63 protein-coding genes and 3 pseudogenes (1 of these 66 only partly in view) are annotated in these 57,671 nt (G+C 34.8%); 38 read left to right on the top strand and 28 right to left on the bottom strand.

Translation table 11 applies throughout. From position 1 onward, the window contains the following. The 4 genes from SJW71_RS18025 to SJW71_RS18010 form a co-directional block, all read left to right on the top strand. A protein-coding gene (locus tag SJW71_RS18025) for an MFS transporter (RefSeq protein ID WP_431811312.1) crosses the window boundary here: on the top strand, nt 1-147 show its final stretch. It extends 1,041 nt beyond the left edge of the window; 147 of the gene's 1,188 nt are visible here — the last part of the coding sequence; its start codon lies beyond the left edge, outside the window; it ends in the stop codon at nt 145-147. 306 nt (nt 148-453) lie between these two features. Beyond that, nucleotides 454-939 carry a hypothetical protein gene (locus SJW71_RS18020; protein WP_322605456.1) on the top strand — a complete coding sequence of 162 codons (486 nt, stop codon included), beginning with the start codon at nt 454-456 and terminating at the stop codon, nt 937-939. A gap of 282 nt (nt 940-1,221) precedes the next feature. Then, the gene (locus tag SJW71_RS18015; RefSeq protein WP_322605455.1) at nt 1,222-1,776 is read left to right on the top strand and encodes a TetR/AcrR family transcriptional regulator C-terminal domain-containing protein; all 555 of its coding nucleotides are present in this window, start codon (nt 1,222-1,224) and stop codon (nt 1,774-1,776) included. A gap of 180 nt (nt 1,777-1,956) precedes the next feature. Further along, on the top strand, nt 1,957-2,979 hold the full coding sequence (locus SJW71_RS18010; RefSeq protein WP_322605454.1) for a 2,3-butanediol dehydrogenase: 1,023 nt from the start codon (nt 1,957-1,959) through the stop codon (nt 2,977-2,979). Between the two features lie 388 nt (nt 2,980-3,367). Here the strand turns inward: SJW71_RS18010 and SJW71_RS18005 are convergent, their stop codons facing one another. Next, a complete protein-coding gene (locus tag SJW71_RS18005; protein ID WP_431811311.1) occupies nt 3,368-4,309 on the bottom strand; it encodes an alpha/beta hydrolase in 942 nt (313 codons plus the stop codon). 689 nt (nt 4,310-4,998) lie between these two features. Here SJW71_RS18005 and SJW71_RS18000 point away from each other — a divergent pair. The 3 genes from SJW71_RS18000 to SJW71_RS17990 all read left to right on the top strand — a co-directional run bounded on the left by SJW71_RS18000 (nt 4,999) and on the right by SJW71_RS17990 (nt 6,520). Beyond that, the gene (locus SJW71_RS18000) at nt 4,999-5,436 is read left to right on the top strand and encodes a hypothetical protein (RefSeq protein WP_431811310.1); all 438 of its coding nucleotides are present in this window, start codon (nt 4,999-5,001) and stop codon (nt 5,434-5,436) included. A gap of 359 nt (nt 5,437-5,795) precedes the next feature. Further along, entirely contained in the window at nt 5,796-6,026 is a 231-nt protein-coding gene (locus tag SJW71_RS17995) for an ArsR/SmtB family transcription factor (protein ID WP_429979505.1), read from the top strand. Continuing rightward, entirely contained in the window at nt 6,023-6,520 is a 498-nt protein-coding gene (locus tag SJW71_RS17990) for an SRPBCC family protein (protein WP_431811309.1), read from the top strand. The genes SJW71_RS17995 and SJW71_RS17990 overlap by 4 nt, the downstream gene beginning before the upstream one ends. 345 nt (nt 6,521-6,865) lie before the next feature. On the opposite strand, the gene SJW71_RS17985 is transcribed toward SJW71_RS17990, so the two are convergent. Next, nucleotides 6,866-7,318 carry an SgcJ/EcaC family oxidoreductase gene (locus SJW71_RS17985; RefSeq protein WP_431811308.1) on the bottom strand — a complete coding sequence of 151 codons (453 nt, stop codon included), beginning with the start codon at nt 7,316-7,318 and terminating at the stop codon, nt 6,866-6,868. A 1-nt stretch (nt 7,319) separates the two neighbouring features. Beyond that, nucleotides 7,320-7,907 (bottom strand): PadR family transcriptional regulator, encoded by a 588-nt coding sequence (locus SJW71_RS17980; protein WP_274796122.1) that lies wholly within the window; start codon nt 7,905-7,907, stop codon nt 7,320-7,322. 442 nt (nt 7,908-8,349) lie between these two features. On the opposite strand from SJW71_RS17980, the gene SJW71_RS17975 reads away from it, so the two are divergent. Then, nucleotides 8,350-9,174, top strand: coding sequence for an AraC family ligand binding domain-containing protein (locus SJW71_RS17975; protein ID WP_431811307.1), 825 nt, complete (start codon nt 8,350-8,352; stop codon nt 9,172-9,174). Between the two features lie 142 nt (nt 9,175-9,316). Beyond that, nucleotides 9,317-10,279 (top strand): proline dehydrogenase family protein, encoded by a 963-nt coding sequence (locus SJW71_RS17970; RefSeq protein ID WP_341385765.1) that lies wholly within the window; start codon nt 9,317-9,319, stop codon nt 10,277-10,279. Between the two features lie 318 nt (nt 10,280-10,597). On the opposite strand, the gene SJW71_RS17965 is transcribed toward SJW71_RS17970, so the two are convergent. Then, nucleotides 10,598-11,509 carry a DMT family transporter gene (locus SJW71_RS17965; RefSeq protein ID WP_431811306.1) on the bottom strand — a complete coding sequence of 304 codons (912 nt, stop codon included), beginning with the start codon at nt 11,507-11,509 and terminating at the stop codon, nt 10,598-10,600. Nucleotides 11,510-11,626: 117 nt separating this feature from the next. On the opposite strand from SJW71_RS17965, the gene SJW71_RS17960 reads away from it, so the two are divergent. Then, entirely contained in the window at nt 11,627-13,030 is a 1,404-nt protein-coding gene (locus tag SJW71_RS17960) for a PLP-dependent aminotransferase family protein (RefSeq protein WP_431811305.1), read from the top strand. A gap of 420 nt (nt 13,031-13,450) precedes the next feature. Here the strand turns inward: SJW71_RS17960 and SJW71_RS17955 are convergent, their stop codons facing one another. Further along, nucleotides 13,451-14,881: a serine hydrolase domain-containing protein gene (locus SJW71_RS17955; protein WP_431811304.1), complete on the bottom strand. Its 1,431-nt coding sequence runs from the start codon at nt 14,879-14,881 to the stop codon at nt 13,451-13,453. Nucleotides 14,882-15,258: 377 nt separating this feature from the next. Between SJW71_RS17955 and SJW71_RS17950 the strand changes: the two genes are divergently transcribed. The 4 genes from SJW71_RS17950 to SJW71_RS17935 all read left to right on the top strand — a co-directional run bounded on the left by SJW71_RS17950 (nt 15,259) and on the right by SJW71_RS17935 (nt 17,990). Then, a complete protein-coding gene (locus SJW71_RS17950; protein WP_322610341.1) occupies nt 15,259-15,588 on the top strand; it encodes a hypothetical protein in 330 nt (109 codons plus the stop codon). A gap of 362 nt (nt 15,589-15,950) precedes the next feature. Then, a complete protein-coding gene (locus tag SJW71_RS17945) occupies nt 15,951-16,898 on the top strand; it encodes a helix-turn-helix transcriptional regulator (protein WP_431811303.1) in 948 nt (315 codons plus the stop codon). A 67-nt stretch (nt 16,899-16,965) separates the two neighbouring features. Continuing rightward, nucleotides 16,966-17,505: a DinB family protein gene (locus tag SJW71_RS17940; protein WP_431811302.1), complete on the top strand. Its 540-nt coding sequence runs from the start codon at nt 16,966-16,968 to the stop codon at nt 17,503-17,505. Nucleotides 17,506-17,516: 11 nt separating this feature from the next. After that, nucleotides 17,517-17,990, top strand: coding sequence for an EVE domain-containing protein (locus SJW71_RS17935; RefSeq protein WP_431811301.1), 474 nt, complete (start codon nt 17,517-17,519; stop codon nt 17,988-17,990). A 347-nt stretch (nt 17,991-18,337) separates the two neighbouring features. Here SJW71_RS17935 and SJW71_RS17930 read toward each other — a convergent pair whose 3' ends face one another. Beyond that, complete coding sequence (locus SJW71_RS17930; RefSeq protein WP_431811300.1) at nt 18,338-19,660, bottom strand: M1 family metallopeptidase; 1,323 nt, start codon at nt 19,658-19,660, stop codon at nt 18,338-18,340. 290 nt (nt 19,661-19,950) lie between these two features. Between SJW71_RS17930 and SJW71_RS17925 the strand changes: the two genes are divergently transcribed. Then, a complete protein-coding gene (locus SJW71_RS17925; protein WP_312505336.1) occupies nt 19,951-20,169 on the top strand; it encodes a flavin reductase family protein in 219 nt (72 codons plus the stop codon). Next, nucleotides 20,163-20,288, top strand: a complete 126-nt coding sequence (locus tag SJW71_RS17920; protein WP_313470774.1) for a tyrosine-type recombinase/integrase — start codon at nt 20,163-20,165, stop codon at nt 20,286-20,288. Before SJW71_RS17925 ends, SJW71_RS17920 begins: the two co-directional genes overlap by 7 nt. A 107-nt stretch (nt 20,289-20,395) precedes the next feature. Here the strand turns inward: SJW71_RS17920 and SJW71_RS17915 are convergent. Both SJW71_RS17915 and SJW71_RS17910 read right to left on the bottom strand, forming a co-directional pair. Next, nucleotides 20,396-21,753 (bottom strand): IS3 family transposase gene (locus tag SJW71_RS17915; protein ID WP_274793488.1). Its coding sequence is split into 2 segments (ribosomal slippage): nt 20,396-21,300 and nt 21,300-21,753, totalling 1,359 coding nucleotides; the frame shifts between segments, so codons are not numbered across the junction. Nucleotides 21,754-22,005: 252 nt separating this feature from the next. Beyond that, nucleotides 22,006-22,884: a DMT family transporter gene (locus SJW71_RS17910; RefSeq protein WP_431811299.1), complete on the bottom strand. Its 879-nt coding sequence runs from the start codon at nt 22,882-22,884 to the stop codon at nt 22,006-22,008. Nucleotides 22,885-23,003: 119 nt separating this feature from the next. On the opposite strand from SJW71_RS17910, the gene SJW71_RS17905 reads away from it, so the two are divergent. The 3 genes and pseudogenes from SJW71_RS17905 to SJW71_RS17895 all read left to right on the top strand — a co-directional run. Next, complete coding sequence (locus SJW71_RS17905) at nt 23,004-23,861, top strand: LysR family transcriptional regulator (RefSeq protein WP_322605450.1); 858 nt, start codon at nt 23,004-23,006, stop codon at nt 23,859-23,861. Nucleotides 23,862-24,045: 184 nt separating this feature from the next. Further along, a pseudogene (locus SJW71_RS17900) lies at nt 24,046-24,563 on the top strand (DUF2785 domain-containing protein); the annotation flags it as partial. Continuing rightward, nucleotides 24,545-24,664, top strand: a pseudogene (locus SJW71_RS17895) (integrase); the annotation flags it as partial. The pseudogenes SJW71_RS17900 and SJW71_RS17895, both read left to right, overlap by 19 nt. 218 nt (nt 24,665-24,882) lie before the next feature. On the opposite strand, the gene SJW71_RS17890 reads toward SJW71_RS17895, so the two are convergent. Continuing rightward, entirely contained in the window at nt 24,883-25,392 is a 510-nt protein-coding gene (locus SJW71_RS17890) for a DinB family protein (RefSeq protein WP_431811298.1), read from the bottom strand. A 611-nt stretch (nt 25,393-26,003) separates the two neighbouring features. On the opposite strand from SJW71_RS17890, the gene SJW71_RS17885 reads away from it, so the two are divergent. The 4 genes and pseudogenes from SJW71_RS17885 (at nt 26,004) to SJW71_RS17870 (ending at nt 29,098) form a co-directional block, all read left to right on the top strand. Further along, a complete protein-coding gene (locus tag SJW71_RS17885) occupies nt 26,004-26,288 on the top strand; it encodes a CD3324 family protein (protein ID WP_431811297.1) in 285 nt (94 codons plus the stop codon). 252 nt (nt 26,289-26,540) lie between these two features. Then, on the top strand, nt 26,541-27,137 hold the full coding sequence (locus SJW71_RS17880) for a GNAT family N-acetyltransferase (RefSeq protein WP_431811296.1): 597 nt from the start codon (nt 26,541-26,543) through the stop codon (nt 27,135-27,137). Nucleotides 27,138-27,444: 307 nt separating this feature from the next. Next, nucleotides 27,445-27,983 (top strand): annotated as a pseudogene (locus tag SJW71_RS17875) (sigma-70 family RNA polymerase sigma factor). Nucleotides 27,984-27,994: 11 nt separating this feature from the next. Continuing rightward, nucleotides 27,995-29,098 (top strand): DUF4179 domain-containing protein, encoded by a 1,104-nt coding sequence (locus SJW71_RS17870; protein WP_431811295.1) that lies wholly within the window; start codon nt 27,995-27,997, stop codon nt 29,096-29,098. A 473-nt stretch (nt 29,099-29,571) separates the two neighbouring features. Here the strand turns inward: SJW71_RS17870 and SJW71_RS17865 are convergent, their stop codons facing one another. Beyond that, the gene (locus tag SJW71_RS17865) at nt 29,572-29,718 is read right to left on the bottom strand and encodes a YrzI family small protein (protein ID WP_274796140.1); all 147 of its coding nucleotides are present in this window, start codon (nt 29,716-29,718) and stop codon (nt 29,572-29,574) included. Nucleotides 29,719-30,500: 782 nt separating this feature from the next. On the opposite strand from SJW71_RS17865, the gene SJW71_RS17860 reads away from it, so the two are divergent. Further along, nucleotides 30,501-31,445 (top strand): DNA/RNA non-specific endonuclease, encoded by a 945-nt coding sequence (locus SJW71_RS17860; protein WP_431811294.1) that lies wholly within the window; start codon nt 30,501-30,503, stop codon nt 31,443-31,445. Nucleotides 31,446-32,120: 675 nt separating this feature from the next. On the opposite strand, the gene SJW71_RS17855 is transcribed toward SJW71_RS17860, so the two are convergent. Beyond that, nucleotides 32,121-32,849, bottom strand: coding sequence for a DUF981 family protein (locus tag SJW71_RS17855; RefSeq protein ID WP_274796142.1), 729 nt, complete (start codon nt 32,847-32,849; stop codon nt 32,121-32,123). Nucleotides 32,850-33,072: 223 nt separating this feature from the next. On the opposite strand from SJW71_RS17855, the gene SJW71_RS17850 reads away from it, so the two are divergent. The 3 genes from SJW71_RS17850 (at nt 33,073) to SJW71_RS17840 (ending at nt 35,814) form a co-directional block, all read left to right on the top strand. Continuing rightward, entirely contained in the window at nt 33,073-33,624 is a 552-nt protein-coding gene (locus SJW71_RS17850) for a TetR/AcrR family transcriptional regulator (RefSeq protein WP_274796143.1), read from the top strand. A 54-nt stretch (nt 33,625-33,678) separates the two neighbouring features. Continuing rightward, nucleotides 33,679-34,098 carry a MarR family winged helix-turn-helix transcriptional regulator gene (locus tag SJW71_RS17845; RefSeq protein WP_274796144.1) on the top strand — a complete coding sequence of 140 codons (420 nt, stop codon included), beginning with the start codon at nt 33,679-33,681 and terminating at the stop codon, nt 34,096-34,098. Nucleotides 34,099-35,109: 1,011 nt separating this feature from the next. Then, nucleotides 35,110-35,814 (top strand): DUF5694 domain-containing protein, encoded by a 705-nt coding sequence (locus SJW71_RS17840; RefSeq protein WP_274796145.1) that lies wholly within the window; start codon nt 35,110-35,112, stop codon nt 35,812-35,814. A gap of 189 nt (nt 35,815-36,003) precedes the next feature. Here the strand turns inward: SJW71_RS17840 and SJW71_RS17835 are convergent, their stop codons facing one another. From SJW71_RS17835 to SJW71_RS17815, 5 genes are all read right to left on the bottom strand, one after another. Next, nucleotides 36,004-36,432 carry a CPBP family intramembrane glutamic endopeptidase gene (locus SJW71_RS17835; protein WP_431812221.1) on the bottom strand — a complete coding sequence of 143 codons (429 nt, stop codon included), beginning with the start codon at nt 36,430-36,432 and terminating at the stop codon, nt 36,004-36,006. Between the two features lie 330 nt (nt 36,433-36,762). After that, nucleotides 36,763-37,461, bottom strand: coding sequence for a hypothetical protein (locus SJW71_RS17830; RefSeq protein ID WP_274796146.1), 699 nt, complete (start codon nt 37,459-37,461; stop codon nt 36,763-36,765). Continuing rightward, entirely contained in the window at nt 37,458-38,321 is an 864-nt protein-coding gene (locus SJW71_RS17825; RefSeq protein ID WP_312505357.1) for an ABC transporter ATP-binding protein, read from the bottom strand. The genes SJW71_RS17830 and SJW71_RS17825 overlap by 4 nt, the downstream gene beginning before the upstream one ends. 3 nt (nt 38,322-38,324) lie before the next feature. After that, on the bottom strand, nt 38,325-38,684 hold the full coding sequence (locus SJW71_RS17820) for a GntR family transcriptional regulator (RefSeq protein WP_274796148.1): 360 nt from the start codon (nt 38,682-38,684) through the stop codon (nt 38,325-38,327). 121 nt (nt 38,685-38,805) lie between these two features. Next, nucleotides 38,806-39,804 carry an acyltransferase family protein gene (locus SJW71_RS17815; protein WP_431811293.1) on the bottom strand — a complete coding sequence of 333 codons (999 nt, stop codon included), beginning with the start codon at nt 39,802-39,804 and terminating at the stop codon, nt 38,806-38,808. A 237-nt stretch (nt 39,805-40,041) separates the two neighbouring features. Here SJW71_RS17815 and SJW71_RS17810 point away from each other — a divergent pair, with 237 nt between their 5' ends. The 4 genes from SJW71_RS17810 to SJW71_RS17795 all read left to right on the top strand — a co-directional run bounded on the left by SJW71_RS17810 (nt 40,042) and on the right by SJW71_RS17795 (nt 44,247). After that, nucleotides 40,042-40,293 carry a phage holin gene (locus SJW71_RS17810; protein WP_274796150.1) on the top strand — a complete coding sequence of 84 codons (252 nt, stop codon included), beginning with the start codon at nt 40,042-40,044 and terminating at the stop codon, nt 40,291-40,293. 81 nt (nt 40,294-40,374) lie between these two features. Beyond that, complete coding sequence (locus SJW71_RS17805; protein ID WP_431811292.1) at nt 40,375-42,456, top strand: DUF2339 domain-containing protein; 2,082 nt, start codon at nt 40,375-40,377, stop codon at nt 42,454-42,456. A 283-nt stretch (nt 42,457-42,739) separates the two neighbouring features. Then, entirely contained in the window at nt 42,740-43,492 is a 753-nt protein-coding gene (locus tag SJW71_RS17800) for a prepilin peptidase (protein WP_341385782.1), read from the top strand. Between the two features lie 32 nt (nt 43,493-43,524). Then, the gene (locus SJW71_RS17795; protein WP_274796153.1) at nt 43,525-44,247 is read left to right on the top strand and encodes a gamma-glutamyl-gamma-aminobutyrate hydrolase family protein; all 723 of its coding nucleotides are present in this window, start codon (nt 43,525-43,527) and stop codon (nt 44,245-44,247) included. Between the two features lie 109 nt (nt 44,248-44,356). On the opposite strand, the gene lexA is transcribed toward SJW71_RS17795, so the two are convergent. Then, complete coding sequence (lexA, locus tag SJW71_RS17790) at nt 44,357-44,974, bottom strand: transcriptional repressor LexA (RefSeq protein ID WP_004232118.1); 618 nt, start codon at nt 44,972-44,974, stop codon at nt 44,357-44,359. Between the two features lie 165 nt (nt 44,975-45,139). Between lexA and yneA the strand changes: the two genes are divergently transcribed. After that, the gene (gene yneA, locus SJW71_RS17785; protein WP_312505368.1) at nt 45,140-45,454 is read left to right on the top strand and encodes a cell division suppressor protein YneA; all 315 of its coding nucleotides are present in this window, start codon (nt 45,140-45,142) and stop codon (nt 45,452-45,454) included. Continuing rightward, nucleotides 45,451-46,116 carry a YneB family resolvase-like protein gene (locus SJW71_RS17780; protein ID WP_312505370.1) on the top strand — a complete coding sequence of 222 codons (666 nt, stop codon included), beginning with the start codon at nt 45,451-45,453 and terminating at the stop codon, nt 46,114-46,116. Before yneA ends, SJW71_RS17780 begins: the two co-directional genes overlap by 4 nt. Nucleotides 46,117-46,156: 40 nt before the next feature. Here the strand turns inward: SJW71_RS17780 and def are convergent, their stop codons facing one another. The 4 genes from def to SJW71_RS17760 form a co-directional block, all read right to left on the bottom strand. Next, nucleotides 46,157-46,729 (bottom strand): peptide deformylase, encoded by a 573-nt coding sequence (def, locus tag SJW71_RS17775; protein ID WP_312505372.1) that lies wholly within the window; start codon nt 46,727-46,729, stop codon nt 46,157-46,159. Continuing rightward, a complete protein-coding gene (locus SJW71_RS17770) occupies nt 46,722-46,913 on the bottom strand; it encodes a helix-turn-helix transcriptional regulator (RefSeq protein ID WP_274797284.1) in 192 nt (63 codons plus the stop codon). Before SJW71_RS17770 ends, def begins: the two co-directional genes overlap by 8 nt. Nucleotides 46,914-47,003: 90 nt before the next feature. Beyond that, entirely contained in the window at nt 47,004-47,543 is a 540-nt protein-coding gene (locus SJW71_RS17765) for a DJ-1/PfpI family protein (RefSeq protein ID WP_407133166.1), read from the bottom strand. Next, the gene (locus SJW71_RS17760) at nt 47,540-48,070 is read right to left on the bottom strand and encodes a GNAT family N-acetyltransferase (RefSeq protein ID WP_341385786.1); all 531 of its coding nucleotides are present in this window, start codon (nt 48,068-48,070) and stop codon (nt 47,540-47,542) included. The genes SJW71_RS17765 and SJW71_RS17760 overlap by 4 nt, the downstream gene beginning before the upstream one ends. Before the next feature lie 185 nt (nt 48,071-48,255). Here SJW71_RS17760 and SJW71_RS17755 point away from each other — a divergent pair, with 185 nt between their 5' ends. Both SJW71_RS17755 and tkt read left to right on the top strand, forming a co-directional pair. Then, entirely contained in the window at nt 48,256-48,489 is a 234-nt protein-coding gene (locus SJW71_RS17755; protein ID WP_274796159.1) for a DUF896 domain-containing protein, read from the top strand. Between the two features lie 126 nt (nt 48,490-48,615). Further along, entirely contained in the window at nt 48,616-50,610 is a 1,995-nt protein-coding gene (gene tkt, locus SJW71_RS17750; protein WP_274796160.1) for a transketolase, read from the top strand. Nucleotides 50,611-50,651: 41 nt separating this feature from the next. On the opposite strand, the gene SJW71_RS17745 is transcribed toward tkt, so the two are convergent. The 6 genes from SJW71_RS17745 to SJW71_RS17720 form a co-directional block, all read right to left on the bottom strand. After that, entirely contained in the window at nt 50,652-50,990 is a 339-nt protein-coding gene (locus tag SJW71_RS17745) for a hypothetical protein (RefSeq protein ID WP_431811291.1), read from the bottom strand. 190 nt (nt 50,991-51,180) lie between these two features. Further along, complete coding sequence (locus SJW71_RS17740; protein WP_322610477.1) at nt 51,181-51,813, bottom strand: response regulator transcription factor; 633 nt, start codon at nt 51,811-51,813, stop codon at nt 51,181-51,183. After that, nucleotides 51,788-52,828: a sensor histidine kinase gene (locus tag SJW71_RS17735; RefSeq protein ID WP_431811290.1), complete on the bottom strand. Its 1,041-nt coding sequence runs from the start codon at nt 52,826-52,828 to the stop codon at nt 51,788-51,790. The genes SJW71_RS17740 and SJW71_RS17735 overlap by 26 nt, the downstream gene beginning before the upstream one ends. Then, nucleotides 52,825-53,517 (bottom strand): cell wall-active antibiotics response protein LiaF, encoded by a 693-nt coding sequence (gene liaF / locus SJW71_RS17730; RefSeq protein WP_313470655.1) that lies wholly within the window; start codon nt 53,515-53,517, stop codon nt 52,825-52,827. The genes SJW71_RS17735 and liaF overlap by 4 nt, the downstream gene beginning before the upstream one ends. Nucleotides 53,518-53,619: 102 nt before the next feature. After that, a complete protein-coding gene (locus SJW71_RS17725) occupies nt 53,620-54,258 on the bottom strand; it encodes a PspA/IM30 family protein (RefSeq protein ID WP_274796164.1) in 639 nt (212 codons plus the stop codon). 15 nt (nt 54,259-54,273) lie between these two features. Then, nucleotides 54,274-54,630, bottom strand: coding sequence for an ABC transporter permease (locus SJW71_RS17720; protein ID WP_274796166.1), 357 nt, complete (start codon nt 54,628-54,630; stop codon nt 54,274-54,276). 340 nt (nt 54,631-54,970) lie between these two features. On the opposite strand from SJW71_RS17720, the gene sirA reads away from it, so the two are divergent. From sirA to SJW71_RS17705, 3 genes are all read left to right on the top strand, one after another. Then, nucleotides 54,971-55,396, top strand: a complete 426-nt coding sequence (gene sirA / locus SJW71_RS17715) for a sporulation inhibitor of replication protein SirA (protein ID WP_004232148.1) — start codon at nt 54,971-54,973, stop codon at nt 55,394-55,396. Between the two features lie 98 nt (nt 55,397-55,494). Next, nucleotides 55,495-55,713 (top strand): YneF family protein, encoded by a 219-nt coding sequence (locus SJW71_RS17710; RefSeq protein ID WP_004232154.1) that lies wholly within the window; start codon nt 55,495-55,497, stop codon nt 55,711-55,713. Between the two features lie 345 nt (nt 55,714-56,058). Continuing rightward, the gene (locus SJW71_RS17705; protein WP_274796167.1) at nt 56,059-56,529 is read left to right on the top strand and encodes an S-ribosylhomocysteine lyase; all 471 of its coding nucleotides are present in this window, start codon (nt 56,059-56,061) and stop codon (nt 56,527-56,529) included. A 50-nt stretch (nt 56,530-56,579) separates the two neighbouring features. On the opposite strand, the gene SJW71_RS17700 is transcribed toward SJW71_RS17705, so the two are convergent. Next, a complete protein-coding gene (locus SJW71_RS17700) occupies nt 56,580-57,551 on the bottom strand; it encodes an alpha/beta hydrolase (protein WP_274796168.1) in 972 nt (323 codons plus the stop codon). Nucleotides 57,552-57,671 lie beyond the last annotated feature (120 nt).

The following is a 57,671-nucleotide window of genomic DNA, read 5'->3' as shown; positions in this document are numbered from 1 at the left end:
ACTGGTTCTAGTGTACTTGGAACAATGGGGGGTGGATTTTTAGTAAGCAATGGGTGGCATGGTGTTATTAGGATGATAAGTACCGGGTTATTACTTATCGCTATTTTTTCAATGACATTATACTTTTTAAGTAAAAACAATAAATAAAATTTGTAAAAATATAAAATAAATCGATTTAAATAATAATATAAGTGCTAATGATTGTTTCAAATAGGAAAGGAAACGATAAGTGTTCTTCTTTGTTGTTAAAATTTAAGAAATGATGTACTCAAACTAATGGTAGCGTTAATTCAGGAATTTTTAAGGATTTTAGGGTGTTTTTCAATATTTCACAATCAGGCCTTTTCTGAAATTGGAAAGCGTCTTTCTTCATGAACAGGTTAAGATTGCAGAATAAGTACAATAATACTCATAGCGGTACTTGTAGACGATTGATAAAGGAGAAAACACATTATGTTTGGTTTTTTAAATAAAGCAAAATTAAAAAAAGATGATTTAAAAGGCATAGCAAAATTAATGTATCAAGATGTATCAGATGATTCATGGGATAAAGATAACCTTACTAAAAGAAATTTAGACTTCACTATTGAAAGCGTTCGTTATATTGATATCTATGTAAAAAGATTAATGAATACGGAGTTTGGTACTGAGCTGTTAAGTAAGCATTTTGATAGTTTAGTGGATCGTATAGGTGCATATATTGGCGAGGTCATTAAAAATAATATTAATCAAGATTTTTATTGGTTTGAATTTGATTCAGTACGTAATTATTCGCCTAATTCAGAGTTTAGTAATAACAGCACAAAGAGTGTTCTTTATTCCAAAAAGAAGAATATGGTGATATTACCTTTGAATGTGGTGTCAGAATTTTTGAAAGGGAGGTCGCCCTACAGTAATCTTCTTACTTACGTAGAAGAAATTATTAAGCAAAATACTTAAAAAAGAATGTTACTCAACAATCGGGTGCGATTCTGTAATAAGGATCAACGTTCGATCTCATTATAGGGTCATATTTTAATAAATGATAATTGATAAAACTGTAAATCAATATATTCATTTCTACTATTTTTACGTAGTTCAAATTTATGAAAAGTAATATTTTTAAGTGAAAAAATTTTTATTATTATTATCAATTAGGAAACAATATAAATAAAATGGGATATATACAGCCAAAAACATTTCAAGCAATTATTATGAGTTAAATATAGGAGGACACTTGAATTGAGTAATTTCACACGTTTACGCACACAAATCATAATAATGGACGCATTTATCGACTTATTAAAAGAAAAAACATTCTCATCCATCACAATTAATCATATTTGTGAAAAAGCAATGATTCACAGAAGTACATTTTACCGTCATTATGAAGATAAATATCAGCTATTTAGTGATGTATCAAATGCTATCGCAATAAACCTCTTTGAACAGACAAATCAAGGTTTGAATTTAGAACATACATTATTTGAAGAAATAATTGAATACATAGATGTTAATCGGCCATTGTTTTTTAATATTACCAGTAAAAATGACAGCCTTGAGTTATACGAAAAATTGATTCAATTTGGCACGGAAAATTTATATAAGAATTCGATGAAATTTAATGATTCTATTTCTAAAAAAATCCAAAATTCTGATTATCCAAAAGTACTATGTGATTTCTACAGTAGTGGTTTTTTTATTATTGTAAAAAAATGGGTAAATAATGAATATCCATTTTCGAAAAAAGAACTTATTCATATCGTCAACAATTTTCTCGCAAATGAATCAAAATAACAAATATGTCTCTTTTTGATTCATATATTCTTTTTTATTCATCGTTTTCCTCCAACACCTATGATAGATTAATGAACGTAAGAAAGGGAATATGAGAATATGAGTAAAGCTTTACAAATTGAATTGGGAAAAGACTCAAATTATATTCCTAATAACTATATAATTCAGGAGGATTTTTCAATGAAAGCTGCAGTGTGGTATGGCGAAAGAGATATTCGTATCGAGGAAAGAGAAACAAAAGAATTACAACCCCATGATGTAAAAGTTAAAGTGGCATGGGCAGGTATTTGTGGTTCTGATTTACATGCATATTTGCATCCAGATTCAGTACCAATGAATAAGAATATGGTAATCGGACATGAATTTTCTGGTGAAATTGCAGAGGTTGGTTCTCACGTAACAAAATTTAAAGAAGGTGACAGAGTATGTATCTACCCAATGATGCTTAAAGATCCTTCAAACGCTGAAATTGAACGTTTCATTACTTTAGACGCAGTTGGTGCACAAATCGACGGAGGGTTTGCTGAATACGTAATTCTTCCACAAAAAACGATTTTTAAAATTCCAGATAATTTACCATTAGAATTAGCTGCAATGGTTGAACCAGCAGCTGTATCTTTCCAATCAATTAAGGATTCAAATGTAAAAGAAGGAGATACTGTCGTTGTCTATGGAGCGGGTCCTATTGGGCTATTTGCTGTTTTAGCTGCGAAAGCTGTTGGCGCTTCTAATATTATTGTTATCGATTTATTTGATAGTCGACTCGACAAAGCAATCGAAGTGGGTGCGACACATGTCTTAAATGCTAAAAATGGGAATCCTGTTGAAGCAATTCGTGAATTATTCCCAAATGGAGCAGATGTGACAATCGAAGCTGCAGGTGTTGAGTCAACATTTAATCAGGCAATTCAATCAACTAAAGTTCGTGGCACAATGATGGTTATTAGCTTCCACACTCAAAATATCCAGTTTAATGCTCCTGCTTCCTTACTCTTTAGTGGTGTAGAAATAATGGGATCTGTGGGATACAGTAATGAGACTTATAATGAGGTCATTGAATTACTTGCTAATGGAAGATTGCCAGCGCAATCTATTATTACAAGTAAAATAGAGATCGATCATATCGTAGAGCAAGGCTTTGAAGCTTTAATTAATGATAAATCTCAAGCAAAAATTCTAGTTAAATTAAGTGGCGCACATTAATCATATTAAGAGCTTGTAAAGCGACCCCGAAATAGAGTGGAATTTAAAAAATACCTCTTGAATATGCATACTAAGTATGTAAAATTCAGGAGGTATTTTCAGTTTGAAGTAAAGCGTTTTACACCCACAAATAAAATGGAAAGTAGTTAAAATGAAAATGAACTACACTTAATTACTTCCTTCTGAAAATACAGTTACCTATCATGAAAAATTAAAGTAGGCCACCAGTTGAAGGAGCTATCAAGCCATTGGAAGGCATGTGAACGATACAATATCAATCACATGCCCAAAATGTTACCCAATGAAATAACGAATGTCTAACAATGGGTATCACTTCATTTGTAAGTGTGTTGTAGTGTGTTTTTTAAGAGATTAAGTTTCACTTTATCTACTTTCTTGCGAATCCAGTCTTAACCGCTCGTACATAATCATTCAAAGCGTGGATTGATATATCGGCATCTGGGTGGAACATTTCAAACCCATGATATGCTCCAGGATATAAATGAAATTCAACATCAACTCCAGCTTCCGCAAGTTTGGTTACATAGGTTAATGTTTCACTACGGAATGGATCTAATTGCCCAACACATGTGTAGGTGCGTGGTAGATTACGATAATCTTCTGCTCGAGCCGCGGCTGCATAGACAGGAATATCATCCGTTCCATGTAATTTTCCTAAATACATTTTCCAGCCAGCTTCATTTGATTTTTGATTCCAGACAAATCCTTCTTTAATTTCATTTGTAGAAGGTGTATTATTACGGTCATCAATCATTGGATAAAGCGGCATTTGGAAACAAATAGAAGGGTATTGACGATCACGGGCTAATAAAGTTAATGCCGCTGTTAGTCCACCACCAGCGCTTACTCCTGCAACGCCAATTCGGTTTGAATCAATGTTTAATGTCTCTGGGTTATCAGCAATCCATTTTAATGCTGCATAACAATCTTCAATTGGAGCTGGATAAGGGTGTTCAGGAGCTAAACGGTAGTCTACAGAAACGACCACACAGCCAACTTCTTTTGCAAATTTTACACAAAGATCTTCATTATCATTTATAGAGCCTAAGATATAACCACCACCATGAATCCATAATAGGGCAGGTAAGGCTTCATTATTTGATTTTGGACGATAAATTTTTAATCGTACTGGATTTGCATCAGGTCCTTCAATGACTTCATCTGTTAACGAAAGGGATTCATCAACAACGGTTGCTGGGAAGACTTTTGCAGCTTCTTCTCTCATTGCTTGCAAAACCTCTGGACGTAAATCTTGATCTGGATACATTTCTAAGCCTGGTAATAAAGCTGGATTTACACGGTTCTTCATTTTAAAACCCCCTTTCTAGAATTTTCACAAAAAGTGAATATATACTAAGCAATTTAATTTTTTTGTGCAATCATCAAAATTAAATTGTAACTTAGCTATGTTTGTAATTTATCATAGAGAATAGAGAAAAACGATGAATAAAAAAGTGTATATGTATCGAGATGAGACAAATATCTTGAAATGGTTCATTGAAAATGAAACGCAAGGTTTTAAGCACCGTCCATTGTATTGCTTAGTCAAGACTTAACAAATAGAGTTTGGACTTAATAGAAGAAGGAAAGGTCTTTTTGTAAATCGATGATCAAATTGGTACTAAAACTAGAGTGGGCGGTTAGGGCAAGTAGATACATTGCAAGGTATTGAAAGGGGATTAGGGAATATTGAGAAACAATTAAGTTCTTCAACAATCGGGCGCGATTCTGTAATAAGAATCGGCGCTCATTTTCATAAAAGGGCCAATTAATTGAATTACACTTCTAAATTTAAAATGGTGTTTTATGTTAATTTTTATGTGAGTTTTTGAAAAAATGTACTTAAGAAAATGGGCAGTTTAGCTTTAGAAGAATAGAGGTTTTGATAATCTTAATGTCGTAAAGAATGTATAAGCGCATAAAACAGAAGGAGAGGTACTTTGAAAAAAATTAGGGAAGCAACAAAAGAGGATATGATAGAAATTTATAGGATGGGCTATGATGTTTGGGGGAGATAATCTGCCATATGAAAAATATATAACTATGTGCCAGGCTTCCAATAAGTATAAAAAGGGAAAGTGGTACGTTCTTGAAGCAACAGATACAAAGCAACTATTAAGCTCTCTCATCGTATATGAACTAAATCTTTCAGAAGACCAAATTGTAAAAGGGCTTGGTTCAATCGCTACTCCTTTAAATTTAAGAAAAAAAGGATATGCTTCTTTATTGGTCAAAGAAACGATAAATAAACTAGAGCAGGAAGAAAACTGTAACAACTTTTTCCTTTATAGTGATATTGGGATAGAATTTTACAAAGGATTAGGTTTTATTGTACTACCTAATGATAGTCAAAAATATAACGACAGTGTTTGTATGTATTACTCAAAAGAAAATAAGATCGGCTCCATATCACTTGATATCCCAGATTACTTTTAACGGACATCCAAAGTAACGGGGGCTTTAGTTAAATAACAATCTTCAACAATCGGACGCTTTTCTGAAATTAAGGAAAGCGTCCTTATTTATGGAAGTGTCCAGATTATGGAAGATTCCATATTCATATGTTATTTTGTAAGAGGACAGAATGTAGAAAAAGAAAGATTAGATTGTTTAATATTTAACTACATGGTTGAATGTAAATTAAAAGGTTGTTATATTTAACCACATGGTTAACCATAATAAAGATAACTTAAATGTAACTTTTCATGCTTTAGCTGATTCAACAAGAAGTGAAATAGTTCGTATGTTGGCGCAAAAAAGAAAGGACTATTTCTGAATTAGCAGAGCCCTTTGATATGTCTTTGACTAGTATTTCAAAACATATAAAAGTTCTGGAGCGGGCAAAACTTGTTGAAAGGAGTGTAAATGGAAGAATTCATTTATGTCGGTTAAACAAGGAATCATTATCCCAAGCAACGGAATGTTTTATGAAAAGTCCTGGAACAATCGTTTCAATCTTTTGGAAAGTGAATTATTCAAAGCAAAAAATAAAGAACATTAATTTACATAAAGGAGTGAATGTATGAGTGACGTTTCCACAACCACTTTAATAATGATAAGAATTTTTGATGTATCGACTGAAAGAGTTTTTAATGCATGGTTGAACCCAGAAATGATGAGAAAATGGTTTTTCACATTGGAAGGGACGAATAAGATAACACAAAATAATCCGCAAGTTGGTGGTACTTGGGAAATTGTTGACCATCGGGAAGGGAAGGATTACCGTGCGATTGGGGAGTACCTTGAAATTGATTCTCCGAAAAAAATCGTGTTCACTTTTAAAATGCCACAATTCAGCGAATTAGAAGATACGATTATAGTTGAGCTAAAAGAACTTAAACAAGGCTGTGAGATGACATTCAAACAAGTTATTCATGTTCCTCATGAAAAGAATTGGTCAGAATCTGATATAGAAAAAGCCCTTGTCGAATGGCATGACAGTACCGAACATGGCTGGAATTTAATGTTTATGGGGCTTAAAGAATTATTGGAGACAGGAAAAATTAGCTATAAAGGCTAGAAACACAATAAAATTTATATGAAAAAAAGCGTTTACCCTAAAACTTGAAAAACATTCCTTCAATTATCGGGCGCTTTATTGAAATTAATCTGCACCACAAATGATAGACACAAATCTAAATTTTGGGTGCAGATTATAGTAAGGAATGCGTCTTCTATAGTTAAAGTATTAAGTAACAATATAGTCCTTTAAAAATAATAAAGTTGTTTAAATATCCTTTTTTAATTAAAAGGGAAGGTTGATTAAAAAAGGATATTTACTTTTATTTCTTGAATTCCTAATTTAATCGTAAATTAGAGAAGGGAGCGAGATTATTGTGATGATAAAATAAGGTAACCATGAAAATCATTGTACCTTTTTACCTTTTTTCATAAACCATTTGATTAAAAAGTTTGGTTCTTTGATCCGACAATTGTGAAAGGAAGTAATCTTCCATTCCCCATTTTGTTTAACTAATACATTCGTATTAATGGACGCCCTTTTCTCCGAATAATTTTTTTGGCTTGGCATTTTCGTATTTCCTATACAGTGAACTATAGCTAGGTCAGCATTGAGGAAACGAATGCTCGTAATCCGTCCTTGCATTTGCGAACCTTTTAAAACACCATTAAATAAATCTTGATGTGAATTCTCCACTTCTTCCCTGCCTTTTAAATGCTGACCGAAAAAAGTGATATAGTCTACATCTTCTGTAAAGCAATTCGCAAAAGCTCTTCCATCCCCATGACTCCATGCAGAAAACAATTCATTAAACAAAATGTTTATATCTTCATTATCTTTTTTCCATTCTTGTGTCATTTTAATAATCCTTTCTTTTTTCGTTTTTTATGCTCATCATAATTTGTTCCTTAAGATGAGTTGCCCATTGCTTTTCCAGACTCCACTGCTCTGTATTTAGACGCATCAAACTCTTGATGGCCGAATAAAATGAGGTACCTTGTATGGACTTCACTTGCTCAGGATTTTCGTCAAATTCTAATTGCTGCGACTTGATATGCTCAATTGCTGTTTGGCAATATTTTATATAGTGATTAACCAAATAGATCTGATCTTCTTCGCTTAAGAACTCTAGATAAATGGCCTTTATGTGGAAAATTTTTTGGTAATTCCCAACGTTTTTTTTGGTATCCATCATCAACTCAAAAAAACGATCTTTCCCCTTATTAGTTATTTCGAAAGTACGAGATGGTCGTTCGGTCGGAAAAGGGACGGTGGCTGGATCAGCCTCTTGAATTAGACCAGCTTTTTCTAATTTATTTAACAATGTTGAAAGCGTTCCTCTGCTCACTTGTTCCCATGGGCCAATGGTGTCATTAGATATTTTTGAGATAAGATAAGCATGTAATGGAAATTTCATTAATAGCGAAAGAACAAGAAGTTCATACATCCATGATCAACCTCCTTTTATTAGTTTTATTAAAATGGTTTTTTTAAAACTATATGTTGTTTTTTATTTTTTGTCAATAAAAATCAAAAAAATTCATCTGAAAAACGAATGAGAGGATAATTTCTCTTAAACTTTCTAAGAAGCTCTTCTGCAATATCTCTTGTAAGTAGCTAGGTGGCCCTTAAAAGTATTGAACAGTCTTCCATTATCGATGGAAAGGGCAATTTTATGGATTAAGGTAACTTTTTTGTCTTGAAAGAAATAATTTTTTTAGTTCTTCCAATGAAGAAAGGTGGTATAAAGGAAAACCTTAAATATGAATAAAAAGAATAGTGTGGCAGTTTTTTTAATCTGCCTTGCCATTTTTTTAGTCAATATCTTACAAGAGTACCTTAACCATATGTGTTACATTAACTATCAGAAATCAAAAGGGGGTGTTCATATGGGACAAGAAGAAAGAACTGTACGTTTTGATTATGATTTACAAATAGAAGCTTATCGTTTTGAAGGTATCATGCAAAAGTTTCCGAACCACTTCCATGAATATTATGTGATTGGGTTTATAGAGAGTGGACAAAGACGATTGTCTTGTAAGAACGAAGAATATGTAATAGGTACCGGTGATATTATATTTTTTAACCCACTGGATAATCATGCCTGTGAATCAATTGACAACGAAAAATTAGACTATCGCTGCTTGAATATCAAGCCTGAAATCATGCGAAAAGTTACAAAAGAGATTACAGGGCAAGATTATCTTCCTTCCTTTGCTTCTCCTGTTGCCTGTCGAAGTGAAAAAGCACAATTGTTGCATAATCTTCACCAGATGATTATGGATGAAATAACAGATTTTGAGAAAGAAGAAACTTTCTATTTTCTTATTCAACAACTTATTGAGGAATATAGCGAAGCCATCGAAGATACAGAACCAAGAGCTATTAAACAAGAAATTGGAAATGTTTGTCACTACCTAGAAGTACATTATGCAGAACATATTGCTTTAGATGATTTAGCAAAGATAGCTAATATGAACAAATATTCTTTGTTACGCTCATTTACCCAAATTCGGGGGATTACCCCGTATCGTTACTTACAAACGGTGCGTATTAATGAAGCAAAGAAACGATTGGAACATGGTGTAAAACCACTTGATGCAGCAATAGAGACGGGTTTTGTAGATCAAAGTCATTTTAGTAATTTCTTTATGGGGTTTATTGGATTAACACCCGGACAATATAGGGATATTTTTATTCAGAATGAAAAATGATCTACTTTAATAAATTCCCCACAGTAATTACCGTTTTCATTTGAGATTCAACTTTAATGTAGGAATTTGATTTTCGCGTATAAAAAGTCATCGTCGTAAAACGTAAACCCAAATAAGATAAAAATTAGGATGTGATTATTTTATGCTTAATGAAGAAAGACGTTTTTCCAAAGCTCTCAAATCGATTGCTAGAGATCAAGAACTAAAAGCCTATTTTCAAAATTCAAAAGAACTTTTTCCGATTTTTATTAAAGGTGCTAACCGATTTGTGGCTGGAGAAACACGTACAGAAGGGATAGAGCGTGTTATAAATCTATATAACAAAGGGTATCGGGTTTCATTAGAATTTATTGGCGAAAATACAACATCCCTAGAAGAATGTATGCTTGCCAAAAATGAATTCAAAGAATTAATAAAAGATCTTGGGTATAATCAAATGAAGGCTACCGTATCATTTGATCTTTCTCATATCGGAATGATGATTTCTGATGAAGTAGCATTTACCAATTTAGAAGAATTAGCAAAAGAAGCACAACAGCATAATATTCAACTAATGATAAGTATGGAAGAATCACAAAAAACGGATAAAATTTTATCATTATATAAAAGAATATCAAAATCATTCTCAAATGTTGGGATAACATTACAAGTTCATTTGAAGCGTTCTTCTATTGACCTAAATGGACTATTGAAAACCTCAGGTAGAATACGTTTAGTAAAGGGGGCTTATCAAGAGTCTGAAGGTATATATATTCCAAGAACCGAAGAGTTAAATAAACGGTATATAGAATTTGTATCTATGTGTATAGATAGTAATCATCCATTATCTGTTGCTACACATGATGAAAATATATTGATGGACTTAAAAGAAAAAGGATTTCTTTATAATTCGAATGTTGAAGTAGAGATGTTAGATGGGGTTCGACCTGACCTATTAAGATCTTTAAAGGAGGATAATATTCAGACTAAAGTTTATGTAACATATGGTAGTGAATGGTATTTATATGTAGTTCATCGTATTGCTGAATATCCTCCGAATATTTATACTTTTATTTCAGATATGATTGAACAAAGTACCATTAGAGATAAAATAAATACATACTAAATAATGAAATTTCTATTGTTTCGTTAAAATTTTGTATCTTCAACAAACGGGCGCTTTTCTGAAAAAGGAAAGCGTCTTTCTTGTAAAGGGCCAGATTATTGAGTAACATTTTCATTGGATATTATTGTTGAAATATAGAGCAAAATAAAGATTCACTCCATTTTGATCAATCTTTTTTCAAAATGGAGTCTTTTTATTTACTGATAAAGTTTTTTTATCAATCGAAGAATTAAAAATGACAACATGTATAAAGTGCTACTGCTCTCATACTTGTTGTCATCAATCTAAAGTGAACCAAAACAAATTAATTATTGATCACTAGTTTAAACTTTGAGCATTATTATTTTCTTTAATCATTTCTTCTTTTTTTATGTTTGCAATAAATACACCTAATAAAGTAATTAAGCCCCCAGTTATTGCAGAAAATTGTGGAACTTCACCAAGCCAGATCCATGCGATAAGAAATGCAAAAACAGAGGTTAAATAAAGTGTACTTGTTGCTTCAGCTGCTCCAGTTCGTGAGGTAACATAAGCTAGAGTAAAATAAGGAATGATTGTTGGAAAGACTCCAAGATACAAAATGACTAATGTTGTATTTAACGGGGCATCTATAATTGCTTCACTTAGACCAGGTGAGAAAAGTAGCATAAAAAATGTACCTGACCAAATTGCGTACATCGTAAAGGGAAAAGCCCCATACTTTTTTAGATATCGATGTTGAAAAACAAAATAAATACTTTCTGAAAGGGATGCTATTAAAACGATCATAACCCCAGAATTAAGTGAAAAACTTTCATTTGAATCTCCAACAGAAATAAATGCTACACCACAAAGACCAATAAGTGAACCAAGCCATCCCCATAATCCAAGCTTCTCACGATAAAAGAATACAGCTAACAGAGCAGTGAATATCGGAGTTGTTGAAACAAGTAAACTCGCAATCCCAGCACTAATTGTTTGCTCTCCATAATTTAGGGCTACTTGATACACGGTGAAACCTGAAAAGCCAAGTAATAAAATAATAGGGATATCTTTTAACTCAGGCAAAGGGATTTTTGTAATAATTGCAATGATGATTAAGACAAATGAGCCTACTAATAACCGCAATAATGAAATATGTTCAGGCGAATAGGCTGACAATGCAACTCGTATTCCTGGAAAAGCTGATGCCCATAAAATGATTGTTATGAAATGAGCAGAAATAATCTTAAAATCAAGTGTTTTAAACATGAATACACCTCTTCTCCAACCAATTAAATTTATAATTACAATATTAATAGGTTTTTGCTAAAACTTCTCCAACCGGTTAAAATGAAAAAAACCAACCAGTCAGAAGAGGAATTACTAATGAAAAAACCAAAATATCAATTGATTATTGATTTTATAAAAGAAAAAATTGCTAAAGGGGAGTGGGCGATTGGAAGTCCCATACCAAGTCAACGTAATTTGGCAAAACAGTTTGAGGTTAATCGTAGTACAGTCATAACGGCGTTAGAGGAGCTGATGGCAGAAGGGCTACTAGAAGGTAAAGCTGGGAAGGAAACAGTCGTCACCAATAATACTTGGACTTTGATGGGGGCAAAATACTCGACTAACTGGAATGAAAACGTCACTTTAGGCATTCATAAACCCAGTGTATCTATGGTGCAGGAAATTAATCAGGCTGAATCGGATACGAATCTCATTCAATTGAGTAAGGGGGAGCTATCACCAGAAATGTTCCCTTTAGAAGAGATGAAATTCATCGTTCAAAAAATATCAAATCAATTGACCTCGTTTGGCTATGAAGAGCCGAAAGGTAATTTAAAATTACGCCAAGCCATTAGTGACTATTTAAAGGTAAGGGGTATCGAAGCATCACCTTCGTCCATTCTCGTAGTTTCAGGTGCGCTCCAAGCTTTACATTTAATTTCAATTGGATTACTAAAAAGAGGTTCTACGGTATTGCTAGAGATGCCGTCCTATCTTTACTCGTTGACTGTTTTTGAGTCTGCGGGGATGGAGTTGCAAGGATTAGCGATGGACAAGGAGGGGCTAATCATCGATTCAATTTATTTGAAAAAGGAAAAAGGAAAAAATATTTTATATACGATTCCAACCTTTCATAATCCTACAGGCGCCTTAATGCAAGAAAAGAGACGAGAGAAATTAATTGCTTATTGTGAAAGAGAGCAGCTACCAGTTATAGAAGATGATGTGTACCACGATTTATGGATTGATAACCCACCACCTAAACCACTAAAAGCAATGGACCTTTATGGAAATGTATTATATGTTGGGAGTTTATCAAAAACCCTTAGTCCAGGATTACGAATTGGCTGGATAGTTGGCTCGGAGTCAGTTATTAATCGATTAGCGGATTTAAAAATGCAATCCGATTATGGATCAAGTACTCTTTCCCAGCTCGTTGCCGCAGAGTGGTTATCTAGTAATTTCTATGATAGTCATCTTGATAAAGTAAGAGAACAACTTAGGGTTCGTAGAAAAGTTGCTTTAGATGCACTGGATAAATATTTGAGTCCTTATGCTACGTGGGACATCCCAAAAGGTGGTTTGTTCATATGGGTAAAAATAAAACCTGAATTCAAAGTAAAAAGGCTATTTGAAAAAGCATTTTCCAATAATATTCTTCTAAATCCTGGTAGTATTTATGCAGAAAAGACTGGACAGTTTATACGAATCTCTTATGGGTATGCTTCACTCGATGAAATAAAGGTAGGCATATTCAAATTAAGCGAAATAATAAATTAAATAGATATAATGCTATAATTCTTTAGTGAATTAAAGCGGTTTCTGAATTTGAAATAAAAACAAATTATAAAATATTAGACAATTAAAATATTTTAGGTTAAAAAACAGCGTAATGCATTTTATCAATTCACATCTAGGTGTTTTTTCTTTAGTTAGTTTCTTTATAGAAATTTGGAGAGTTGAATTTTTTTGTAACAATAAAGTTGTTAAGTTTACAATAAAGTCATAAAAGAATAGTAAAACTATTTATTTAATTATCGGGCGCATTTCTTTAATAAGGAATGTGTCTTTGGGTTTGACTGGGAAAAATGTCGATGATTTTAAAATAGACACCGAAGTGTCTTATGTTTTTCAAATAAGCATACCGATAAATTGAAATTTAGTTACTTAATATTATGTTTATCTTGGGAGCGAGGTATTTTATCGGTGAGTGTATACAAACCATGTAATGCTTGCTGTTAATAATGCTGACGAAATCATAGCTGTAAGAACACTGTATGTTTGCCAAATAAGTATCGTGGACCAATCGATAGCACAGCACAGTATACCAAGGGAAATCGTAGCGATCAGGAAAATAACTGTTACAATTATTCTCTTTTTTGTCATTGGCCGGCGCTCATTCGTTTTCCTTCTGCGTAATCCTAAGAGAAATAGCAGAACGGCCAATAAGCAAAGAATAATAGTGATAGACGACAAAACGATATCCAAAAGCTGTGTGCCGCTTATTTCATATGACTGAGTTAGATTGCCGTCTATTATATCTTTCACTTTTAGGACCAAGTTTATATTGGTATTTGCGCCGTTGCTCAGCAAACAGACGCCTATTCGTTCATTTAGCAGTATGGCTACTTCGGTTCTGAAATTTGGGTTGCCGCCAGTGTGTACTATAATCGTTTGGTCAGCGTTTACCGACCAGCCTGCCGCATAATACATATCGTTGACAGCCGAAACAGACATATCACCCTTATGTGATTTTTCGATAACCGTGTAAAATATTTCGGGTATGTCCTGCACAATACCCATCTGTATGCCCATCCAACGCGCCATATCTTTTGTATTAGAAATGATGTAGCCTGCGGGCTTATTCCCAGCATAATCCGGAGCTTTAAATGGAGTTGTCATAAAAAAGGAAGAACGATAGCCCTGTGCCAACTGCCCAGTAGCTTCAGCATCTTCTTTATAAACATACGTCTGGTGTAGACCTAACGGCTGAAATACCTGTTCCCTCATAAAGTCTTCATAACTTTGTCGCGATACAATCTCAATAACCAAACCCAACACGTCATAATTAACGGTTCCATAGTTATACTGTTCACCGGGAGGGAATGCCAATTCAGTATCTACGAGCATTTCCACAGTCTTTTGCAACATATCCGGTGTATTACCTTGTGGGATATTTTGAACCTTATGCCTAATATTTGTTAGACCACTGGTATGGTGAAGAAAGTTATTTAGTGTAAGGCTTTGCATATCAACAGGTTTCCCTTGATACTTTAACGTAAACCAAGGTAAATATTTTTGGACAGGGTCAGTCATTGAGAGCTGCCCTTGCTCTTCTAACAGCATAATACCCATACCGGTAAAAGCTTTACTGACCGAGGCTAACTCATAGAGTGTATTTTCACTTGCAGACAACCCCTTTTCGCGGTCAGCATACCCTGAAGAAAAGTAGAACACTTCATCATCAGCAAGTATTGAGATTGACATTCCCGGCACACCTGATATACGAGTGGCATCTTCTAGCAACGCTTGTATTGCCGCAGATTTCGAATCTGACAACGCATAACTTTGTGTTGAGAATCCTGAGAATAATATAAATATCGATAATACAAAAACTATAATCTTTTTCATAAACTCTCCTTTTTTGAAAAATTATAAGAGAATAATATAAATAATCTACTTTTACAACTAACTAAATTCAATTTATCTTTCTATTCACCTATATAATATCAAGTAATTGTAAAGAGTTACACTTAACGAACAGATGTGTTAGTACAATAAGAAAAACGATTTCAACAATCGGGCACGTTTCTTGTGTAGAATTGTGGCTTTTATATTATTTGAGCTATTTAGTTGAGAAGAAAATAAATATTATCAACAAAGTGAACTCAATAGAACAAAGAATAATTTATAAAGGACTGATCTTAATAAGTATAATTTCACTAATCAAACCATTAAGAAAGTATGAGGATTATGTTTATAGAGCAAATGCCTATGAGCTTTTATTCATGAGAAAAAAGGCAATCCGTATATTAAATTTGTCTACCAAACAACCAAATTTCAGCAAAGAAGAGAAATCAAGTGGTTTTATTTATTTAGGGATATTATATTCAAAAACAAAAGAATTTAATTTAGCTTCGGATTGCTTCCATCAAGGGCTTGAACTAATGGTGTATGTGAATTTTAATTACCATGAAAACTTTAAGAAAGCCATTGAAACATTTATTAAAAGTGAGGATTTTGAAAGGGCAAATTTTTGGTTAAACAATCTAATTCAACGACAAAGTTATGATAATAAATTCAAGAAACTTGGTGAATTAGAAAAGAAAGTAAAGTGATCTTTATTCAACAATCGGGCGCGATTATTAGGAAAGCGTCCTTTAAAGGGACATTAATGGAATACATCTTTATAGAAAAGAGTGTTGGATAATCATGTTAAAATTTAAGTTGTACAGTATTAAGGGTGAATACGTGTTGTTAACGGGAAAATCTAGTTGAACGGTGTTTAAAAACTCTTAATGGAAGCAACTCTTATTAATTGTTCTAAAAAGAGGTTGTGCTATGATTCTAAGCAAACTTTGGCATCATTATGAGGCATACAAACGTATCCAAGGGTATAGCCCAAATACATTGTGAAGCGGATTCTCTTCAACTATTGGGCAAGTACCGTGAAAGAATGCAGAAATGGTGGAGGAAAAAAATGAACAAAACTGAGAGGCAGCTTGCAATCACGCTTGAATTACAGCGAAGCAAAACACTGAGAGCAGAAGATTTAGCTTCTCAATTTGAGACAAGTGTGCGTACGATATATAGGGATATTCAAGCATTAAGTGAGGCTGGGGTTCCAATTTTAGGCGCCCCTGGACTGGGTTACTCCTTAATGGAAGGATATTTTCTACCCCCGGTTAGGTTCACAGCAGAAGAGGCCGTCTCCCTGCTCATGGGAGCTGATTTTATCGAGCAAAGGTTGGATACAGATTATGGTATTTATGCAAAGTCCGCTAAACGCAAAATCGAGGCTACTTTGTCGGAGTCAGTTCGTAACGAGTCAAGGCTTGTTCGGGAAACAATGCGACTCCTTCATATAGGTGAGCAATCAACTGAAGAGCGGGTAAAAACGTATCTTAATCAAGTTCGCGATGCCATTTTGAAACAGTGCAAAATCAGTTTTATGTATATTAAAAAAATGCCAGGAACAGATGGGAATCGGAAAAATAAACGTGTGGTCTCTCCATATGGATTAACACTTGTCCATGAAAATTGGGTTTTACTAGCATACTGTGATATGAGGCAGGAAATGCGTCATTTTCGCTTGTCCCGGATGACCGAACTTTCTATGTTGGAAGATCAATTTCTTCTACCAAATGATTTTGACCTAAGTAGCTATCGGCCACCTGACAATCGAGACGAAAGTATAATAATTAGGGCAAACCCCGAAATTGCCGACAAAATCATAGAGGCAGTTAATTTTTATATTGAATCCATTGAGGAGCGGAAGGAGGATGTAATCTTTCAATTTCGTGTTCGGTATCCAGAGGAAATATTACATCATTTACTTGGCTGGGGCGGAGATATCGAGGTGATTGAACCGAAGTCTTTACGCTTCAAGATTCGGGAAGTAGCGAAAAAAATTTTAGAACACTACTGACATACACCTGTCAGTAGTGTTCTTTTATACTGTGATTATACCAAGATGAAGAGGAGCTGCTTGAAGGATGAAAAGTACAAAGGAAGTATTGAAGTCAATTGAACTTACAGTAGAAAGATATTTGGCAGAACTGACAAAACTTAATATCGATAAATTACATAGAAAGCTGAACGAAGAAGATTGGTCCATTGGACAGATGTATGTACATTTAATTCAATCTGCTTTCATGCATCTACATAATGTCGAGCAATGTTTAGTTGGCAGTGAATCGACATTGAACCCAGCGAAGGAAAAAACTGAGCAAGGTAAGATTGTATTTAAACTAGAACAATTTCCTGCTGTTCGTATTAAGGTCCCTGCTTCGCCGAATTATACTCCGCAACCACCAGAGAGTATGGAGCATTTGGTAGAAGGACTTCACAGTGTAGTGGAAAGGGTGAGGAATACAGAGTCAGTTCTACATCAATCGCCTGAAAGTAACAAGATACTTCATCCGGCGTTCGGTGCATTAAACGCGCAGGAATGGTTTTTGTTAATTGAAATGCATTACAGACATCATTTTTTACAACTGGATCGGTTGAAAACGAGTTTAGCATTTGAAGAGTAGGGGGATTCGTCATGTCGACTATAACTAGTCAGAAAAGCAGATATTGGATTGGCGTTGTATCCGCTTCTCATGTGAATTTAGCCAAAGAAGGTGGGTTTGCACAGTTGTGTCATGGTAAGGCAACACCTTTGCGTAAAATGTCTCCAGGTGATTGGCTGATATACTATTCTCCTCGTACAGACATGTCCAAAGGAAAGCCAGTTCAAGCATTTACTGCTATTGGTCAGGTTACGGACAACGAAACTTACAAACATCAAGTGTCGGAGTCGTTTGTGCCATTTCGCAGAGATATTCGATATATTCCTTGTCGAGAAGTTAAGATTGCATTGTTGTTAAACCAGCTCACTTTTACGCGTGGAAATCGCAATTGGGGGTTTACATTCCGTCGAGGTCATTTTGAAATTGGAGCGGAAGATTTTATGACAATCGTTACCTCGATGTTAGATGGTGAGGAACAGGCTTTATCCGAGATCTTAAAACACTGATTACAATTTGTGAACAGCTTCACTTAAACTATAGAGTGATTTAGTTAGATAACAAGCTTGAAGAATCGGGCGCTTTCTTTCCTAAGAATGTGCCCATTTGTATTGTAGGGCCATTTTCTTGAATAACATATTTAAAGAAAAGCGTTATAGGCCAAGAAATTGTGAAGATTTTCACTTAAACCAACTGAACAGGATGTTAAAGGGTACGTTACTTCTAAAAAGAGTAATCTAAATGAGAGAAATAAAAATGACAAAAAAGGTATCAAGAATACTCTTCTAGATACCTTTTATCTAAAGTTCAAGGTAGCCTTAAAGGGTGCTTTTTTGCTTCTCTTTAAATATTAGTTTTATTTTTCTTGTTCTAACCAACCCTCAAATAGGGTATCATCTTTTAAATCAAAATAGTATTTTACGAATCTCACAAATTCTCTAGTATCAACTTCTTTATATCTATAAAAATGGTAATAGCTTCTTAAAAATTTTTCAGCTTCTTTAACCTCCCCATTATCTTTAAATAATTCCCATAACTTTCTAGCAGATTTTCCATAGACATAGGAACTCATGTTGGATTCATATTGATCGAGAGGTAAATTTACTGGTAATTCTAAATTAGGATCTGGTCTGTACATTGAATTATAATCTTCAGCTTCTTTCAATTTCGCAAGTTTGAATAAACTCGCTGCAAATACTGCGAAACCTTCATCTAACCATGCATCACTATAAGGATCGTTGCTAACGATCCCATAAAACCATTGATGAGCAATTTCATGTATCACCATATTTTTTAGCTCTTGAGAATTACTAGGACCAGTATTATAAATCGAACCAACTGTAACTATTCCTGGATACTCCATCCCCATTCCATCTACTATAATATCAAATTGTTTGAAAGGATAAGGCCCCATAATTTCTTCAAAATAGTTTATTGCAGCTATAGCCTCATCTGCTATTTCTCGATATAGTTTTTCTTTATTTTCATTAAATCCAAATACTCTAACGGAAGGGCCCCCATCATTTTCCACAAGTATAGGATCTTTTAAAATAGCGACAAATATTTCCTTTATATTTTTTACTTCAATGGAACCAACGTTTGAACTCGGAAAGACTTCTTTATCAGATGAAGATACAAAGGTGAAACCTTTCGGAATATCGTATGTTAATTTAAAATTACTAAATCCAGTATGGTAAGTCTCTCCTCTATCTTGGTAAGACTCCTTGTTCCACCGAGAGTTCCTATATGTTGCAAGCATTGGGTAAAATTGAGCTAAATGAAAATTACCATTATTACTCTTTGTAAATCTTAAGCCTTGTTTAGGAAAGGTGAGTTCATAGGAAAAATAAACTTTAACTTCTTGATAAGGTTTCAACTTATGGGGAAGTTGAATATTTAAAGTATCTCTTTCTAATGTGTAAACGACTTTTTTTCCATCAATAGATATGTTATGAAAATTAACCGTAGAGGGATTTTCCAGCTCGGGTGAAACACTTTTTGTAAATATATTTGGTATAAAATAGAAAGTTAATTGTTCCCAATCATCGGTAGATAAATTTTTGATTAAAGCAGTTGTTTCTAATTGCAAATTTTCGTTCTTATCCATTGTTAGTTTAATGTCATAATCACTAGAATTTCCGGGATTTACTCCTTCAGAAATAAATTCTTCTCTATCCACTTTTTTAGTAACCGTCGATTCCAAAATACTACCATGTTTATTTAACCTCCAAGATGCGAAAAATACACATATTAAGACTAAAAATATGATAATTATTTTCTTCTTAATAACTTCCCCCTCCATTCAACGTAACAATAAAAATAAAACCCCACTATATGAATTTACTAAAAAGTTTTTAAATTTATACATATTTCTTGGGCTTAATAGTTACTACGTTTCTCTACTGAAAATGTAGAGCCTACAATTACAGGAGAAATTGTTAAAATCGAAAATGTGCTTAATTAACGAAAATGCATGAAACATCCATAGAATTTGCACCAGATATAGATGAGTTTCAAGAGTCCGGCTTAACACCTGTTGCCAGCTCGAAAGTGTTGCCATATCGAGTGAAAGAAAGTCCCATACAAATGGAATGTGTGTTGGAGAATATGCTAACATTTGGGGAAGGACCGGGATTATCGAACCTCGTTATTGGTCGTGTAGTTAAAATACACATCGAAGAATATTAAATCGTGCTAGTATAAAAAAGAGTATACTTCCGCATCAATTACGACACAGCTGTGCAACGCATATGATTAATAACGGTGCGCCAAATGATGTCATTCAAAGTTTACTGGGTCATGAATAAGCGGAAAGCTAAGACAGGACTTTTATTTACAGTAGATTCTTTTAAAAAACTTTCATTCAATTAAGACACTCATGTTGATCTGACCCAAAAAAGTTAGACATATTTAGTTAAGCTACTTCTAAGACCTGAGTTCGGTACTCCACCGGGCTTAGGTCTTTTAATTTTGCCTTCATTCGTTTGTGATTGTAATAGTGAATATAGTCATGAAGTTCCTGTTCGAAATGTGCCATGGATTCAAATTCTTGTAGATACAGGAGTTCAGATTTTAATAAGCCAAAGAAATTTTCTATGACTGCGTTATCTAAACAATTGCCCTTACGGGACATACTTTGCGTAATCCCATGTTGTTTTAAGGTTCGTTGATACTTTTTCATTTGATAGTGCCAACCTTGATCCGAATGAAGAACGACTTGATCACCTGATTGAATGCGCTCCAATGCTTGTTCTAGCATATCATGGACGAGGTTATACACTGGACGATTCATTACCGTGTATGCAATAATTTCGCCATTACATAAATCAAGGACTGGTGATAAATAGCGTTTCTCACCAAATAGATGGAACTCTGTCACGTCTGTTACCCATTTCTCGTTCATTTTTTTCGCTGTAAAATCACGTTGTAATATGTTTGGGGCAATTTTTCCGACTTTTCCTTTATACGAACGATATTTCCTCATGCGGACTTCACATTTTATGCCAATGGCATTCATCAAACCGTTAATCGTTTTGGGATCATGAACAATGCCGTATTTTTTAAGTTCTTTAGCAATCCGACGATAGCCATAACGTCCCTTATGTTCATGATAAATGGACTGAATTGCGACTTTCACATCAGCGTATTTATCAGTACGATTCAAACGCTTTTCCCAATAATAATACGTACTACGTGGAATATCAGCGACTTTGATTAATTCCACCACTTCATAGATTTCCTTTAGTTCGTAAATTACTTGCGCTTTGATTTGGTTGGTAATTTTTCTTTCATTTGAACTAAAGTATTCAACTTTTTTAAGTAGGCATTCTCCATTTCTAATTGTTTAATACGTGCTGTTAACGCCTCAACAGACCCTTCAGCTGGTATTGATTTCGTTGTTCTTTTTGTGTCTTTTTTCATGGATGGACGCCCCTTTTTCTTGGAAACAAGAGCATCATAACCACCAACTTCAAACTTTAATTTCCAACCCCGAATTAAGCCAGAAGATGAAATATTAAAGAGAGCAGCTGTATCAACTGAAGATGTACCTGTCTCGTTCATATAATTTAGTACATTCATTTTATAGTCAGCTGAATAGTTTGTATAGGACTTTAAGAAAGTCTCTACACCATTTTTTTGATATCGGCGAACCCATTCACTTACAACCCTTTTTGTCACTCCGATGTCTTCTGCGATTTCAATCATAGATTCATCTCCATTTAAGTATCGCTGGACTGCTTGAATACGTTGTTCAGCCTTTACTTTTGCCATAAAAAAATCCCCGTAAAAGTTAGATTGGTGTCTAACTTTTACGGGGCAGTTCATGTAGACATGGGTGTTTTTTGTTATAGGTCCATTATCTTGAAAAACCTTTGTGCAAAAATAAAATTTATTTCATTTAACAGTTATACTTAATAGTGAAGTAAGTAGCCAAGATTTTTGTTAGGTTTTAAAGAATAATTCACTTCAAGAAATAACTCGATATGCAACTTTTTTAAATTTTTTCTTTGATATTTAGACGAGCTATGTTTTTCCATGTTGTCGTTTTTTCATTGACTGGCTAAAGAACGTACCTGCAATAACGAATAAAGCACCCACGTAATGGTAAACAGTAAGTATCTCATTTAAGAATATTGCCGATAAGATGTAACCGAAAATAGGTGTTAGAAATAAAAAATTATTTGCTCTAACAGCATCAAATTTAAGCAGGTAAAACCAAAGGATCATAGCAATAATAGAAGTCATAACAACCTGCCAAAATAGTCCGATCAAAAAATATGGATCAAACTGAATATAAAAATCTGGCTCTAATAAGAAAACAAAGGGGATTGCTATTAAACTGCCGAAAATAATTTGCCAGGTATTAACGACAATTTGAGGCAGATTCAGTTGTATTTTACTATAAAACACACTTCCAATGCCCATGGATAATACTCCTACTCCCAGAGTAATTAGCCCAAATAATGTGGCATTCAATGATTCTAAATAAGGAATAATAGCAATCATGATTCCAAATGCAGAAATGGCCATTCCTAGAATTTCTTTTTGTCCTATCTTTCTATGAAGAAAAATGGAGGCAAGAAAAGCTACAATAAATGGATTTATTGTAATAAATAAATTAAAAATTGTGGAATCCACATACTCAAGGGATAGGAACGAGCAGCCAACATAAAGAGTTGTATTTAAAATACCAAGAATTATTAAATTTGCCCATTCCGACCCTTTAGGATATGGATAGTTTCTGAAGATATATACGAACAAAAACAGTATAACTCCTGCACATAGCAATCGTACAGAAGCAAAAATCAAAGGGCTGGCTGAAAAAAGACCTATCTTAGTGGCGATTGCTCCACTCGCCCAAATAAAAGCATAAAATATCCCTACTTTATTTATTTTCATCATTTATCACTGCCTTTATGTAATATAGCTTCAAGTATAAGTATTTGCATTCAATTAATAAAATTGATAATTTGAATTATATCCATCATGTTTTCTGATGGATTGGAAGGAGGAATTGGTTAATGGAAATACGCCATTTGAAAACTTTTAAAACGATAGTTGAAACTGGTGGATTTACAAAAGCTGCAGACAAACTAGGATATGCACAATCAACGATCACTTCACATATTAAATCCCTTGAAATTGAACTCGATCAACCACTTTTCGATAGAATCGGTAAACAAATCATTTTAACAGAAACCGGAAAACAACTATTACCCTATTCCAATAAAATGCTTCAACTTTACAAAGATATAAAAGAAGTCACTTCCGTAAATGGAGAGGTTGGTGGAGATATTGTTATTTCGGCCCCTGAAGCATTATTGATCTATCGTTTTCCACCGATAATTAAAGAATTTAAGGATAAATATCCAAATGTAAATATTGAATGGCATCATTTAGATCCATTGAATTTTAAAGAAGAATTAATTACAGGGAATGCAGATATCTCGTTTTTATTGGGAAATGAATTAAATGATGTAGACATACTAACAGAAAAACTTTGGGATGAACGGATGATGTTTTTGTATCCGAATGATTTTGATTGGAATAATACATGTAGCAATTTACTTTACACAGAGAAGGGGTGCAGCTATCGGTTTCTGTTTGAACAGTTTATTCAGGAATATAATATTCCTTCAAAATCGACAATTGAATTCTGGAGTATTGAGGCCATCAAACAATCAATAATCAGTGGACTTGGAATATCCATGTTACCATACGTTACTGTGGAAAATGAGCTTAGTGAAAAAAAATTATCGGGGATGGAGTATCAAACCGGTGGTAAAATTGCTACTTATTTGATGTATCATAAGAACAAATGGCTGTCTCCTGCGGTCAAAGCGTTTATTGAAATGGTTAGAAAACATGTACAGGGATGACTGGAAAACTAGTTTGTTCAACGAACGGGTGCGTTTATTTAGAAACACGTCTTTTTCTTTTAAAGGGCCATTTTTCTGAAATAAGGAAAGCATCTTTCTTCATAAATAGTGACACATTATGGAACAAATAGGTAACTTAAGTTAACCTTTATCTGTCTAACAATCCGAGGAGGGATAATTTGGGTTTACAAGGACGTTTTCTGCCTTGCCTATCGCTTTGATTATACAACGCCACAGACAAAATCCATTTTTAAATCAAGAAGAAATTGAGCAATTAATGCAAGCAATGCTCCGTTATTACAATGAGGAGAAGGATTTGCGGGGTTACCTTTCAGTAGGAGGCTGGGCTCACGGCGCATCTCACGGTGCAGATGTTTTTGTTGAGTTGGTGCAGTGCGAGGAAAGCAGCGTTGCGATGCTACGTGAGGTTCTTGTCGCTATTTCTGGCATGCTACTTAATGGAATACATATTTTTAGTGATGAAGATGATGAGCGGTTGGTCAATATTGTGGATACGATGATTGACAAAGAGTTACTGCAACATCAAGAAATTGCTGATTGGATTAGCTGCTTAGCGCAATGCTACGATTGGCCGAGAAGTCGCTGTCAGGTGATTGCTCGCGTGAACAGCAAGAATTTTTACACAGTCTCTATTTCAGAAGGGGACAGATAGCCGGGGGAAAAACGGTGCGCCAATTGATGGAATTCAAAGTTTACTGGGTCATGAAAAGAGTCAGACTACAAAGATATACACTCAGCTAAGCGGAAAGCTAAGACAGGATTTATACAGTAAATACTTTTAAAAACTTTCATTCAATTAAGACACTCATGTAGAAAGGGGTGTTTTTTTGTTATAGGGCCATATAATTGAATAAGAAATTATATAAAATAGGAAATTTATAAATAGAGATAGCGTCAGGAAGACTGTGGATTTATAACGCTAAGGAAGTTTCACTATTAAAAAACCTAATTTCTCAGTATTAAAAATGAGAAATTAGGTTTTTCATTAATAGAAAGAGACTTATAAGTATTTATCACTAATCACTTTCATATGGTGTAGCTCGTGCCCGGCAATGCCATATGCAATGGTACCTACCGAAACTGGGCTGTTCATTACAGTTCCATTACGAACCCACGCAGCTTCATCAATAGTTGAAATCAGGCTTAACGTATTGGAGCGTACCATGTCTAAACCAGCTAGTAACTGTTCCCAAGATAATTTGTTGAAGTTTGCCGCAGAAACGTATTGATCTTGATCCATTGATGGGAGTGATTCACCTTCATTTCGTGCAATGGCAAGCATTCGATAAGACATCACACGTTCCGAGTCGGTCATATGCCCAATCACTTCTTTTAAAGTCCATTTCCCTGGTGCGTACGTCTTGCTTGCAAACTCCTCTGATACGCTGCCTAAGAGGCTAAGGGTCTTAGTTCGTTGCTTACTCAGTATTTCTTCAATATCTCCATCTGGCACAAGACTAACATACCTATCATGCTCTGGATTTTCAATAAATAATGGTCGTGGACGCACAAGAATCCTCCTCATTGGAATAGTTAATTATGGTTGTAGGGTAATATTCTACTTTCGAGAGGATATTTCCTTTATTTAATATTTATTTTCATTATCGTTTCGAAAATATCTTCAATAATCGGGCGCATTTGTTGAAGATGAATTGTGCCTTTTTCTGCAATAGGGCAATATTGTTGAATAAAATAAACCTGTAGCTTTGTAATAAAGATTGATTATTTATAATAAAGATCGATAATTTGTACGGCTCTCCTCTATATATTTTTTAGAGGTTAGATAATTTTTTTATTTGATATTTATGTAAAAACGATTTCGAAGTAATGTACTTAAACTAACGAAGTAGGTTCGTTTAACAATAAAGTGTTAATATTTATTTTGAAACAACTAATTTTTGAATCAGAATAACGGATTGAAATCTTATAAATCAAAAATAGAGATGGTATAATATGTATTAAATGTAAAGCGAAATTGTATTAAAATCTAAAATTGCAAGGAGGATTGAGTGTATGAGAAGGTATACTTTTTTTGCATAGCAAAGGCTATTGCATAATAAATTAATTGAAAGTAGCCTTTGCTCTTCCTAAAAGAAATACTAAAAATTTAGGAGTGCAAAAATGAGCTATAAAAAAGCAAAGCATATACTTCCAACTGAGTTGATGGAGTTAATACAGAAATATATTGATGGTGAATATATTTATATCCCACGAAGAAAAGATAATAAAAAGAGTTGGGGGTCCAGTACTGCAACCAGAGGAGAATTGGATCTAAGAAATTCTAATATATATAATGATTATCTATCGGGGTTGAATATAGCTTCTTTGTGTGAAAAATATTATTTGTCATCAAAAAGTATTCAAAGAATTGTATTAAAAGAAAAAAGAAAAAGAACGAATTTTTAAATTAAGCCAATGTGGTTTTATGCCGCATTGGCTTATTTTTTTTTATGAAATAAGTTTGAGGTTTTTTCAAGTAATGTAAGTCAGATATAATCTAATCAACTCTTATAAAAGATAAGGGGAACCAGTAATTGATTTTTGAGACCTAAGCGTAGTTTATCTAGATTATTTAACTGAAGTGGAAGTATATATTGGGCGGACATTGTTACTTAAGGAATTGTTTTTTGTGCAAAAAAATGAATAGGGGGGATAGATATGAACAATTTATTTACAATAGATTGTGGTGACATATTACTGAGAGAATTTAGAATTGAAGATGCTGATGCTATTTATGAGCTTACTTCACAACCTGAAGTTTATAATTTTCTGCCAGATTGGCGTTCAACAAAAGAACAACGATTAAACTGGGTCACGAATTATGAAATACCAGACAATAAAAAGTTTTTGTTAGCTGTACCTAATATTAGTGGTGCTAATTATTTAAAGTTGGGAATTATATTGAAGGAAACTGGAGAATTTATTGGTTTCTGCAATACAGGTATTAAAGAAGAGCTAAGTGAACCAAACCGAGAAATTGTTTATGCAATTTCAAAGCAATACAGTTGTCGTGGATACACAACAACTGCAGTAAAAGGATTGATAAAATATTTGTTTGAGAATACAGATGTAGAGCTACTTAATACAGTTGTTCTACCTCACAATTTAGGCTCAAATAAAGTTATCCAAAAGTGCGGATTTCGTATTAAGGGAGAAATTGAAATTGAAGTCCAAATTCATTTTCATTACACCCTTAACAAAAAGGATTGGAAAGAAAGGGAAAAAACCACTAAGGCTATTGAAATATTCAACTAGTGGGAGTGTTTCAACAATAATATAGACGTTTACTTACTAACCAAGCAGCGTCCCTGTAATAAGTGGACGGAATGTTCTGGCGCATTTCTTTAATAAGGAATGTGTCTTTTTCCATTTAAGGGCCAGATTGTTGAACAATACCTTAAAAAAAATTGGATTTTTATCTTAGAGTATAGATAAGATTGTGAAGTATTGTAGGTTTTCAAATTTAACATTTCTGTTATTATTTTTTTCTTTTGTGATAGATTTATCGTATTCATTTCGTATTACATAATAGGTACCAATATTCATTGAGCGGGGTGAACAATTGAAAATTACAGAGAACAATGTTGTACAACACATACAGAAAAAAATGAAAAAGCAATTCCTTTTATTATTAATCAGTATGGTGGTTTACTTACAGCAATCATTAAACGTCATTTAAATTACCAGCAGCAAGATTATGAAGAATGCCTTGATGATGTTTTATTATCGATATGGAATAATATTCATTCCTTTGATCCTAAGAAAAATTCATTCAAACATTGGATTGCAGCGATTGCAAAGTATAAAGCAATTGATTATCAAAGAAGACAAATTACCATACAAAATCAGCAATTTTTAGTTTCAGAAATTGATGATTGCTTGGTAAAAGCACAACAACCATCAGAAGAAAATTGCGTTGAGGAACTCCTTGAGCAATTGTCAGATGGTGAGCGGAAAATCTTTGAAAAATACTATTTAGAAGGAACCCCTTCAAGTGAAATAGCAAAAGAATTTGATGCGAAAGAGTCTTGGGTTTATAACAAGCTTTCCAGAGGGCGTAAAAAGCTTAAAAGTTTTTTAGTTCAAAAAAATGGGGTGTGAGGAGTGAGAATATGTCTATTTATAAAGATTTAAATGATATGAATATAGATTTGGAACAGTATGAAGAACAAAACCTTACAAACTTCGAGAAAAAGAAATGGGAAAAGCGTATATTGAAAAAAATTTGTAAAGAAAAGCCATCTCACGTAAAGAAATATTTAGGAGTTACAGCAACTGTAGCAATGATTTTTAGTTTGATTATTGTTTCGGGTTTAATTTCGCCAACGATGGCTGCGACGATGAAAGAAGTGCCTTTATTATCATCTGTTTTTAAATTTACAAGGGATCTTGGTCTACATGCCGCAGATGAAAAGGGACTCTCAACAAAATTGAATACAAGCGCTACGCATGAAGGCTTTACATTAAATGTAACAGAAGTAGTGTATGATGGTACACGTGTTGCAATTGGGATCGAACGCCATGATAAAGAAGGTGAAAATGCCAAAGAAAATTTATCAGAGCAAATCAGTAATATTGAATTTTTACTAAATGGTGAACCATTGAATCACACCAATTTTAGTAGTGTTTTTGAACAACCAAGTAAGGATAAGAATTCCGTAATTCTTGAATTTGCAGATTTGAAAAACCAAGGTGGAAGTCCTTTTCCAAAGCAATTTAATTTGACATTATCTGCTACAATAACTGGGATCTCTGAACCTTTTAAAATGGATATTCCAGTGAGTGATATTGGTAACTATGTAAACCTACAACCTAATATAAGTAGAAAGTACAAGAATAATCAGTTTACTATTGAACAAATTATGCTAACTCCTATTACAACTAGTATTACGACAAGAATAGCCTTGCTTGATAAATCAACTTCTGTAGATTTCCGGGAAGGAATAAGTATCGAAGTTTATGATGAACAAGGGCATGAACTAAAACTAATTCATGGCAATGGTAGACGTGAGACAAATAAAGGAAATAGCGATCTCATTATGGATTTACGGTTACATCCATTTGAAACCTTACCAAAAGCTATTACGATCAAACCATATATCTATCTTTATAATGACTACCCAAAAGGAACATATCAAGAGGATGAAAATGGTGACCCGGTCATTCAATACATTCCAGAACTAGAAATAACAATACCAATTAACTCACAAGAATAAAAAAGTACAGAAAGTGTGGCAAAGCTCACCTTCTGTACGAACTAATCAATGAGTACTTTGCATAGCGTATTTAGTTAGTTATCCCATTAAAGGGCGCTTTTTTTGCGCTACATGGATGGATAACGGGGCAGAATAATGGAATTAAGAAAAAATTCCTAAATTTAATTTTAGTATCGAGGAATTACACTTTTTAGAATTAGAATTTCCCTAACATTGTAATTCCGCATTTTCTTAAACTACATCAAGTTGTATGTGTAAAATATCGCTGAAAAAAGTGCAGAATACCTTCTGAAGCAACCCGTCCTAGATTAGAACGGGTTAGCTTTACTGGTTATAAAATTAAATAGCTATATTGTCACTTTATATTACTTCATCTGGTGGTTGTGTCTTTCTCCAGCCATAAAACTGCATGTCGTCTTTTAATTAAATAAATCATTTCAATTCCCACCTTTCATGTTTTTTTAAGAACAAAATTAAAATTGACGAATACGAATATAATTTTCTACTTTTCTTCGGTTCTCTTCAAAGATTTTTTTCACGTATTCATCATGAAGTGCTTTCTCAAGAGAGATCTCACGTTTTGTAATGGTTATCGTGAGAGCAAAAATGTTTAATATCATTTATTATCACCTCCTTAAATTACCACAAAAAAACCGTAGAGAGACTCCCCTACGGTGAAAAAAGGCACAAAAATACCGCAGGGGCACACTTCTCCCTGCGGTATGGGTATGCTTAAATATAAAAAACCTTAAGCGATCCATTCCGATCTGGTCGAATGTGTGTGTTTCATTTTTACTGAAGTTGTAACTACCAATGACATCAATTTAACGATAACGATCATTTCATTCGACCTCCTTAAGAATTTTTTGATTACTTTGTAATTATATCCATCTTTAAGTTGTTTGTAAACATCTTTTACTAAGTTTCCCTGATTTAGTTAATGATGACTAGAAAAACTCTTTGCTACTTACCTTGTAGTAAAGAGAAGATATAGAAGACTTAAAGCCAAAAAACATAATTATTATTAAGACAGAGATTTCAGAAGTCGTTTAGAATTTTTAAGGCTTGAGAATTTTTAGTACTTAAAGTAAAGGGTGGCTTTTTAAAGGGTAATTTTGATGTCCTTTACTCGAATTTTTTCTCGTATATTAATCTTAATTAGAGTTTTATTTTGATTTTCTTTTAGTTTTGTCTTCGTGAAATCCCCTAGTTAGAGTTCTTTGTTGTTTTTACTAAAAATTAAATTGTTTTTATTTGAATTTAACACTACATATCGAACTAAGTATCTACTGTGATAAAATTAATATTGTAATATACTATTATAAATAGGTTAACAATGTTAATTTATGTTTTAATCAAAAATCTCTAGAAAATTTAGTGAAAAATTAGAAGGAGTCCTAAAATGAAAAAGAAAATAAGCTATTTAATCTTACTACTAACTGCCATCTTTATAGTTGGTTGTACTAACGTAGAAGATGCATCGAATACTGATGGAAAAGCTGATTTACAAGAAGTAACAACAAAAAATAGTGATAAAGAAAATACTACGACTGAAAAACAAGTAGTAGAGGAAACATCAACTCAATCAAAAGATTCACTGTTCAAAGGTTACAAACTAATTGAAGTTGACGGTGGTGATTTGTCTGGACATCGCGAACCGAACGTGGTCGTAGACATTGGTTTTGGGGATCGAGAGTATTGGTCCTTTACGAATGAACACGGGCAATTAGTCCGTGTCATTGCAAACAAAATCGTTTTACAAGATGATCGTATCGAGCCTGTTACATCGTCTGGCAGATACTACGCTGATGAAGCAAAAGTACCTGGTGTTGAAAGAACAGATTTAGATGAAGGACATATTATTGCAGATTCTCTTGGTGGGGTATCAAATGCTTATAACATTACCCCACAAAATAGTACGCTTAACCGCCATGGTGATCAAGCATATATGGAAGATGCTATTCGTAAAGCTGGTGGAGCTACTAATTTTGAAGCAATAATTACATATCCTAATACGGAAACCCAGATTCCTTCTCATTACAAATACACTTACACTTTAAAAGGGAGTAAAATTGTAGATGAGTTTGATAACGGTAACCCTGATGAAATAAATAAATCTCTTGGATTAACTGAAAGTAAATCAACTAATTCAAATAAGTCAACAAGTTCTAATAAGTCCAATGCTTTGAATGGAACTAAAGATATTTCTAGCATTGATACAGATGGAAATGGTCAAGTAACGATTAAAGAAGCAAAAGCAGCAGGTTATAGTATGCCAATAACGAGTGATCATTGGTTATATCCATATATGCATGATAATGATAACGACGGTATGGTAGGGGAATAAGCACCTAGAACCTAAGGCAAAGTAATTGATCACAGATATAGAAACAATCGAGGCTCTTGTTAAATAAACTGTTCTGTTCTTCTTGAATTAACGGAGCCGACGATTGTTAAGTAAATAACAACAAAATAAAAGCGGTTCTTTAAGAAAGAAATCGTTACGAAAGAACAAACGTGGCATGGAGAGTATATTCACCAGCTAAACTATATGTGGTGCCAAAGAATTCGAATATTCAAGAAGCGTGGCGTGTAGGGATGCTGAATGAAAATCATCCATTGTTCTTAAGAGATGGTTTTACTATAGTGAATTTCGAAAATGAGACAATCAAGAGGGCGATCTTAATAATCTGTATCTTTTCTTCTACAAAGTTCACTATATGAGCCAGTGGACAGGTATGGAGGGCTACAAGAATAGTTTTGTTGACAGCTATGGACATACGTTTAATCTGTAGGAAGGTGACGTTATCTTCTATCATGCCGATCCATCTTCATTTGACGATTTTAATTCGAGCGTTACCCACTATAAAGAGAATAAAATAATGAAAAGCTTAGGATTTAGTTCCTAAGCTTTTATTATTCGGTTGGGCAGGTGCCCCGTAACGGGTGAGTTTTTTGTTGGGGGAGAATTCCTAACTGTAGAAAATTCACAACCAAACTTTATTATAAAGCTATATCAATACTATTTAGGCATTGTATTTACGATCAAACCAATATGTGTAAAGTAATTCATTGCTCCAAATAAAACAAAGGCGATACCTGCTACTGTCCAAAGGAATTTAATAACTTTAGCAAAGTTTGGATTTGCGTTTTTGTTTAAGGCAAAAGGAAATAATACTGCTCCAATCCCTATAATCGCAAATAATCCTGACATAAAAGTTGCCTCTAGCATTGGGTAATCCGCAAAGGCGCCTGATATTGGTTCTTCTGGTGGAGCTGCGAATAGTTGGAATCCGATACCTGCAAATGCGATTGAAATAAGTGCTAGCCCCATTGCCGCAGCAAAATAAGATAATGGTTTTATCAAATATGGCAATTCCTTACTTAAAGTATTGGAAACTATTTTTGAATCGTTCATATTTATACCTTGTTTTAAATATAGATTAGATTTTCTCCATAATAAGACTGATACAGCCAGAAGCAGAATGCCAAAAGCTAGTGAAGTCTCACCGAATATAATATCATCAAATGGGAAGCCAATCTTTGACAATGGCCAAGTAAGGGTCATATGAGCTCCTGTTAGTGTTAATATAAACCCTGGTATTCCAAATCCTATTGCCCAACCTTCTAGTTGTCCCACTTTTTCTTTAGCTAAATGGGAACCAAATCGAATAATTAGTAATAATCCAATCCCAGCTGATACTGACATGATTGTGTTATAGACAGCTGTAACTGACCAATCGATAATCATATAAAAAACTCCTTCTTAATTATCTTGAATTCAAGATATTTTAATTGCAAATAAATTCTATTCCCTTGTCACAAATTTGTCAACAAGATAACAGCAAATTACTTTATTTGCATTGCAATTGAATTTTAAGTCATAATGAACAAGATCAAAACCAATAATTTTATGGATTTGTTGTTTATACAACACATTTAAGATTTTGTTGAAAAAATAGGAGTGGAAACATATGACGCAATCGAAGACGGACCTTCGGGTTTTACGTACTCGTAAATTAATTATGGATTCTTTCATTGAACTTTCAGGGAAAAAGGAATTTAAGGATATTACCATAAAGGATATAACAATAGAAGCCATGATTAATCGTGCAACTTTTTATTATCATTTTAAGGATATATATGACTTATTGGAAAAGGTATTATCGGAGGTATTGTTAGTTAATTTGGATTGTGAATACTACCAAAATAACGAACTAAATGAAGAAGCATTAGTGAACATTTTCAAAGCAATTACAAATTTCCATAAGTCATTATCCCATCGTTGCCATAGAGGTTACGAAGATACTATTGCTCGTATTATTAGGGAACAGCTTGAAATCATATTTTACAAAATGTTGTTGAATCAACACCCTACTAAAGATAAGGAAGCCCTAAAGCTTACTACTACCATGTTAAGTTGGGGAATTTACGGAGCATCTTTAGAATGGGGAAGGAATAGTACAGTACCACCAGAAGAATTTATTAAATTGGTAATTCCTTCAATAATGTATGAGATTGATTGAATTTTTTCTATAAGGTAGATAAAATATATGCTATAGCATATAAAGAGGTGTTATATGGATTTACATGATTTATTAGGGTATCTTATTCATCGTACTGATGTAAAAATGACAAATTATTTTACTAAGGTGTTGAAACCTTATGGAATTACCCCAGAACAATGGAGTATCATTAGTGTTCTTAGTAGCCAAAGAGGCACTACTCAAAAAGAGTTGGCAGAAGCAATTGATAAAAATCAAACAACTGTTGTAAGAATGATACATTCAATGGAGAGAAAGAGTATTGTAAAAAAGGTTTTTAATGAGCAAGACAGACGTTCGCATTATCTTTTCCTAACTGAAAAAGGTGAAGAGATAAAAAAAACAATTCTTTCTGTAGTCAAAGATGCTCATCATGTCGTTTCGAGTAATTTAAGCAAGGGAGAAATCCAACAATTAAAATCGTTATTAAACAAATTATATGATACTCGTTACTAATACCTGACCCTATAGATATTTTGCTATTTATAAAGGATTTTTCTTAACACTATATGCTATAGCATGTAATTTTTGTCCATGGGATAGGGAAATTTAACTTCTTTCCAACGTTCTTGAAGATAAATTATGTTACAGCTATGTACTATTGAAGTAGCTGCCTAGTGTCAAGTAATTTTAAATGACTATAGTAATCTTGCTATTTTTGATTGATTTGGAGGCCATTCTCCAAATGCAAAAGTTGTAAGAACGTTAATAATCAGTTATTCGTGAAACGTCGAAAAGCTTAGGAAGTATTCCTAAGCTTTTTTGAGGTTTCTTTATGAAAGAAAATACTACCAATCCTTATAGTATATGGGGTCTTAATTCGGACCTATTAACCCTGAAGAAAATTTATTAAAGGGAAGGCGAGGCGTGTACAAAGAAGAACGACAATTAACTGAAAGTGCAATTTGTAATACAAAACGAAAGCCTTAAGCATTATCATAATGCGCTAATTATTATTATTTTTATAATTACATAAACTTTGAATAAATAAAAAAACCTTATACAAAAATAGGGCTGACTTTTATACAAAAAGGTTTGAACCTGACTTTCTCCTTTAGAAACATCCAGACCAAAAACTGGATTCATTTCGAAATCTCCTCAAGGAAAATACTAAATTAGTCGGTAACCCCCTAAGCTACTTGTAATATCAAAGATTCGCTTGTTAAACGGGATCTTTGTCCCAACTAGCTCTAAACACGTTTATACAAGTTAGGGGTGAACAGTTTTGCGGACGGGAACGGGTCCCACGGGCGCTACCTTCTACCCTGACTACCGTTATAATATGACCAAAAACAAAAAGGTCAAAAATCTGGCTACCCTTATACTTACTTGACTTTTTCAATAATGGGACAGATTGTTTAAAATCAATTTCAATAAAATGGTTATTTGTGTTAGAGTTTACTTTAGACTGCGAAATAACTTACTTAAACTAACGATGCAGGTTAATGAATAAAGGGAGGATTCTCAATGAATGTAGAAAAAGCGAAAGTCCTTATACTTGGAACTTTTCATATGTCTGAACATGAAGGTTTAAATTCTGAAAGAAGGCAAAATGAAATAGTGGACTTAGTATCTAAACTGGCAAGGTTTAAACCAACGAAGATTGCAGTTGAAATGGTACCAGAGGAAAGTGAATATTGTAATGAGAAATATAAACAGTATAAATCAGGTGTACATAAATTAGAGATGAACGAAATATTTCAAGTAGGCTTCCGATTAGGTTTAAAGATGGGGCATGAACAGATTTATCCAACCGATTGGATGGGTAAATCGGACATGGGTTATGCAGAAGTTGAAAGTTGGGCAAAAGAAAATCAACCAGAACTTTTAAATGAAATATTTGAGGGTCTTGTATTTCCTGAATTGTCGGAAGATAAAAGTATAATAGATTATTATAAAGCATTAAACGCTCCCATTTTTCTTAATAAATTGCATAAAATGTATGTAAATATTGCACGTATTGGTGGTCTTAATAAATATGTTGGTATGGACTGGCTAAGTTGGTGGTATAAGAGGAATTTGATTATGTTTGCTAATTTAACCCGTCTAATTGATACGGAAGAGGAACGTATTTTATTTATAGTAGGTGCTTCGCATACAAATATAGTTACTAAATTTCTTGAAGAGAGTGAGATTTGTGAGGTGGTCCCTCCACTAAGTTATTTATCCTAAAAGGTTTTTTCTTTAGATGTTTAAATGGTTCATTATTCTCATAAGTTCTCTTTTTAAATATAAAAGGAATTAGGAATAGTGTATAAGAGGACAACTATACAAAAAAGTACACCACTAAATAAAAGTAATGTACCAATTATCATGTATAATATTAAAGATAATCTATTATACATTCACTTATCTTTTATTTTACAGGGTAGACTTGACATTTTTCATAAAATTAATTGAGTGGCCTTTTTTTACACGTCTCCATAAAAAGAGCATATAGACAAAGAACACAAAAATAATGAGATAAGCACTCGTCATAGAGCTTTCTTCATTGCCCATGAAGTTAAAGGAATTATTAAACCCATGGAAAAGAATTGTTACAATAATGGATTGACCATCCAAGATAAGCAATGATAGAACAAGACCTACTAATAGTGCATAGATGATTTGTATAATGGTGTCTTCTAAGGATTGACCTCCAAGCAACTGAAGGGCATGTGTGACGCCAAACAAAATACTAGAAACCCATACAGCAGTAGCTACTCCTTTAGTCAGTAGCATTCTAAGCAAAATGCCCCTAAATATAGTTTCTTCGATAAATGCTATAATAAGCAATTGCATCAAGAACATAGCAATGACATTGCTCATAGAAGTCAAATTTAAGCCTTTTGCTCTCACTAAGATAATACATAAAATGAAAAGTAGTGGTAAGAGGATGAAGAGTTGATTCTTTTTAAAAGAATGAAAGAAATACTTTTGCCAGTTCTTTTTTATCATGATATAAATGAAAATCCCCAATGCAAGTGGAATTAACAAAGCAAACTGAAGAAAAGGGCTTGAAGGTTATAGAATAGAAACAAAAGCACCATTTATAACATAGAAAAATATGAGTAGAAATTCTAAAGCAACTATTTTAAATATTAATTTTTGATTCATTCGATAAATTTCTCCCTATTATATTTATACAGGATTTACAGAAACCTTTCGCATGCTTGTAGAAATAACTAAATAGAGTAAGATACTTAAAATAAAAATGCTTCCTAAGATAGCGCTTAAGGACGAATTAGATAAAAGCTCAAATAATGGTGTGAACCATTCAAACACGACCATTAAAATTGGAACTAAAGCAAGTAAGCCAATTAAACTATAGCCGCCTAAAATACCTAAGCGATAAAAAGTGACATTAAGAAGAAGGCCTGAATTAAGACAGAATAGAAGTAAGACTGAATCAAATGCTGCGGTTTGTAAAAATGAATAGGTGTTATCAAAAATTAAGAGTGGGTGGATGATGATAATATTATTTTTGATGTTTAGTAGGGTAGAAACATAAGTAATAATATTTTGTGCACTCGCAATGATTAGTGCACCAACTAAACTCCAACTTATGAAAAACAGCCCGACATTGACCATATATTGTTGGCGACTTAACCCTAGCTTTAAAAAATAGGGTAATGTTCTATTTAAAAGCTTTGCTGCCATTGAACTATAAAAAATGTAAACAGGTATCGAAATGGTAATTGCAAAAGATATATATTGACCGAAAAATGCATCTAAGAAAAATGACAATAGCACAATTAAAAATAAAATGCTCCAAAAAATGATATTATGTTTTTTGAAATTTTGAAATAAGATATAAAAACTACCTTTCATTGTATTCATTTCATAGACCTCACTTTCTGTTTACTTAAATAAACCAGCATGTCTTGAAGAGAGACTGATTCAAGCGATATGTTCTGACCTTCAATGAATTGGCCATTTGCATAAACAACAGCTGTCATTTCTTGCATAAACATATGCTGATAAATCACTGTTAAGTCACCAATTGCTGAAGCAACATCTGTAGCACTACCTTTTACAGCAACAATATGTTCGTACCACTCCTCAGCAGTTTTTTGCAATAATAGCTCTCCCTCATGAAGAATAAAAATTTCCTCAAATAGTTCGCTTGCTTCATCAATTAAATGTGTGGATAAAATAAATAAACGTGGATTTTCAGTTTGTTGTTCAATTAACAGATCATAAAACGTATTCCTTGCTGCCACATCTAAGCCTATATAGGGTTCATCAAAGATGGTAATGTCCGCACGACTCGCAAAGCCTGTAATGATTCCAAGTGCTGAGACCATTCCTTTTGATAAACTACGTACCTTATCTTTTGGATTCAAAGCAAATACTTGGACCAGTTCCTGAGCCAGCTCTTCATCCCATTTAGGATAAAAGAAGCGATTTGCCTTCAATGTTTGCGCAATGGTCATTTCTGCTTGGAAATTGTCACTTTCAGCGATAAAACAAATATTACGTAAAGTAGAAGGAGCATTAAAGACATTTTCTCCGTTGACCAAAATTTCTCCACTTGTAGTCGCGATGAGTCCTGATAACAGATTCAAAAAAGTTGTTTTACCAGCCCCGTTATGGCCTAAAAAACCTATAATTTTCGGACCCTCCATAGTAAATGTGACATTTTGTAAAGCGGATTTATGTTTATATGACTTCGTGACATTGTTGACAGTAATCTTCATACATTATCCCCCTTGTATCAATCTTTGTAACTCTTCATCGGAAATGCCTAAACGACTAGCTTCCTTTTTCAACGGTTCAATATGTTGACGAAAGAAGTTTTCTTTACGCTCAGTAACTAAAATTTTTCTAGCGTCCTCATGTACAAACATTCCGACACCTCGTTTTTTATAAATGATCCCCTTATCCACTAATTCATTCACGCCTTTCCCAGCAGTTGCAGGGTTGATTTGGTATTCTTTTGCAAACTCATTCGTAGATGGAATGCGGTCATCTGGTTGTAGCTGTCCATCTAGAATGGCATCTTCTATTCTTTCGCGAATTTGTTGGAAAATTGGTTTTTCGTTATTTAAAGAATGAATCACAATCCACCTCACTTGTTAATTGGTTGATTACTTATGTAATTAACCATACAACTTATGGTGCCATCTGTCAATTGTTTGGCAAAATTAATTAAAAAATTTATTTTCCATCAAAAAAGCCTTCTCAATGTTGAGAGGGCTTTTGATGAGCTTTACCTATCAGATAGGCACTTAAAGGTACGTACGAAATGATTTTGATAAGCAGCATACAGACAAGTAAACTGGACAGGAAAAGTGAAATTACTTGAAGAGCGGTAGTAGGTAGTAATGCGCAATAAGGAGCAAGATATTCTTGGATCAGCCAGTGTATTAGAAAGATACCAAAGGAATAGCGACTTAAAATATGGAGATAAGAGAGCTTGGGCATACTTTGTGCAAACGCTAATATACAAAATGTTATAGTCAAAACGAATAACATAATATCGATTCTTCTGGATGTAATCTGCTGAGCACCTAAATAATAGTTTGCATATAAAATGGCCATTGCAAGTATAACGGAAAGGACTGTGACGAATTTATATTTGACAAGATAACGTGCTATTTTTTCATAATGACTACCAATGATATAGGCCATTGCAAAATAAGGAAGCCAACCAACAAAGAGCAAACGCATAAAATGATCATTCTGGATGAAATAGTCGAAATTCAAATTTGCAATAGTCATATAAAAAATTCCTAGTAAGAAAAAAATAGAAGTAAACCAGATACTAGATAGCTGCCATTTTTTTATGAAAAAAAAGAGAATATAAAACTGAAAGATCGTCATGACAAACCATCCTGAAAAGTCTCCTAAAACAATATGTCGATATAATGCAATCCAAAAGTTTTCATCATAATGAAAAGCGGCGTTGGCTGCATATAAAATACCTGCAGCTACAAACGGCATAACAATAAACTGAAAACGACGCCATAAAAAAAGGGGAGGTAGCTGATTTGGGTAGCGATTAGCTAAGATCAAAATAGACAATAAAATAAAGGTTGGTGTAGCGAAACATAACAATAATCTAAAAAATTGATAGTATGGTTGATCAATATAGCCATTAATCGTTTCAATATTGGTTGTAGCATGTAATAATACAATACTTAAGCAAGCAATTACCCGCAAAACGTTCCACTCATACACCAAATCAATCACCCTCGTTTTCAGTAAACTGGGAGGCATCCAGTTATAAGATGCAACCTAACTAAATATATGTGTATGACATACGTGATAAAACCTTCCTAGCTTTCCTTCCATAAATAGTTTGGACCACAAAATATTAATAAAAAACTCTAGTAACTTAGCAAGAGTTCCATTTTTGCATATGTGTCACATAACTACTATGCATATACTGTGGCAAGAGGGGGGAGGTGAGCTTTTATGAGAATTAACTGGAAGGTTCGTCTTCAACATATTCCATTTCTACTAGGGCTATTTTCATTGTTACTCCTACTCGCACAACAAGTAGCGGCTATTTTTGGCTATGATTTAACAGCTGCGATGAGTGAGCAAATTTCATCGATTTTAAATACAGTTTTATCCATCCTTGTGTTAATGGGTGTCATTGTAGATCCTACGACACGTGGCACAAGTGATAGTGAGCGTGCTCTAATGTATAGGAGACCGAGATAAATTAAACTAAAAGTGTAATTTTACAATAAGGATAAATATGTTATAATGTTAGAAAATTGATAAAGTAGGGAGGATGATTGAATGTCCATTGAATTGGAGCGTAGAATTGCTAAGCTCGAGGAGGAAATGGCAGATTTACGTCAGGAGTTGTCTTCACTAAAGCGAACTCAAAACACTGAAAAAATAAATACTCTTGATGCCAGACAATCGATAATCAAGCAATCAGAACCAATAAAACCAAAACCCACACTGGAGTCGAAGCCTATCCCGTCCAAAGTAACGGAAAAAGAAGTGCAACCACAGCCATCGATGGAGGAACGTGTTATGTGGGCACTTCCAAAAGTATTCATGGTTATTTTAGTGATGGGGGTCCTTTGGGGACTAAAACTTGTCAGTGATTATGGTTATTTATCGAATGGCGTGAAAATCATCCTCGCCTATGCATTATCGGTGGGATTGGTGGTCATTGCCTACGTATTGGAACGTAGAAAAGTAGGCTCTGCTGCAATGACAATTTCACTATATGGTGGGGCATTTATTGTTGGTATTTTAACAACAGCAGCAAGTGCCATTTTGTATGAAATCATCGCTCTAACACCTGCATTAGGCATTACGATTCTGTATATTGGCTATGGAATTGGCATTAGTTATTTGAAGAAAAATGAAGCACTCACTATTTTTGTTGCTTTTACGTCGTTATTATTACCTTATTTACTAGAGTATATGGATTTTAGTGCCGTCATTATTTTACTATTTGTGATCGTATTGTTTGCTGCACTACAATTGGTCATTTATCAGCACAAGCAAAAGCTTGCACTTTATATAGCTACTTTCTTCTCTGTTCTAGCAGTGAGCATTGTAGCGTTTATGAATAGTGATCAGCAAGTTGTTTTTGCACTTGGTTTACTGGTGATTCTGGCAATCTTTTACGCAATTTGGTGTCTACTGTATCGTGTGCAATCAAAATGGAAGCCACTACATATAGGGCTCCAATTTTCTTTAGGCTCTTTTACTTTAATATTGATGAATCTTATTATCCGTTCGCTTGAAAATGGAGAAATACTACTCATTACCTTGATGATTTTATTTGGCGCAATAGCGTTTTATAGCTATCGTAAAAATTGGCAGGAAGTATTGGATAGTGCTGTCACGCTGGCATTTATTACACTATGTAATACCGTACTTCTAATGAATTTACCAAATAACATAGATGATTTACTTTATCCGCTCATTATATTTGCAGGTGTTATGATGAGTTTACGTATACGGGCAAGTATCATGAAGGTAGTTACTTCATTTTTCCTTGTGTTGACATTTACATTAAACTACGTCTTTCATGAGCCAAAACCATTTTTCAGCATAGATCATCTAAGTTTATTCATGCCGATTATCTACCTAATCGTCATATATTTATATGCAAGACGTCCAATAGAAACAATTACACCATTTGAAAAGGTTATGAAGGATTTATACATCATCGATATTTTAGCAGTGGTCACAGCAGGCTATTTCTTAGCTTATATTGGCAAACTAGACAGTGCTTATTTTGTGGACACAAACGGTATTCCTTATATGATGAGTATTGCATTAGCTGCACTATTTGCAGGCTCTTTACTAGTTGCCGAATCATACAAAGGGCGAGCGTTAACACCAGTTCTCGGCGCATTTTTCCTCCTATTCTCTTTGCTGATTAGCACCAAGACTTCAATGATGGATAGTTTAAATATTATCACTAGATTTGTTTATATTGCAGTCATTGTAGCCATCATCGTAGATATCTTTGTAAAAGGGCTTATTTACCGATTGTATGAAGATCGTCTAGGGAAATATGTCGATGCTATTGTAAGTTCTGGTATTGTACTCACAATGATTTCTATTTGGGGGCTGATTCAACAGTTTACGAATAATAACGTACTAGATTGGAAGCTAAGCATTGCCCTTACAACGATCACATTATTCTTGACGGCCAGTGTTTCATTATGGCTTGGTTCAAAACATGATCTTAAAACACTCCGTACAACAGGCTTTGTCATTTTGGTCATGGCGTTTATTAAGCTTATATTCTTTGACTTATCCGCACTTGATTTATTAATTAGAGCAATTCTGTTTATTACAATTGGTGGGATTGGCATGCTGTTGTCGGGTAGGTTGTTGAGGAAATAAAGAAGAAAAGAGATTCCAATGTATTTTGGAATCTCTTTTTACATTATGTTAAAATGATATCGAAACCTTACTATATTCCCCGCTTTTTAAAGTTCAACATTTCCCTAATCTTACATCATTCATTCTCTATTGTTTTTATCCAAATTTTCCATAACGACAAGTATTTTAATAGATTCTTTAATAACCTAACAATGTTAGAAGGACTTTTTATTGAACAATACTTACATGGATAGGTGAACCATACGATTTGTATGGGCTCCTATTGGTTTAGGAGGTCAAAAAAATGGAAATGGCTTATACAATCTTTATATTTTTATTTGGGCTTGTCTTTGGCTCTTTTTATAATGTGGTAGGTTTACGCGTCCCACAGAAGGAATCGATTGTCCATCCTCCCTCACATTGTACCAAATGTAATAGACAATTAAAGATGATTGATTTAGTACCAGTATTGTCTTATGTGTTTTTAGGGGGGAAATGTCGAACCTGTGGCTATACAATTTGTTGGATATACCCAGCAATAGAAATATGGACAGGTGTTTTGTTTGCCTTTGCTTATTGGCGGCTAGGTTGGGGCATAGAATTTATTGTAGCGCTTTTATTTATCTCCTTGTTCGTTATTATTATTGTTTCGGATTTAGCCTATATGCTCATCCCAGATAGGGTGCTTATATTCTTTTTACCATTCCTCGTTGTAGGTCGGGTACTATCGCCATTAACACCATGGTGGGATTGTCTTGTGGGTGCTGTCGTTGGTTTTGGCATACTATATGTTATTGCGGTTATATCGAATGGTGGCATGGGTGGAGGAGATATTAAATTATTCTTTTTAATTGGACTCGTTCTTGGCACAATCAATACACTGTTAACACTATTTCTGGCGGCAGTTATCGGTATGATTGTGGGGGTTATCATTTTGTTCAAGCGTAAGCAAGGAAGAAAAACACCCTTCCCCTTTGGTCCGTCTATCGCCTTAGCAGCGATCATTGTTTATTTTTATGGTGATTCATTAATCAATTGGTATTTAGGTTTTTGGTAATTGTCAATCTTCAAGTATATGGAGGGAAGCAAGTGAAACCGGTTATTGGCATTACAGCCTTTGTGGAGGATGATTTATCCGCTCATTTAAATGCTGCTTACAGTCAAAGTATTATTGAGGCGGGAGGAATTCCGCTTATTATTCCTTTAGGTGTTGAGGAGGATGCGGCTCAAATTTTAGCTCTTACAGATGGTTTATTGTTATCGGGTGGCTATGATGTGCATCCATTTCTATTCGGAGCAGAGCCATCACCAAAGCTAGGGAAAATTCATCCAGCGAGGGATACAGTTGAACTAGCTTTAATTGAAGCTGCTTTTATACGAAAAATGCCTATTTTCGGTATTTGTCGTGGAATCCAAATTTTAAATGTCGCATTAGGTGGTACTTTATATCAGGACATTGATAGTGACCATTTTAGTACGAAGTTGCTTAAACATGCACAGCAATCAGGTCGAGCTGTAGCTACTCATTATGTACAGATTATTGCAGATAATTTATTAGCAACTATTTTAGAACAAGAGAAAGTTGCTGTAAATTCATTTCATCATCAGGCTGTGAATGTTCTAGCAGAGAAATTAAAAGTAGCAGCGAAATCAAGCGATGGTATTATCGAAGCGGTAGTTCATGAAGATTTACCATTTTGCTTGGCAGTTCAGTGGCATCCTGAGGAAATGGCCATAGCAGGAGAAGAGAACGCTAAAAAATTATTTTCAGCATTTGTAGAGGCTAGCTTAAAGTTCAAAAAAGAAGCTTAGAAGGGCATAGAGTAAAGAATCCAATGCTAGTATGTGGATTCTTTTTTTGCGTAAAAAAGAGGATACATGCTCATAAGGAACATATAATCCTCGATACCTATTTTCGTAATTAATGCACACGACGGTAGAGACCAACAACTTGTCCTAAAATAGAAACTTGATCGACAATAATTGGCTCCATGGATGAATTTTCAGGCTGTAAACGGAAATGGTTTTTTTCTTTGAAAAAACGTTTTACAGTGGCTTCATCCTCAGCTGTCATAGCTACAACAATATCACCGTTATTGGCAGTTGCCTTTTGCTTCACAATGACTAAGTCCCCATCTAAAATTCCTGCTTCAATCATTGATTCCCCCATAATTTCAAGCATGAACAATTGATCTTCACTTGTGCCATACGTATCTGGTAGCGGGAAATACTCTTCAATGTTTTCAATAGCTGTAATAGGAGAACCGGCTGTAACCTTACCAACAAGTGGAACATGAATTACTTGTTGCTTTTGAATGGATTCTTCAGGCTCTAGAATTTCAATCGCACGTGGCTTTGTTGGATCTCGACGAATAAAGCCTTTTTGTTCTAATCGAGCTAGATGACCATGAACAGTGGAACTTGAAGCAAGTCCAACTGCTTCCCCGATTTCTCGTACTGATGGTGGATAGCCCTTAGCTCGTACCTCTTCTTTAATAAAAGCTAAAATATCCTCTTGTCTTTTTGAAACTTTTTTCATGAGTGCTCACCTCTTTTTTCTAATATCATTCTTCTTATTTGATAGTATAACAGAATGCGAACACGTATGCAAACATAGGTTCGAAAAGTGTTTGACAAAAACGTTTGTTCGCTTTATTATGAGAACATACATTCCGAACAAACATTCTAAAAAGGGGTTATGAACATGACATGGTTAAAGAAAAACACACATATTTCAATCTTGATGGGAGTTTGTCTACTATTTGCAGGATATCTTTACATTACTGATCCAGGACACGTTAGTTACGCTGAAATTCAAATCGAACACGGGGATAGCTTATGGTCGTTAGCAGAGCAATACCGTGGTAAAATGAGTACTGAAGATTGGATTAAGCTTGTGAAAACAGAAAATGAGCTAGCGGATATTAAAATTGTGGCAGGAAAATCTCTAGTCATTCCTGTAGTGAGTAATCAGGCCGATCCCATCAATACCATTGAAATTGCGAGAAACGAACAATGATCAATAATCAACTGTCGGCTGTTGTCTATTGCCGTGTAAGTACTGAAAAGGAAACACAAAGCTCGTCTTTAGAGCGACAACAAGAAGAGTTACTGCGCTATGCAAAAGAGCAAGGTTATGAGGTGAAGGGCGTTTTTAAGGATAAGCACAGCGGCTACGATGTAGAACGTGAGGGCTTACTTGAAATGCTTGATTTCATTAAAGAAAAGGGGATTAACGCCCTTTTTGTACAAGATGAAACACGTTTAGGACGTGGAAATGCAAGGATGGCTGTGTTGCATTTGTTACAAAAATCAGCAACAGATGTTTTCTCTATGCGTGATGCAGGACCGGTGCAACTAAACGAAATGGACACGATGCTGCTTGAGATTTTAGCGATAGTAGAGGAATACCAGCGTAGAATACATAATGCTAAAATACGTAGAGGTATGCGCCGTGCTGTAGAGAATGGCTACCGTCCTGAAAATAATTTATCGAATCGAGGTAACCCGCATGGTCAGGAGCGTAAGGAACTACCTGTAGATGAAATTGTCAAGCTGCGTAAACGTGGATTTACCTTTGAAGAAATTTCTATAACGCTTAGAGGGTTAGGTTTTGAAGTTAGTAAAGCGACTGTCCATCGCAGATTTCAAGAACATCAAGAAAGATTAGCAGGAAAATGATATAGCCTGCTAATCTTTTTTTATCTTCTGTACTTCGCTATTAATAGGAAGATAAGCTTTCTATGCTTACGTTAGTAGGTAGTTTAAAAGGGTGTTCTTTATTAATTCGGTCATAAAACATAATGCCGTTTAGATGGTCGATTTCATGTTGGACAACAATTGCACCATAGCCCTGTAACTGCACGATGATTTCTTGTCCATTAATGTTATAACCTTTAACCTTAATACGTTCATATCTTGGCACAAAACCATGAACTGGTCGATTAACAGATAAACACCCTTCTCCCTCTGGTAAATAAATCATATTTACTGAATGACTGATTATTTTAGGGTTGATCAACATCATTTCATAGTCATCAAAAAATATAGCAAACATTCGTTTATCTACGCCAATTTGGTTAGCTGATAGTCCACTTCCAGGTCGAAGCTTATATTTTTTTGCTAGATTTGGATCTTGGCTATTTTTTAAATATTGCAGCATTGATAATAATGTATATTGGTCTTCTTTTGTCACAGGGATTGTCACTTCTTGTGTTTGTTTTCGTAATAATACGGAGTCCTCTTTTACGAAATCTTTCATAGTAATCATATAATTAGGATGAAATCTATTCATAGATAAACACCTCATCAATACGACTATTGAGGACTTTAGCAATTTTAAAAGCTAACTCAAGCGTCGGATCGTACTTATCATTTTCAATACAATTGATTGTTTGTCTGACAACCCCGCATTCCTTAGCAAGAGCAGCTTGTGTTATTCCTAATCTTTTTCTCAAAACTTTGATAATATTCTTCAGATTTACCCCTCCATTTTTGTCCGAAGTATTAGACATTATTATAGCGAAAATCTACAAGAAATGTCCAAGAAATTAGACATGTGGAGTGTTTTATTTTTCATACCAGTTGGCATTAAAATTTAGATTTAGCGCTTTCCCTAAATTAATACCGAATTGAATAAAGGCTCTACCACGTGCTGTAATGATATGGCCGTCTTGCACAAAGAGTTCGTCAGAATAATGTCGTAGATCAAAAATCCCTAACTGTCTTATTCCATCTAAAGGCAAACCAACCGTGTATTGTTTGTTTGCTAAAATTCCAGCCTTTGCTAATAAATAGGGGGAGCTAGAGATACTTGCGATAATGCCTTCTTTATCGTGGATTGCACGTATAAAATCGAATATTTCCTGTTCTTGTTGTAGGCAAGATATGTCCATGCATCCTGGCAATACAAGACTATCAATATCAGCTAAGTTCGCCTCGCTTATTAGAGAATCCACTACACAGCATAAACCCGATTCCCCGCGTATTGGTTCATTGTTTAAACCTAGGGTGATGATAGGTTTGCCACCTTGCATTAATATAGACAAGGCCACGCTTAATTCATATTCACTAAATTGAGGGTATAATAATACAGCCGTTTTCTTCATTCACACTCTCCTTTGTTCGTCCACTCTTCCTGCAAAATGGCGTAATAAAATTCATCCCACCAATCTTCACCATGCGGTATACATTTTTTAAAAAAACCTTCACGTCGCATACCTATCTTTTCCATGACCCTATATGAAGCGATATTTTCGGGCTGACATGTTGCAATTATTCTATGAAGCTTCATTTCGGTGAAGCCATAATCTAAAACAGCACGCGCCGCTTCAGAAGCAAACCCACGGTTCTGATAAAGAGGATTTAAAACCCATCCGATTTCATAGGTATGTTCACCAAAGTATCGGTGAAAAACAATATGACCGATCACCAATTGTTGCTCTCTTAAAACAATGGCAAAATGTTTGGCTTGTACATCACTGTTTTCTATTATAAATTTTCGTACCTGTTCTTCATCGAAAACGCCTTCAGGCATGTAATGCATCACCGTTTTATCTGACAAATAGCTATAAATAGCAGGAAAATCTTTTGCTTCAAAATTTCTGATAAGTAATCGTTGAGTTGTAATATTCACGTTCATTCCCCCAATATCTATCAATTTTTCCCTTTTACTATAGTTATACACCTCTAACATCTGGAAGTCATGTGAATAATAGCAAAGAGGTGTTATTAAGGGTTGGTATAACTGCATTTTAAGGGAAACCATGCTATACTTTGCATACTGAAGTCTTTAAGATAGGTATTGAAAGGTGTGTAACAATGTTATCAAAAGAAAAAATTAATCGAATTAATGAACTTTCTGCCAAAGCAAAAAGTGGACAATTAACAGAGGAAGAGGCAAAGGAGCGAACAGCGCTTCGTAAGGAGTACTTAGATACGTTCCGAGCAACAATGCGCGATACGATTGAAAATGTAAAAGTGGTGGATGTAGAAGGTAATGATGTCACACCAGAGAAGGTTAGACAAGCGAAAAAAAATAAATTTCTAAATTAATGTGACACAATTCAATAAAGTATGTATGAAAAACCAAATAGTATAACAAAAGCATTGTTTTCTACAGCAATGTTGACTAAACTGTAAAAGAACAATATATAGGACGAGAAAGGATGTCACAATATAATGACTCAACATGCGGATCTATTAGCAATTAATGCTATCCGAACTTTGTCAATCGACGCTATTGAAAAAGCAAATTCTGGTCACCCAGGTTTACCGATGGGGGCAGCGCCAATGGCTTATACGCTATGGACAAAACAATTACGCCATAATCCAGCCAATCCAAAATGGTATAACCGTGATCGTTTTGTACTGTCAGCTGGTCATGGTTCAATGCTTCTATACAGCTTACTTCATCTTGGAGGCTATGGTTTACCAATGGAAGAAATTCAAAATTTCCGCCAATGGGATTCATTAACACCAGGACATCCTGAATACGGTCATACAGTAGGTGTAGAGGCAACAACTGGTCCTCTTGGTCAAGGGATTGCTATGACTGTTGGTATGGCAATGGCTGAGCGTCATTTAGCGGCTACTTACAATAAACCAGGTCATGACATCGTTGACCACTACACATTTGCACTATGTGGTGATGGTGACTTAATGGAAGGTGTAGCTGCTGAAGCTATTTCATTAGCAGGCCACTTAAAACTTGAAAAATTAATCGTGCTTTACGATTCTAATGATATTTCTTTGGATGGTGACTTAGAAAAGTCATTCTCAGAAAACGTGCAAAAACGTTTTGAATCTTATGGTTGGAATTACTTAAAAGTAGCAGATGGTACAGATGTTGATGCGATTAATGCTGCCATTGAAGAAGCGAAAAAATCAACTGGCAAACCAACATTAATTGAAGTAAAAACGGTTATTGGTTTTGGTTCTCCAAATAAATCTGGTAAAGCAGATTCTCACGGTGCACCACTAGGTACAGATGAAGTTGTTTTAACGAAAGCTGCCTATGAGTGGGCTCACGAACCGTTCAAGATTCCTGCAGAAGTATATGATACATTTACTGCTGCTGCTGAAGTGCAAGGAGCACAACCAGAGGAAGCTTGGAATGCTAAATTTGCAGCATATAAAGAAGAATTCCCGGAGTTAGCAGCTCAATTTGAAAAAGCAATGAATGGTGAATTACCAGAGGATTTTGCTTCTGAATTACCAGTATATGAGGCAGGTAAATCAGTAGCAACGCGTTCTTCATCTGGTGATGCGATCAATGCCATCGCAAAGAAAACACCATCTTTCTTTGGGGGTTCAGCTGACCTTGCCGGCTCTAATAAAACAACAATGAAGGGCGCTGGTGACTTCTCAGCAGACGATTATGCAGGTCGCAACATCTGGTTCGGTGTTCGTGAATTTGCAATGGGTGCTGCTATGAACGGTATGGCACTTCATGGTGGTTTAAATGTATTTGGTGGTACGTTCTTCGTGTTCTCAGATTACGTTCGTCCAGCAGTTCGCCTATCTGCATTAATGGGTCTTCCTGTAACATATGTATTTACACATGACTCAATTGCAGTAGGGGAAGATGGTCCAACTCATGAACCAATCGAACACCTTGCATCATTACGTGCAATGCCAAATCTATCTGTTATTCGTCCTGCAGATGCAAACGAATCAGCAGTCGCTTGGGAACTTGCAGTAGCTTCTGAAAAAACACCAACAGTTTTAGTATTATCTCGTCAAAACTTACCAGTACTTGACGCTTCTATTGAAACAGTACGTGAAGGTGTGACAAAAGGTGCTTATACAGTGTCTCCTGCTACAAAAGAAGTTGCAGATGCGATTTTAATCGCAACAGGCTCAGAGGTTTCACTTGCTGTTGAAGCACAAAAAGCATTAAAAGCTGAAGGAATGGATGTAGCTGTTGTTTCAATGCCATCTATGGATCGCTTTGAAAAACAAGATGCAGCTTACAAAGAATCTGTTCTACCAAAAGCTGTGACAAAACGTCTTGCTATTGAAATGGGTGCATCATTCGGCTGGCATAAGTATACTGGCTTTGAAGGTGATGTGCTTGCTATCGATAAATTTGGCGCATCAGCACCAGGTGAAGTAGTAATGGAAAAATACGGCTTCACGGTAGAAAATGTCGTAGCAAAAGTAAAAGCATTATAAAAGAAACAATGAATACCGCAACACTCAGTGAGCTTCTTTCTCTAATGAGTGTTGCGGTTCTTTTCTTTTTTATAGCTTTTTAGTACCGTAATGTATAAAGCCAAGAATTGAGTGACTAGAATACCCATGAAAAGGATAAAATCCTTTGTACTACTACCAATTCCTAATTCATCTACGATAATGGCAGAAAACCAAAGAAGCTGACCAGAAACGATGACGGTTAAGCTGGCAAAAATAGCACATAACCAAATGGGTGTTTTTTTGATGCAAACCATAATGAGTAGCAAAATAGAGAACAGAAAAATCACAAGAAAGATAGGATCAAGTAAGGAAAACACATTGTTTGTGACAAAGTTATGATAGGTAAAACGATGATCCATAAAAGAAATGCCCCCTTTTTACAAATATTAACGTATCTAATAAAAAAAGGTTCAATTTGTGAGTGGGGTAAAAAGAAGAGTGAGTAGTATATGATGTAATTGGTGCACGTCATCATGTAAGTGATCTACCAAAGTACCTCTAAAAGTATAAAAAACTGCATGCTAACATGCAGTCTTTTTATGTAGGAGGCTATTTAGCGAGCCCATTTTGAAAGGCGTAGACAACAGCTTGTGTGCGATCTTGCACTTCTAGCTTAGCCAAAATATTGCTTACATGCGTCTTTACCGTTTTTAAGGCGATATATAGCTCGTCGGCGATTTCCTGATTGGCTTTGCCCTGTGCCATCAGCAATAATACTTCCATTTCACGGTCAGTAAGTTGCTCGTAAAGGGGCGTATTATTACCGTGACGCATACGGTGCATCATTTTGGATGTTACCTCTGGCTCTAATACCGTTTCGCCACCTATTGTTTTACGGATAGCATCGGCAATTTGTTTTGCATTTGATGTTTTTAGAATATAACTCACTGCCCCAGCCTCTAAGGCAGGATAGACTTTATCATCATCTAAAAAACTAGTGACCATCATAATTTTTGCCTCAGGCCATGCCGCTAAAATTTCTGCTGTTGCCTCTGCTCCTGTCATGATCGGCATGACATTATCCATTAAAATTATATCAGGTCTAAGTGCAAGGGCACGTTCTACAGCCTCTTTGCCATTTTCAGCCTCTCCAACAACTGTAATATCCGGTTGTGCTGATAAATACGCTGAGACACCAATACGTACCATTTCATGATCATCCGCTATGAGCACTTGTATCATCGTCATTGATCTCCTCCTTTTGCAGTGGAATTTTAACCTCCACTATCGTTCCTTCTCCAGGCACTGACACAATTTTATAAGTGCAACCAATTTCAACTGCCCGTTCTGCTATATTTTGTAAGCCATAGGAAGTGGATTTATCTGCCTCTACATCAAAGCCTAACCCATTATCTTGAATTCGTAAAATAGCTAAGTCGTCTCGTGCAACTAAAAGTAACTCCACTTCACTTGCCTTAGCATGACGAAGTGTATTGGAGAGCGCTTCCTGAGCAATACGGAATAAATGGTCTTCCTCTGCCTTGGTTAAGGCCATTTCCTCTAACTCATATTCAATATGAAAATAAACTTTTTGCTGAAGCTCAATAATCAATTCCTCTAAGCCTTGTGCCAATGTTTTATTGTGTAGCGCTACAGGTCGTAAATGCAGCAATAATGCACGCATTTCAAGCTGAGCTTGTTGAACAATTTTCTCCACTTGTTTTAAACTCGTAGCATTTTCGTCATTTTCAGTTAATGCGGAGAGCAACATGGAGGCAGCAAACAGTTGCTGTGACACGGAATCATGCAGTTCTCGAGCAAGTCGTTGGCGTTCAGCAATTATGCGCTCCTGAATAATTTTGTCATTAGCTTCCGCCCGTTCATTAGATAAACGCTGTAAGCTTTTACGCTGTGTATCAATTAATTCACTTGTTTGAATAAGTGCTTTTTTTAATGGCTTTGGTAAAGCTTGCTTTTTAGGAAAAATAAAATCTGGCTCGATTAATTGCTTCACGATACGTGTTGCTTGAGCTTCTCGTGCACGAGCAGTCATACTAATCCAGCTAGCAAACAGGAAGCTGAGTGCAAAAAGGCTAACAACAATGATTCCACCTAGAGGAAAATTATCGTAATTCTGTTGCCATAAAGGCTCCCATGTTTTTTCGTCTGGGTTTCCCCAAACAGCCACAAGCAGCCCAAATGTAGCACTCATTAAAATGAAAAATAAAGTAAATAATCTTGAGATAAAGGCAATCATTTGCGTAGCACCTCCAAATCTCCAAGCCATGTTGCGACATGAATAATCAAAATACGTTTTGCATCCTCAGGGTTGCCATCGGAGAAGCTAACACTTTCATTTAATATACGTTGTGGCCCTACATGTAAGCATGTAAGCTCACCAAATAATGTTGTATAGTGTAAACGGAAAGGGATTTCATATGGAATATAGATCTGAACTTTGCCGATACCTTGCCGAATCGTAATAAGACTAGTACCAGCAGGTAAAATGGTTTGTGTTGTATCAATAGTTATATCTCCTGCAAGGCGTTGAATTTGGACATCTTGCCATTTATACGCTTCCGTAGGAGCAGGCATTGTACCGATTAAGTCATTTTTAGTCGCAGGGAGTTTTTCAAATAGCTCTGCACCAACCACTTTTGGTTCGTTTTCTCGTTGTAAGTATTGATAGAGCATATATAAGAGCATGATTACAATGAATAAACGTAAGCTCCACATAGTAAACAGAGCAACCGCAATAAAGAAAATTCCTGTCCATTTGAAAAAACGTACTTTTTTGGAAAAACTTAAATAGAGAAGTACTGCCCCAATCAATAAACAGAAGGCGCCACCATTATTAAAAATAGTGAGCTCGACAAAGACGAGTAAAAAGAAGCATAGTACCCAAAATGTGAGCTTATTAGTTGTGAAATTTTGCAAGAGGGTCACCCTTCCTTCTACTAATAGTATAAGAGAGGGAATGGGTCCCTCTAATTTAAAACGTGAAAGAATGCGCCTTATAAAGTTGGCGCATTGCTTTATTATATCATGTTATTTATTTTCAATTAGCAGTGGTGAGCTTTCTTCTGCTGCTTTTTTTTCTAATTCTGCCAATCTTGCCTCAAAAGTTGTAACTTCATGATCTTTGTCGATTTGGTAAGCTAATTTATCAATATAGGCTTCTAAATCTTCAAAATTTGTTTTATTGTTTTTGGCAATCATACCGTCCATTTGATGATGAGCACGTGTTACGTTTTCTTTCCCCATCAACTGTAATTGACGTACTTTCATGTCTTTAATTTTATGTTTCATTGTTTCGAATTTGCGCTCAAGCTCGAAGTATTCTCGTGTACTCGCCTCAATACTTGCTTGTAATGTATGGTTTCGCGCTGTGTAAGCTGTTACTTCATCTGTTGCGAAATCAATTAAATCTTGCTCTCCGCTAGTTGTTGCTAACGCTAATTGAGATTCACGTTTTGCGAGTAATTCAGCGTTCTCTTTAAATTCTTGCTCCAATTTTTCCTTTAATTGCCCTTGACGTTCTAATAATTTACCTGTTTGTTCTGTTTGTTTTTCTGCCTCGCGAATGTACTGGTTTAACATCGCAATTGGATTTTTTTGTTCCTTTTTATCAAATAGGTGATGTATGTCCGCCTCTACTGTATATCTAAAACGTTGAAATAAATTCATGTAAATTCGCTCCTTTTATTTTGTTAGATTTGACCATTCTTTTTCAAAGTTTGTAAATGGATCTTCTTCTTTTTTCCCTTCAATTGTAGGGATTTTTACATCTTCGCCATTCCATTTTTTATAGATGACGTAGATAATAGCGATTGCTGCAAGACCGATCATGGCTGGAATGTTAGAAACTGCAGATAGGACTCCGATTAGACCAACCGTAAACCAGAAAATTTTCCCGAATGTGGATTTGCTAGCGATGTAGAAATGCATGCCCAGTGCTACAAATAATCCGGAGAATAGTAAGCCTGCAAGTGGTCCGATTAAGGCAAGTGCAACACATGCTGCGATGACGCCTCCAGTTAATAAAAGAAATTTTCTCATTTGTTTTAGCTCCTTTCGTTTGTACCTTTATGTTACCTATTTGCATGATTGTCTAAAACGGACTCGAAATTGATTTTGTACTAGGTCTTGAGGCGGAGCTTCTTCTAAGCAGCAGTAATAGAGGGGATTTAGGAGTGTTTTACGACTTACTTTTACTATTTTTGATAACTATTCATCGATTTCTAATGCGAATTTTAGCTTTTGCCATAAAGTCATTTTTAGAACCGAAACTAGAATTTTTTCGACAAAAATAGAAGATAGATCCTTCCTTCGTTTGACAAATTAACAAGAGTGGATGAGCTATACTTATGGAAAAGAAACGAGCGAAGGAGGATTTCTGTTGAGAACCTATTCTATATATAAAATAAAAGAAGAGCATTTAACGTTTATTTTTGGCAGAGAGCGTAAGTTGTTGGAAATGATGCAAGGCTGTGAAGACGCCAATGAGAAATCCTTAAAAGAGCTTGCCTATATATGCGAATCCGTTCGTTTTGAAGAAATTGCAGCAATGTTGGAGCATCAACTTGATTCTAAATATGCCCATTTAGAAAGAGCTCGCAATGCTTTGTTTTTAGAACATCCTATAAAAGGCAAAATGGCTATTTATTTAGTCGATCGTAAAATTTGCGTTTATTGCGAAGGTTCGCGAATGCTAGATTTAGATCTATTTCAAATGCTTGCTAAAATGAGTGAACGGTTTATTGCTTTTAATAAACAGGATAATGAGTGTGGGTGGTTAAAGCCGATGAAGTATACAATGCACTAGGAAAATTCACTACAATATATAGTAACATGCTATCATTTGGTGTATAATGGAGCGTGGAGAGTTTTTCTCGGTATATTGTAGTGGAGGAGGTTGGTTGTATGCCTACATGGGGCTGGATTATTATCGTAATTATCGCATTAGCAGCGGGCGCGGCACTTGGTTTCTATTTCGCTCGTCAAGCTATGATGAAATATTTAAAAGAAAACCCACCTATTAATGAGCAAATGATTCGAATGATGATGGCACAAATGGGTCGTACGCCGTCTGAAAAGCAAGTACGTCAAATGATGGCACAAATGAATAAATTCCAAAAGTAATCGGAATTTTTAAGGAGCAGCTAGTTTCAGTAACTGGTTGCTTTTTTCGTGGGTTCAAAAAGAAGGGATTATCTCAAAAGTAAATTGAGATAATCCCTTCTTTTTGTTTAAGAAATGTTTAATAATGGAGCAGCTATACATTTTTTATCTCAAATATTCAACACTTCTATTATTTCATGAAGGACAAAAAAGCGGATATCGAAAACCCCTTGAAATGGGAGGAACATTTTATCAGATTGTTATTCTCTTTAAAAATATAAAATTTCATGCAATTTAAAATATTTACACTTATTTTTGGGAAACTAGCTATAATAGGTAGTATTGATAGAAAAGGAGCTGTTAGAAATGGAACGTGAAAAGACAAATGTAGAAAGTTTTGATCTGGATCATACGAAAGTAAAAGCACCGTATGTTCGTTTAGCAGGTGTTAAAACTGGGAAAAATGGCGATGAAGTGTACAAATACGATATACGCTTTAAACAGCCCAATAAAGAGCACATGGAAATGCCAGCCTTACATTCTTTAGAGCATTTATCAGCTGATATTATCCGCAATTACTCTGATCATATTGTTGATTTCAGTCCAATGGGTTGCCAAACAGGCTTCTATGTATCACTTATTAATCACAATGATTATGAAGATTTATTATCTATTTTGGAAAAAACCTTTACAGATGTGACGAAAGCAACAGCAGTGCCTGCATGCAATGAGGTGCAATGTGGATGGGCGGCGAGCCATAGCTTGGAAGGGGCACAAGCCTTAGCGAAAGAATTTTTAGCAAAACGTGATGAATGGCATATCGTTTTTGCGGAATAAAATAACTTAAAAACCTTGCGTGATTTTTAATCAGCAAGGTTTTTATATTGCTAAAAATGGAAAGGTATGACGTTGGAGGAGGAAGAATCTCGATTTATTTTTTGGTAAATAAAACTTTCTAAAAAATCATGAATTAAATCTTCATATTCATCCATATTTTCATTAAAGGACTGTGCATGTGCACCTGTATCAAAGAGTTTTAATTTTTTTGGACCTACTTTTTTATTGTATAAATCAAGTGACATAGAAGCTGGAATAAATGTATCTGGAATACTATGGATAAAAAGTATTGGCTTTTCAATATGGGTAACTGCTTCAGCAGGTGTGACACTTTTAAAAGAGTAGCCATCTCTTAGGCGAACGAAGAAATCGGCAAAACGGATGGGTATAATGGAACCGTATTTAAATTCTGTTTTGGCGATTTGCTTGAGAAGCATCGAAAAGTCAGAGAACGCACAATCGGAAATGTAAAAATCAGCACCATCTTCTACTGTCCCAGCATACAGTAGCATAGTTGCAGCACCCATGGATTCACCATGAATACCAAGAATAGCATCCTCACCAATCATCGCCTTGACTGTTTTCACAACCGCATCCAGATCGTTTTTCTCATAATAGCCGTAACTCGTAGTTTTGCCTCCAGATTCACCGTGGCGACGGTGGTCAAAAATAACTGAATTATAGCCAAGTCTTTCAAATAATCGCGCGTATTTTACGGAATTTATTTTATTTTCCGTAACACCATGACAAATGATAATGGTGTTATTGGTTTCCAAAGGTTGAAACATAATGCCGCGAATGGTGTAACCATTTGGAGAATCAATATTGAGTTCACACTTCAAATTATTATTATACCAAGCTTCGTCAAAGCGCTTAGCTGTCGTTTCACGTTCGCGAACAAATTCAGGGTCTTTTTGCTGTATATACATTAATTTATTGGAAAGCGCGAAGCCGAACAAACCTGTTGCAGCCGCGGCTAGCGTTGTCGTAATACCAGAAAATAAAAGCATCTTCTTTTTCATCTAAAACACCTCCACATGCTATTTCTTATTTGTAATGTTCCCAACTAAGATTGTTTAAAACACGTCAACATTTTACAATAACTTTGGCAAAACTGCGATTATTTCTATTATCGAAAATCG

It is taken from the genome of Lysinibacillus sp. FW12, assembly GCF_050817245.1.
GTDB classification, from domain to species: domain Bacteria; phylum Bacillota; class Bacilli; order Bacillales_A; family Planococcaceae; genus Lysinibacillus; species Lysinibacillus irui.
Note: the sequence above shows the minus strand (reverse complement) of the source record. Positions and strands in the feature narration are given on the sequence as shown.

Coding starts and splice junctions, on each gene's coding strand:
- SJW71_RS18020 (WP_322605456.1), top strand. CDS start 454: ATGTTTGGTTTTTTAAATAAAGCAAAATTAAAAAAAGATGATTTAAAA.
- SJW71_RS18010 (WP_322605454.1), top strand. CDS start 1,957: ATGAAAGCTGCAGTGTGGTATGGCGAAAGAGATATTCGTATCGAGGAA.
- SJW71_RS18005 (WP_431811311.1), bottom strand. CDS start 4,309: ATGAAGAACCGTGTAAATCCAGCTTTATTACCAGGCTTAGAAATGTAT.
- SJW71_RS18000 (WP_431811310.1), top strand. CDS start 4,999: ATGATGTTTGGGGGAGATAATCTGCCATATGAAAAATATATAACTATG.
- SJW71_RS17995 (WP_429979505.1), top strand. CDS start 5,796: ATGTCTTTGACTAGTATTTCAAAACATATAAAAGTTCTGGAGCGGGCA.
- SJW71_RS17990 (WP_431811309.1), top strand. CDS start 6,023: ATGAGTGACGTTTCCACAACCACTTTAATAATGATAAGAATTTTTGAT.
- SJW71_RS17985 (WP_431811308.1), bottom strand. CDS start 7,318: ATGACACAAGAATGGAAAAAAGATAATGAAGATATAAACATTTTGTTT.
- SJW71_RS17980 (WP_274796122.1), bottom strand. CDS start 7,907: ATGTATGAACTTCTTGTTCTTTCGCTATTAATGAAATTTCCATTACAT.
- SJW71_RS17975 (WP_431811307.1), top strand. CDS start 8,350: ATGGGACAAGAAGAAAGAACTGTACGTTTTGATTATGATTTACAAATA.
- SJW71_RS17970 (WP_341385765.1), top strand. CDS start 9,317: ATGCTTAATGAAGAAAGACGTTTTTCCAAAGCTCTCAAATCGATTGCT.
- SJW71_RS17965 (WP_431811306.1), bottom strand. CDS start 11,509: ATGTTTAAAACACTTGATTTTAAGATTATTTCTGCTCATTTCATAACA.
- SJW71_RS17960 (WP_431811305.1), top strand. CDS start 11,627: ATGAAAAAACCAAAATATCAATTGATTATTGATTTTATAAAAGAAAAA.
- SJW71_RS17955 (WP_431811304.1), bottom strand. CDS start 14,881: ATGAAAAAGATTATAGTTTTTGTATTATCGATATTTATATTATTCTCA.
- SJW71_RS17950 (WP_322610341.1), top strand. CDS start 15,259: ATGAGAAAAAAGGCAATCCGTATATTAAATTTGTCTACCAAACAACCA.
- SJW71_RS17945 (WP_431811303.1), top strand. CDS start 15,951: ATGAACAAAACTGAGAGGCAGCTTGCAATCACGCTTGAATTACAGCGA.
- SJW71_RS17940 (WP_431811302.1), top strand. CDS start 16,966: ATGAAAAGTACAAAGGAAGTATTGAAGTCAATTGAACTTACAGTAGAA.
- SJW71_RS17935 (WP_431811301.1), top strand. CDS start 17,517: ATGTCGACTATAACTAGTCAGAAAAGCAGATATTGGATTGGCGTTGTA.
- SJW71_RS17925 (WP_312505336.1), top strand. CDS start 19,951: ATGCATGAAACATCCATAGAATTTGCACCAGATATAGATGAGTTTCAA.
- SJW71_RS17910 (WP_431811299.1), bottom strand. CDS start 22,884: ATGATGAAAATAAATAAAGTAGGGATATTTTATGCTTTTATTTGGGCG.
- SJW71_RS17905 (WP_322605450.1), top strand. CDS start 23,004: ATGGAAATACGCCATTTGAAAACTTTTAAAACGATAGTTGAAACTGGT.
- SJW71_RS17885 (WP_431811297.1), top strand. CDS start 26,004: ATGAGCTATAAAAAAGCAAAGCATATACTTCCAACTGAGTTGATGGAG.
- SJW71_RS17880 (WP_431811296.1), top strand. CDS start 26,541: ATGAACAATTTATTTACAATAGATTGTGGTGACATATTACTGAGAGAA.
- SJW71_RS17870 (WP_431811295.1), top strand. CDS start 27,995: ATGTCTATTTATAAAGATTTAAATGATATGAATATAGATTTGGAACAG.
- SJW71_RS17865 (WP_274796140.1), bottom strand. CDS start 29,718: ATGATATTAAACATTTTTGCTCTCACGATAACCATTACAAAACGTGAG.
- SJW71_RS17860 (WP_431811294.1), top strand. CDS start 30,501: ATGAAAAAGAAAATAAGCTATTTAATCTTACTACTAACTGCCATCTTT.
- SJW71_RS17855 (WP_274796142.1), bottom strand. CDS start 32,849: ATGATTATCGATTGGTCAGTTACAGCTGTCTATAACACAATCATGTCA.
- SJW71_RS17850 (WP_274796143.1), top strand. CDS start 33,073: ATGACGCAATCGAAGACGGACCTTCGGGTTTTACGTACTCGTAAATTA.
- SJW71_RS17845 (WP_274796144.1), top strand. CDS start 33,679: ATGGATTTACATGATTTATTAGGGTATCTTATTCATCGTACTGATGTA.
- SJW71_RS17840 (WP_274796145.1), top strand. CDS start 35,110: ATGAATGTAGAAAAAGCGAAAGTCCTTATACTTGGAACTTTTCATATG.
- SJW71_RS17835 (WP_431812221.1), bottom strand. CDS start 36,432: ATGTTCTTGATGCAATTGCTTATTATAGCATTTATCGAAGAAACTATA.
- SJW71_RS17830 (WP_274796146.1), bottom strand. CDS start 37,461: ATGAATACAATGAAAGGTAGTTTTTATATCTTATTTCAAAATTTCAAA.
- SJW71_RS17825 (WP_312505357.1), bottom strand. CDS start 38,321: ATGAAGATTACTGTCAACAATGTCACGAAGTCATATAAACATAAATCC.
- SJW71_RS17810 (WP_274796150.1), top strand. CDS start 40,042: ATGAGAATTAACTGGAAGGTTCGTCTTCAACATATTCCATTTCTACTA.
- SJW71_RS17805 (WP_431811292.1), top strand. CDS start 40,375: ATGTCCATTGAATTGGAGCGTAGAATTGCTAAGCTCGAGGAGGAAATG.
- SJW71_RS17800 (WP_341385782.1), top strand. CDS start 42,740: ATGGAAATGGCTTATACAATCTTTATATTTTTATTTGGGCTTGTCTTT.
- lexA (WP_004232118.1), bottom strand. CDS start 44,974: ATGAAAAAAGTTTCAAAAAGACAAGAGGATATTTTAGCTTTTATTAAA.
- yneA (WP_312505368.1), top strand. CDS start 45,140: ATGACATGGTTAAAGAAAAACACACATATTTCAATCTTGATGGGAGTT.
- SJW71_RS17780 (WP_312505370.1), top strand. CDS start 45,451: ATGATCAATAATCAACTGTCGGCTGTTGTCTATTGCCGTGTAAGTACT.
- def (WP_312505372.1), bottom strand. CDS start 46,729: ATGAATAGATTTCATCCTAATTATATGATTACTATGAAAGATTTCGTA.
- SJW71_RS17765 (WP_407133166.1), bottom strand. CDS start 47,543: ATGAAGAAAACGGCTGTATTATTATACCCTCAATTTAGTGAATATGAA.
- SJW71_RS17755 (WP_274796159.1), top strand. CDS start 48,256: ATGTTATCAAAAGAAAAAATTAATCGAATTAATGAACTTTCTGCCAAA.
- tkt (WP_274796160.1), top strand. CDS start 48,616: ATGACTCAACATGCGGATCTATTAGCAATTAATGCTATCCGAACTTTG.
- SJW71_RS17745 (WP_431811291.1), bottom strand. CDS start 50,990: ATGGATCATCGTTTTACCTATCATAACTTTGTCACAAACAATGTGTTT.
- SJW71_RS17740 (WP_322610477.1), bottom strand. CDS start 51,813: ATGATACAAGTGCTCATAGCGGATGATCATGAAATGGTACGTATTGGT.
- SJW71_RS17735 (WP_431811290.1), bottom strand. CDS start 52,828: ATGATTGCCTTTATCTCAAGATTATTTACTTTATTTTTCATTTTAATG.
- SJW71_RS17725 (WP_274796164.1), bottom strand. CDS start 54,258: ATGAATTTATTTCAACGTTTTAGATATACAGTAGAGGCGGACATACAT.
- SJW71_RS17720 (WP_274796166.1), bottom strand. CDS start 54,630: ATGAGAAAATTTCTTTTATTAACTGGAGGCGTCATCGCAGCATGTGTT.
- SJW71_RS17710 (WP_004232154.1), top strand. CDS start 55,495: ATGCCTACATGGGGCTGGATTATTATCGTAATTATCGCATTAGCAGCG.
- SJW71_RS17705 (WP_274796167.1), top strand. CDS start 56,059: ATGGAACGTGAAAAGACAAATGTAGAAAGTTTTGATCTGGATCATACG.
- SJW71_RS17700 (WP_274796168.1), bottom strand. CDS start 57,551: ATGAAAAAGAAGATGCTTTTATTTTCTGGTATTACGACAACGCTAGCC.